Raw genomic sequence first — 57,671 nt, forward strand, 5'->3', positions numbered from 1 at the left:
TATCAAAGAGCTTTCCGTGTTTTGCGGGGTGCAAATGTAAAAAGCATTTTCAAATCTCACAAGCTTTTTTGAATCTTTTTTTCGAAAATTTCTTTTCCCTAAATCCATATAACCTGTCAGTATTTCGAAGAGCGTTTTTCGCTGTTGCGGGTGCAAAAGTAGAACCTTTTTCCATTTATACAACAACTTTTCCCAAGTTTTTTTATTCTTTTTTTGATTTATTTCTTAACTCACTGACAGCCCCATATTTACAAACTCATTTTTTTTTCACCTCGTGTCAGGCTTTTCCTTAATATAATGCAGTTTTTATATTTTATACCCCCAGGGGTAGTCTGTTTTTAAAGGATTTTTATTCTTTCATACCCTTTTTTGAAGTAAAAGCAGGTTCTTAAAATATCATTCCAGCCCATTTTAATCCCAAACAAACACCAAAGCCAGTGCTTTTTCCTATCACTAACCCTGAAAATTCTTTTCTAAAACAATCCCGGCAGGCCCGACAGCGCAAAAGTTCCCGAGAAAACTTTATTCTGGGATTCAAAACAAATGATCCAATACAAATAACAGCATTAGTCCCTGATTAAATCAAAAATCTTTAAACATTCGAACAGAAGAATGTTTGTAGTTACAGTATAAACATACCGCAGCAAGTCTCTAACAAGATTGAAATCGAATTTTATCACTATACATATATATGTATAAACAAAAACCGACTCTTTTAGAAAACTATCTGGTTCTATAGATAAAGTCACTCTTACTATACAGTATAGCTTTTACTTTAATATAATGAAGCAATCTTACATATATATATTGTATGTAGTTTTGTAATCACTTATATTTGCATTCACAAAATTATAAACAATGATCAAGATTACTTTACCCGATGGGTCAATTAGAGAGTTCGCTCAAGGCGTAACTCCAATGGAGGTCGCTAAAAACATTAGCGAAGGTTTTGCAAGAAATGTTATTTCTGCATCTTTTAATGGTATAACTATTGAAACCGAAACTCCATTAACGACCGATGGTAATCTTATATTATATACATGGAATGATGCTGAAGGCAAAAAAGCTTTCTGGCATTCGACTTCGCACGTAATGGCTCAGGTTCTTGAAGAACTATATCCTGGAATTAAACTGACTTTAGGACCTGCAATAGCTAATGGATTTTATTATGATGTAGATTTTGAAGATCAAAAAATTTCTGAAGCTGATTTTAAAAAGATCGAAGACCGTATTCTTGAAATCGCAAGAGGAAAGTTCGATTTTAAAATGCGCCCGGTAAGTAAAGCAGAAGCATTAGAAATGTACAAAGACAACGTTTACAAGACTGAATTAATTTCGAACCTTGAAGACGGAACTATCACATTCTGCGATCATTCTACTTTTACTGATTTATGCCGTGGTGGACATATTCCTAATACTGGAATTATCAAAGCGGTAAAAATCATGAGTGTTGCTGGTGCTTACTGGAGAGGTGATGAGAAAAACAAACAGTTAACTCGTGTTTACGGAACTTCTTTCCCTAAACAAAAAGATTTAACTGAATATCTTGAACTTCTTGAAGAAGCAAAACGTCGTGACCATCGTAAACTTGGAAAAGAATTAGAACTATTCGCTTTTTCACAAAAAGTGGGACAAGGTTTACCTTTATGGTTACCTAAAGGCGCTGCTCTTAGAGATCGTTTAGAGCAATTTTTAAAACGTGCTCAAAAGAAAGCAGGATACGAACAAGTTGTTAGTCCGCATATTGGTCAAAAAGAACTTTATGTTACTTCTGGTCACTATGCAAAATATGGTGCTGATAGTTTTCAACCAATTAATACTCCTGCAGAAGGTGAAGAGTTTTTATTAAAACCAATGAACTGTCCTCACCATTGTGAAATTTACAATGTAAGACCTTGGTCATATAAAGATTTACCTAAGCGTTATGCTGAATTTGGTACTGTTTACAGATACGAGCAGTCTGGTGAACTACATGGTTTAACTCGTGTTAGAGGGTTTACTCAGGATGATGCACATATTTTCTGTACTCCGGAACAATTGGATGAAGAATTCAAAAAGGTAATTGACCTTGTATTATATGTATTTGGCTCATTAGGTTTTGAAAACTTTACTGCTCAAATTTCATTGAGAGATCAGGAAAACAGAGACAAATATATAGGTACAGATGAAAACTGGGAAAAAGCTGAAAACGCTATTATAAATGCAGCAAAAGATAAAGGTCTTAATACTGTTGTTGAATATGGCGAAGCTGCTTTTTACGGTCCGAAACTTGACTTTATGGTTAAGGATGCTTTAGGAAGACAATGGCAATTAGGAACTATTCAGGTAGATTATAACTTACCTGAACGTTTTGATTTGACATACAAAGGTGCTGATAATGAATTACATCGCCCTGTTATGATTCACAGAGCTCCTTTTGGATCTATGGAACGTTTTATAGCAATTTTACTAGAACATACAGCAGGAAATTTCCCACTTTGGCTAATGCCTGAACAGGCTATTATCTTGTCTTTGAGCGAGAAATACGAAAATTATGCTAAAAAAGTTTTAGATTTGCTAGAAAATCACGAAATTCGCGCCCTAATTGATAACCGAAATGAAACAATCGGTAAGAAAATTAGAGATGCAGAAATGCAAAAAATTCCATTTATGCTTATTGTTGGTGAGGAAGAAGAGAAAAACGGTACAATCTCTATTCGTCGTCACGGACAAGAAGGAAAAGGTAATATCACAGTTTCTATCGAAGAGTTTGCTTCGATTGTAGACGAAGAAATAAAAAAGACATTAAAAGTATTTACAGTTTAACTTAAATTAGAAAGTCATAGCAATAAAAAGTAACAGAGGTTTTCAACCTCGCGTAGAAAAAAAAGACACACACAGAATAAATAATCTTATTCGTGTTCCTGAAGTACGTCTTGTAGGGGAAAACATTGAACCAGGGGTTTTTAAAATAGCTGATGCATTACGCTTAGCTGACCAGCTTGAACTGGATTTGGTGGAAATTTCGCCAAATGCCGAACCACCGGTTTGTAAAATCATGGATTACAAGAAATTTGTTTACGAACAAAAGAAACGTGATAAGGTTTTAAAAGCTAAATCATCTCAAGTTGTAGTAAAAGAAATTCGTTTTGGTCCTCAGACAGATGAGCATGATTATGAGTTTAAAAGAAAAAATGCTGAGAAGTTCCTTAAAGAAGGAGCTAAATTAAAAGCATTTGTTTTCTTTAAAGGTCGTTCTATCATCTATAAAGATCAAGGGCAGATTTTATTATTACGTCTTGCTACAGATTTAGAAGAGTTTGGTAAAGTTGAAGCTATGCCGGTTCTGGAAGGAAAGAGAATGATTATGTTCATTGCTCCAAAGAAAAAGAAATAAGTCTTTAAGTTCTAAAGTCCTAAAGTTTAAAAGTCAGTTAGTGATTTTTAAACTTTAGACTTTTTAAACTTTTTGACTCAAGATATAAGTAAGTAAGAATAAATTAAAACACTAGGAAAAATGCCTAAAATGAAAACTAAATCTAGCGCTAAGAAACGTTTTAAAGTTACTGGCTCTGGAAAGATTAAAAGAAAGCATGCTTTTAAAAGTCACATCTTGACTAAAAAATCTAAAAAACGTAAATTAGCTTTGACGCACTCAGCGCTAGTTCACAAAACTGATGAGAAAAGCATCAAACAACAATTAAGAATTATCTAATAAGCCTAAGTTGCAAAGTGATAAAGTTTAAAAGTCAATAGATGACTTTAGACATTTAACTTTAATACATTAGACTAAAGAATTCTTTAGGTTAAAAAATTATTTATATAACCTTGGAGTATGGCCATTAAGTTCCTTTGATTCAATTCAGGACGCCTGCTACAAAAAAACATTAAAATTATGCCAAGATCGGTAAATTCAGTTGCTAAAAGAGCAAGAAGAAAAAAAATAATGAAGCAAGCCAAAGGTTTCTTTGGAAGACGTAAAAACGTTTGGACAGTTGCTAAGAACGCGGTAGAGAAAGCAATGAGCTACGCTTACCGTGACAGAAAACAGAATAAAAGAAACTTCCGTTCATTATGGATTCAACGTATTAACGCTGGAGCTAGATTAGAAGGAATGTCTTATTCTCAATTCATGGGAAAAGTTAAAGCTAACGGAATCGAATTGAACCGTAAAGTTCTTGCAGATTTAGCTATGAACCACCCAGAAGCTTTCAAAGCTATTCTTAACAAAGTAAAATAAAACGTTTATAAACTCAATTTAGATTTACTTACTTATCATAAAGAAACCATCCGTTAATTCGGATGGTTTTTTGTTTTTACAACAATCTGCTTTACCTTTAAATCTATTTTAAACAATTACAAAATGTTTACACCTCTTTTTAATCATATACAAAAATTCATAGTACTTGAACCTTCAGAAATTGATATTTTAGAATCGCACCTTAGTATTTCAAAAGTTAAAAAGAAAGAGCATTTATTACAGGAAGGTCAGGTTTGTGACACATTATACTTTATATTAAAGGGCTTTGCGAGACAATATATTATCAATTCAAAAGGAAGTGAGCAAACATTGCAATTTGCTATTGAAAATTGGTGGATAACTGATTATTTAAGCTATCATAACACTACTCCTTCTCACTTCTATATCCAAACAGTTGAAAACTGCGAATTAATAGCAATTCAAAAAAGTACTTTAGAATCTTTACTTATCGAAATTCCAAAACTGGAAAGATATTTTAGAATAGTTTCTCAAAAATCTTTTGGAGCTGCACAAATGAGAATTAAATTCCTTTTTACAATGTCGGCAGAAGAACGATACAATCATTTCAAAAAACAGCAACCCGATTTTGTACAACGTGTTCCGCAATATATGCTTGCTTCTTACTTAGATTTTTCTGCTGAATTCATGAGTAAAATTAGGGCGGGAAAAGTATGATTTGAATTTCTTGAAGTAGTTCAAGTTTTTAAGAGAATACATTACTGACCTTTGTAATGAACTTTTAAAACACATAAAAATGAAATCAAGAATTGTTATCCCGAACGTTGCTCCAGAAGCTTATCAGGCTTTATTAAATTTAGAAAAATACATTTCTTCTACTTCACTAACTCCAGTCCATAAAGAATTAATTAAAATACGTGCATCTCAAATTAATGGCTGCGCTTATTGTATTAATATGCATACTGCTGACGCCAGAAAATACGGAATTTCTGAACAGAGAATATATTTAATTAGTGCCTGGCGTGAAGCAGACGTTTACACTGAAGAAGAAAAAGCAATTTTAGCTTTAACAGAGCAGGTTACTTTAATTGGAAATCATGTTTCTGATGAAGTTTATCAAAATGCCGCAAATTTATTTGATGAAAAATATTTAGCAGAAATAATTTTGGCCATTATTACCATTAACTCTTGGAATAGAATGGCAATTACAACCGGATTGAGAGCTTCTTAATTTTTACAAAAACAGATTTTACAACTTTATACCTTATAAAAACCCTCTTAGTAAGAGGGTTTTGTTGTATTTACCTTTAAATGAGAACTAATAAAACAGAATTGAGGTATTTTTACAAAAACAGGTATTTTTACTCTTTCATAAAATTTTAGACTTTATAATTTTTGCAGATTAAATTTTACATTGCGGAATTCCGTAATAAAATACTTTTAAATCGATTTATGTTTGCTTTAAAAATTGAAAATACCAGTTGAGCCCTAAACATAAATTTGATCTAACTGTAAGCATTAATCCTCCAAATAATATAATTATGAAAACAATGTTTCTTTGTTTTTTCTTATCCATAAGTTTTGCTTTCGTTTCTGAAAAAACCGGCTGGCTTGAAGTAGACTGGAAACTCATCTTTATACCGGCTCTTCTTGTTTTACAAATAATTATTATTAGAAAGGCTTTAAAAAGCAGGTATAAAAAAATATAAATATTTTCATACATTAAAAACTTTTAAAATATTATATTTGATTTTTTTAATGCCTTATGAAATCTTTTATCACCTGCATTTTTTTATTATTTGTTTCTCTTAAATCTTTTCCTCAAACCAAAATTATTTCCTGGAATTTAAAAAATTTTGGAAAATCTAAATCACAACCAACTTTAAATTTTATTGCCAATACAGTTAAAGATTATGACATTATTGCAATTCAGGAAGTTGTTGCCGGATATGGCGGTGCGCAGACAATTGCTAAGCTTGCTAATTTATTAAATGAAAAAGGGGCAAAATGGGATTACTCTATAAGTGATCCTACAAGCGGAAATAGTTACAAAAGAGAACGTTATGCTTTTATATGGAAAACAAACAGAGTAAATTTAAAAGGAAATGCGTGGCTCGAAAAAAAGTATCATTTAGAGATTGATCGCGAACCTTATTTTGGAACCTTCGAGGCTGATCGAAAAACGTTTACTCTTGTCAATTTTCATGCTATTACAAAAAGTAAACAACCAGAAACTGAAATTAAATATTTTAAATTTCTTCCTCAGGAATATCCAAATTTGAATCTGGTTTTTTTGGGCGATTTTAATTGTCCACAATCACATACGGTTTTTAATCCACTAAAAAAAATGGCTTTCGTTCCGATATTTCAAAAGCAAAAAACAACACTTAAAAAAGAATGCATCGAGAATAATTGTCTGGCTTCTGAGTTTGACAATGTCTTTTATAATTCAAATAAAATAAAATCCATTAATTCCGGCGTAATTTTGTTTTATAAAAAATTTGATTCACTTGAAGAAGCCCGAAAAGTTTCTGACCATATACCGATCTGGACTGAATTTTCTTTAAATTAAGTTTTAAGTTTTTTCTTTTTTGCGGCTGGAAACAAAACATTATTTAAAATTAAGCGATATCCCGGAGAATTTGGATGTAGGTCTAAAACAGTTGGCGGATCTCCAACCTGATGTTGAAAATCTTCAGGATCATGGCCTCCAAAAAAAGTAAACATTCCTTTTCCTTTTTCTCCATGAATGTATCTTGCTTCGCCATTAAGCTCACAAGTTCCCATAACCAAAACATTTGATTTAACCAATGTTTCATTAAAAGATGTTGTCTGCCCCATAAATCCTTTTACTAATTGTGTATGATTTTGGCATAACATGCTTGGAATTGGGTCCCATTTTGCAGAAAATTCCATTAAAGTAAAATAATCTTTTTCCATTGGAACTCTTCTTTTTCCCGTCATATCTATATCTGAAAACTCATAAACTTCTGGTCTTCTTTCTAAAATAAAATCTTTAAATGCGAAAGAATTGGAATAATTGAGTTTTGACTGATAATTAGATTCGCTTGGATCTCCATCAAACATAGTTTCACAAATGTCAACACCATCAGCGGCAAGGGCAATATCAAAGCTATCAGTTGCAGAGCACATTGCAAACATAAAGCCGCCGCCAATAACAAAATCACGTATTTTTTTTGCAACAGCGCCTTTTTCCAGAGATACTTTTGAATAGTCTAGTTTTGCGGCTAAAGCTTCAGCATCTTTTTTTTGTTCTATATACCAAGGTGTATTTTTGTAGGCAGCATAAAATTTTCCGTATTGTCCAGTAAAATCTTCATGATGAAGATGCAGCCAGTCGTAAAGTAAAAGTTGATCGCTCAAAACTTCTTCGTCATAAATTGGAGTAAAAGGAATTTCGGCATAAGTCAAAACCAAAGTAACGGCATCGTCCCAAGGTTGTTTTCCTTTTGGAGTATAAACTGCAATTTTTGGCGCTTTTTCAAGGATTACAGATTCCATATTTTGAGACGGACTCGAAATATCATTTAAAATTGAAGCTTCTTCACTATCTGACAGTATTTCAAAACTAACTCCACGTATTTTGCATTCTTTGCGTATTTCTTCAGCATCCGGCAATAAGAATGATCCGCCGCGATAGTTTAAGAGCCAGCTGGCTTTATAGTCCCTACTCAAACACCAATATGTTATTCCGTAAGCTTTTAAATGATTTTGCTGTGTTGTTTCATCCATTGGAAGTAAAATAAACGATGCTTTTGCACTAACACAAAACAGCAAAATAAAAATACATACTACACTTTTTTTCATCAAAAAAATATTTTAGTAAAGATATAAAGGAAGCTTTAAATAAAGCAATAGAAGCCTAGTTTTATAATGGAATAAAACTGTTAATTAACGCTATCATGAAGTAATAAAGATTGAAATTTTATAAAAAACACGTAAAAACACGTAAACTTTGAAAACTTTTTCTGTCTAAATTTGGAATCCAAAATCGACTAAATCAATCGATTAAAAACTTAAACCATGAACTATAACCCAAACAACCAACCAAAAGATTTTAGTATAATGCAAAAAATAGGCATTTGTGTCCTGGTTTTTACAATAATTGTTTACTATGTTTTATCTATTCAATTTTTAACAAGCTGACATTACAGTGTTAAAACTGCAATTTCATTTTGAATAGCATACACAACAAGACCTGCAATATTTCTTGATTCTGTTTTTAATAATAAATTATTACGATGTCCTTCTACTGTTCTGGGACTTAAAAAAAGATGTTCTGCAATTTCTGTAGTTGTTTTTTGCTGGCAAATGAGCTGTAGGATTTCGATTTCTCGGGGAGAAAGAAAGCTAGTTTCCAAACTGCCTTTAGAATTTTTTGTCGATACAATTGTTTCCTGAATTGTTTTTAAAACATTCTCATTGTAGAAAAACCCTTTTTTGTTTACTTCGTTAATCGTTCTAATCAAATCTTTTGGTGTAGTATTTTTAATTAGGTAAGCCACAGCCCCTACCTGAATCATATTTGCAATAAAAGATTTTGAGTCATAACTGGTTAAGGCAATTATCTTTATGTCAGGAAAAGATTTTCGGATAATTTTTGTTGCTTCTACGCCATTTAAAACCGGCATTTTTAAATCCATAATAATGATATCTGGCTTTACTTCATTATTATTTAATTTAGTAACAAGCTCTTCACCGTTTGAAGCTTCAAAAATAATCTCAATGTTATCTTCTCTCTGCAATAAAAAAGCTATTCCTTTTCGAAATAATACTTCGTCATCGACTAAAGCAATTTTAATAACGGCATTCATTTTGTTTGTTTTTGGTCATTTGGTTTTTCGAAATTACAAAATATGAATTAATAAAAGCTAAAGTTCCTTGCTTTATTAATATTTATTGCTAAATATTTCCTGAATTTGTCTTAAAAAGTAAAAATTACTGCAATTCCTTTATTAATTTCCGAGTCAAATTTTATAGTTCCGTTTAAAAAAGAAATTCGGCTGTCAATATTTTTCATACCAAGCCCTTTTTGATTTTCAAGATTTTTGCTGTCAAAACCAATTCCGTTATCTTCATAATAGCAGGTATTTATTCCTTCATTATTTTTAAATGCAATCCAAATTTCGGTTGCTTTTCCATGACGAAGCGAGTTATTCATTAATTCTTGTAAAATTCTAAAAACATGCAAATGACGATCGATATTATCATCAAAATCAATTTCGTTTTTATAATATGTTTTTACCGATTTACTACTTTCAAATTCTTCGCATAATTCTTCTACTCCGGCATTTAATCCAAACTTTTCAAAAACGGGCGGCAATAAATTGTGAGCAATTTTTCTCGAGTTTTCAAGAGCTTTTGTAGTGAGATTAATTATGTTTTCGGTTATTTCTTTAGTCTCTTCTTCGGTTAAATTTGGTGCAGAAAGCAAATGTGTATTCAAAGAAACAATATTAAGCTTCGAACTAATATCATCATGTAAGTCCTGAGCAATACGTTTACGTTCTTCTTCTTGTGTAATAATCACTGCATGAAGCTGCTCTTTTTGATATTGCAAGATCAAATCTTTTTTTTCAAGCTCTTTTTGGATGATCTTTTTTCTTGAAAAATAAAAGAATATTATTAATGAAACTGCTACAATTATAAAAAATAAAGAGATATATAAAATAATTGCAACCAGTTCTTTTTCAGGAATTGAATGAGTGCTCATTTTTTAGGTTTGAAATATTTATTAATACAAGAATCAAATATATTTAATTTGGCTGTAAGGTGTTAGAAAAAAATAACTATCAAAAAAATCTCTATCAGGAAATTCCTGATAGAGATTTTTTTTGGCTAATTGTTCATTCTAATTGTCAATTTTTATAAAAACTTCTTTTCCATTCGTACATAATCAATAAGTGGTAAATTATAAATAAAAATGCGTTTAGCTTCCATGAGAGATATTTCAAATTTTCACTTAATGTTAATGTCAGATTTCCAACCAAATACAAAATTGTAGAACCTAACATAAAAAGAATCACAGCTATCGTAACATAATAATATGTTTTACTTTCTGTAAGCATATTATAAAAATGTAATAACGCAAAAACCACAATCATTAGAGAAGTAACGGTAATCTCAAATAAATTAAATTTAAAAAACAGATCTGGTTCAATACAAAACTGAATTCCTAAAATTAACAGAGCAATTATAATTCCCCACTTTACAAATAACTTTTGAATTTTCAATTTTAAAATAGAATGATAAAACATTCCTAAAAAAAGCATTTGTCCAATAACAAAAATATTAACGAGGACTAAATTGCTCTTATGAAGAGAATAAACCAATTCCATTGAAAATTGCATTACAAACGAAAAAGCCAGGTAGGCAACAAAAAAAACATTAGCTTTTCCCTTTCGGAAAAAGCTAAATGCATATAATATTAGATTTATTAATAATATTAAATAACCTAAATATATTAAAAAATCATCCATTATTTTAAATACTTATTTAAAAATCAATATGGAGGACTTGGCCTTGTACCATCATATACAACATCTTCAGCACTCTCGGCTGATTTATTTTGCTGTGAAGATTGTCCGTACACGTCAATGTATTTACCCGTTTCTTTATCATATTGGGCACCAACAAAAAGTAATGTCTTTTCATTTTGGTCATTAATACCAATGTAAGCACGAACTGCTTCGGTATTAAGCTGCAAAACTTTTTCTAAACTTTCTCTTGGAATCAAATAAGATTTTACTTTGTTTTTAGAATCTTCGACCGTGGTATCATCCTGGTATCTCTTTTCCCATTCTTTAGCAATACTTAACGGAACTTGAATAGGTCCTGGAAAGGCTTCTTCACTCATAGTTTTAAAATTTTAATTAGTTAATAATTTTATAATTGTTTATGGTATTGCTAATCTACCGAATTAATTTTTATATAAGAAATATTATTTTGTGAAATTATGTGCAAAGCTGTATAATCTTTAAATGAAAAAATCTTTACAAGCACTGTGCTTATAAAGATTTTTTTTTATTTAATTATTTTATTTTTTTATTTAGAACGGAACATCGCTATCATCATCGTCATCATTTAAATTACTTCCAAAAGCTTCATTTGCCGAAGGAAGATTTTTGGTAATGAACGGATTATCGTCATGATTCATTTTTGAAGGCAAATCATCATAACCGCCGCTAAAGTCTTCAAGGTTATCAAACTTTCCTAAATGTCCTAAGAATTTTAAACGAATATTATCAAGTCCACCATTACGGTGTTTCGCTACAATAAACTCGGCCTGACCTGCTGTTGAAGACTGCTCATCATCATCCCACTCTTCAATTTTATAATATTCCGGACGATAAATAAACGATACAATATCGGCATCCTGCTCAATCGCTCCAGATTCACGAAGATCCGATAGCAGCGGACGCTTGCTGGAACCACGCGTTTCTACGGCACGCGATAACTGAGAAAGTGCAATAACGGGTACGTTTAACTCTTTTGCCAATGCTTTTAAGTTTCGGGAAATTGTCGAAATCTCCTGCTCACGATTTCCTCCGCCTTTAGCATTACCTCCCGCCGTCATTAACTGCAAGTAGTCAATAATGATCAATTTAATTCCGTGCTGAGAAGCCAAACGACGGCATTTTGCACGTAAATCGAAAATTGAAAGTGAAGGTGTATCATCAATAAACAATGGTGCTTTTTCTAAATCTTTAACTTTAGTACTCAGCTGTTCCCATTCGTGTTTTTCCAGTTTTCCAGTTCTTAACTTCTCTGAAGACAATCCTGTTTCAGATGAAATAAGTCTCGTAATCAACTGAACAGAAGCCATCTCCAGAGAAAAAACTGCAACTGCATGCCCAAACTGAATACTGATATTTCTTGCCATCGATAGTACGAAGGCGGTTTTACCCATACCCGGACGAGCAGCAATAATAATTAAATCCGAAGGCTGCCATCCTGATGTTAACTGATCTAATTTTTCAAAACCGGTTGCAATACCACTCAAACCTTCTTTACCTGCAATTTCTTCAATACGTTTTTTTGCCTGTAAAACTAAACTTTGAGCTGTTTCAGAACTACGCTTGATATTTCCCTGAGTTACTTCATATAATTTCGACTCAGCTTTGTCCAGCAAATCAAATACGTCTGTAGTTTCGTCATAAGATTCTTCAATAATTTCAGATGAAATTCTAATCAAACTTCTTTGAATAAATTTTTGAAGAATAATACGCGAGTGAAATTCGATGTGTGCAGAAGAAGCGATTTTCTGCGTAAGCTGAATTAAATAAAAATCTCCTCCTGCCAGTTCAAGCTTTCCATTTTTCTTTAACTGAGTCGAAACTGTCAATATATCAATTGGCTGAGTTTCTGTAAAAAGCTGTAAGATTGCCTCAAAAATATGTTTGTGGGCATCTTTGTAAAAAGCATCTGGCTGTAAAATATCAATTACATCATCTACCCCTTTTTTATCAATCATCATGGCGCCAAGTACGGCCTCCTCCAAATCAAGAACTTGTGGAGGAAGTTTTCCTTTTTCCAGATTAATAATAGTGGTTTTGTCTACCTTGACAGGGTTTACATTCTTGAAATTTTCCATATAGCGAAAGTAACAAAATTTGAAAAAAAATTGTTATCGAGTTATAACTATTCTGTTGTTTATAAATATGTTTATTTTGTTGATAACCAAAAAAAAATCCGAAACCGCAGGGCTTCGGATTTTTAATCATTTTATATGAATTTACTCTTTATACTCGCCCATATTGCTGTATTTGTCCATTCTTTGGGCAATAAGCTCGGCTGTTGATAAGTCTTTCAATTCGTTATATCCTTTTGTTATATATTCTGCCACTGTTTTAAACGTAGTTTCGCGATCATAGTGCGCTCCTCCTAGTGGTTCCGGTATAACATCATCTACTAATTTTTGTTTTTTCATATCTGATGAAGTCAATTTCAGAGCTTCAGCAGCACGTTCCTTGTACTCCCAGCTTTTCCATAAAATTGAAGAACATGATTCTGGAGAAATTACAGAGTACCAAGTATTTTCTAACATGTAAACACGGTCTCCAACACCTATTCCTAAAGCTCCACCAGAAGCTCCTTCTCCAACAATAATTGTAATGATTGGCACTTGCAGACGAACCATTTCAAAAATGTTTCTTGCAATAGCTTCTCCTTGTCCTCTTTCTTCGGCTTCAAGTCCCGGATATGCACCCGGAGTATCTACTAAAGTTAAAACCGGAATTCCGAATTTTTCTGCCATTTTCATTAAACGCAAAGCTTTACGGTATCCTTCAGGATTCGCCATGCCAAAGTTACGGTATTGACGTGTTTTTGTATTAAACCCTTTTTGCTGACCAATAATCATAAACGATTGTCCGTTTACTTTTCCAAGACCGCCAACCATAGCCTTATCATCTTTAAAACCTCTGTCTCCATGAAGTTCCAAAAAAGTATCGCCGCAAATTGCTTTGATATAATCTAAAGTATAAGGTCTGTTTGGGTGTCTTGACAATTGTACACGCTGCCAAGCCGTAAGGTTTTTATATATTTCTTTTTTAGTTTGTTCTAATTTCTTGTTGATTTCTTTACAAGTCGGCGTAACATCGACGTCAGATTCTTTTCCAATTATAACACACTTTTCTAACTGTTCTTCAAGTTCTTTTATTGGAAGCTCAAAATCTAAATATTCCATGGATTTTTGAATTTTGTTTTTAAATCGAACCGCAAATATAAAAATATTATACTATTCGAATTATTATTTCGTCTTTAAAATGAAAAAATGCAATTTTAACATAAGATAAATACTACACTTTATCTTTATTCTTATAATGTTTAAAAACACCATTTAAAATAACAGTAATGACAATAATTACTGCACCAATATAAAATTCTACACTCATTTTTTCTTTTCCTCCAAGAATAAAATAAGCTAAAAGAATCCCGTAAACAGGCTCTAAATTAGTGGTTAACATTACTGTATAAGGTGTCAATCTTCGCATAACTTTTACAGAAGCAGTAAAGGCATATGCTGTACAAACAGAAGCCAAAACCAATAATAGAACCCAGTTATTTAAAGACATTACAAAAAAGTCTGCATTGAATTTCCCAATTACTAAAAAATAAATAGAAATAAAGAAAACTCCGGCTCCAAATTCGTAAAATGTTATAACTGAAGGTTCGTGATCTGAGATTAATTTTCCATTCATTAAGGTAAATAAAACACCCAGAATTATTGAAATTAAGGCATAATAAACACCTGTTAAATACTTAATTTCTACTTGCAAAATCAATCCTAATCCCGCAATGATTATCAGTCCGAAGAAAACTTCGTACCATAAAACTTTTCTTCCGTAAAAAAGCGGTTCTAATAAAGAAGCAAAAAAAGCTCCTAGTGAAAAAATCGATAAGGTTATCGAAACATTAGACACATGAATGGCTTTAAAAAAGAAAATCCAATGGAGCGCAATTAACAATCCAACGAAAATTAATTTTGCTAATGATTGTGCTGATATTTTAAAAGATTCTTTTTTATAAATAATAAATCCTCCCAGAAAAATGGCCGCTATCAACATTCTAAACCATACCAGATTTTCGGCATCTATTGTAATTAAAGCACCAAGAATGGCTGTAAATCCCCAGATAAAAACAATTAAATGAAGATTTAAATAACTTTTTAAATTATCGTTTCGCATTACGTAACAGGTAAACTGCCAAAGCTCCAAAAACAATATTTGGGAACCAAACAGCTAATAAAGGTGAAAAAGTAGATTTTTCGGCAAGAGTACCAAATATTTTATCAAAGAATACAAATGAAAATGCAATTGCAATTCCAATAGCAAGGTTCATTCCCATTCCGCCACGGCGTTTCATCGAAGAAACAGATACTGCAATAATCGTTAAAATAAAAGCAGAAACCGGTATACTGTATTTTTTATAAAGAACTACCAAATAAGTATTGATGTTTCCTGAACCTCTTTTTCTTTCTTTTTCGATAAAATCATATAATTTACCTAATGTCAATGTCTCTGCAATGTAAACAACAGGCGTTAAATCAGCAAGCTCAAACTTAAACTTTACATTTTTTTCAGGTGCTTTTTCTATTATATCATTCAAATCATTAAGCGTTCGTTTTGTATAATCGTACAAGATATAAGTTTTTAACTTTGGGTCCCATTTTATACGACTTGCTGTAATCTTATACGTAAGTTTGTCTTTTTCGAAATGCTCAAGCGTAAAATTAAATGCCGTTTTCGATTCTTCGTTAAAACTGTTTACAAAGATAAAATCGTGGTCATTAATTTGTCTGTAAACATTAGTATTTTCGCCACGCATGAGTTCTTTTCCATTTCCTTTTAAATAGGTGTACCTAAAATTATTATAACCTTCACTTGCAGCAGGAACTATAAAAAATCCCATCAGCAAAACAAAAATCGAAACTATAGTTGCACCAATAATATAAGGACGAAGAAAACGCGTAAATGAAATACCGGAACTCAAAATCGCAATAATCTCAGTATTATTAGCCAGTTTTGAAGTAAACCAAATAACCGATAAAAATAAAAAAATCGGGAATAATGAGTTAATAAAATAAATTGTAAAATTGTAATAATAGAAAGCAATATCCATAAACGGGATCTTGTTTTCGAGCATCTTATTTACTTTTTCAGAAACGTCGATTACGATTCCAATAGGCGCAAACAAAAGCAGCATCACAGAAAAAGTTCCAAGATATCTTTTTAAGATGTATTTATCTATTATTGACAGCATATAGTTTTTGTTTTTGTTGTTTCAGGTTTCAGGTTTCACGTTCTGTAGAGAACCTGAAACCTGAAACCTAAAACTTGAAACTCTTTTATTAAAGTCTTTGACTCATATTTTTAACCATCATTTCTTTCCATGGTTTAAAATCGCCTGCTAAGATATGTTTTCTAGCCTCACGAACCAACCACATGTAGAAACCAAGATTATGAATAGTAGCAATTTGTTTACCTAAATATTCATTGGCCGCAAATAAATGGCGTAAATAAGCTTTTGTATATTGTACGTCAACAAAAGTGTGTCCCATTTCATCAATTGGAGAAAAATCTGCTTCCCACTTTTTATTTTTAATATTGATTGTTCCGTTTGCTGTAAACAACATTCCGTTTCTGGCATTACGGGTTGGCATTACACAATCAAACATATCAATACCTAACGCAATATTTTCTAATATATTTATAGGGGTTCCAACGCCCATTAAGTAACGAGGTTTATCTTCCGGAAGAATTTCGCAGACAACTTCTGTCATTGCGTACATTTCTTCTGCGGGCTCCCCTACAGATAAACCGCCAATTGCATTTCCTTGCTGTCCTGCATTTGCAATATATTCTGCAGACTGGCGACGTAGATCTTTATACGTACTTCCCTGAACAATTGGAAAAAAAGTTTGTTCGTAACCGTATTTATAAGGTACTTTTTCTAAATGATTAATACAGCGGTCTAACCAGCGGTGTGTCATGTGCATAGATCTTTGTGCATATCTGTAATCGCAAGGATATGGCGTACACTCGTCAAAAGCCATAATAATATCTGCACCAATTGTACGCTGAATTTCCATTACATTTTCTGGAGTAAAAACATGATAAGATCCATCAATGTGCGATTTAAACTTTACTCCTTCTTCTTTAATTTTTCTGTTTGAGGAAAGAGAATATACCTGATATCCACCAGAATCAGTCAAAATATTACGATCCCAATTCATGAATTTATGTAATCCTCCTGCTTTCTCAAGGATTTCTGTTTGCGGACGTAAATATAAATGGTAAGTGTTTCCTAGAATAATATCCGGGTTAATATCGTCTTTTAATTCTCGCTGATGCACTCCTTTTACCGAAGCCACCGTTCCAACAGGCATAAAAATAGGCGTTTCGATTACGCCGTGATCAGTAGTTATACTTCCCGCTCTTGCTTTAGACTGCGGATCTTTTTGTAATAAATCGAACTTCATTTGTTTCTTTTTTCTCCCGACCGTTCGGGACGGCAAAGATAAGCTAATTTCAGAATAATTTAATTAGATAATTGGTCAATTAGAAAATTGAATTTTATGTTTTTGGGCGTTCCCTCCGGTCGGGCTATCCACTCTATCTTTTGCTCCGGAAAATATCATTTTAATCGAGAAATGACTACTGTCGCAAAAGGATGCCGTTTCTATCCCTAACGCAGCCCTTCTAAAAGAAGATATTGCAATGTAAAAACTGCAACAATCAGAGTATTAAAATATAACGGTTTCAAGTATTGCTTTCGTAATTTTAACTCATTCAACTAAAAATCTCGAAATCATGATAAACTCTGAAGAAAAATTAGATCAAATCAAGGATGAACAAATTGAAAAAAACCTTGAAAACATGGATTATCCGGCAAACGAAGATATTTATAATCAAGATAACAAACTAGAAGACATCAATCCCGAAGAAATTTCAGGTGAACGCATTATAAATCAGGACAATCACGAATGGAAACAAAACAGCGATAAAATCGGAAATGACTTAGATGTTCCGGGTTCAGAACTTGATGACGATCAGGAAGAAATTGGTTCAGAAGATGAAGAAAATAATTTCTACAGCGAGGGCGATAATAATTAATTTATTACGTTCGATTATTCAAAAGCCCTTTTTAGGGCTTTTTTATTTAGCAATTTATTGAAAACCTTAATTTCTAAAATGTTGAATTTGAAAAATCTAAAACAAATTGCTGTTTTTTTTAAGATTAATAAAAAAAGAAACAGAATTTAACAATTGTATCAAACTAAAGCAGAAAATCATTTGTCTCCCCGCAAAATAACGACTACTTTTGCTCCAGTTTAAACTTTTACATATAAAATGAAGCCTAACACACAACAATTAAGCGATTTAACGATCCAAGTAAGAAGAGATATTCTTAGAATGGTACATGCTGTAAACTCTGGTCACCCAGGTGGATCACTAGGTTGTACTGAATTTTTGGTAACGCTATACCAAAATATTATGGACCGCAAAGAAGGTTTTGACATGAATGGAATTGGAGAAGATATCTTCTTCCTTTCAAATGGTCATATTTCTCCAGTATTTTACAGCGTTTTAGCACGCAGCGGCTATTTCCCAATTTCAGAACTAGCAACTTTTAGGTTATTAAACTCTCGTTTACAAGGGCACCCAACTACTCACGAAGGTTTACCTGGTGTACGTATGGCGTCTGGATCATTAGGACAAGGCTTATCTGTTGCTCTTGGTGCTGCACAGGCAAAAAAATTAAATGGTGATAACCATTTAATTTATACTTTACATGGAGACGGAGAATTACAGGAAGGTCAAAACTGGGAGGCTATTATGTATGCTTCTGCAAAAAAAGTAGACAACCTTATTGCAACTGTCGATGTTAACGGGAAACAAATTGACGGAACAACTGATGAAGTTTTGGCAATGGGAAGCCTTCGTGCAAAATTCGAAGCTTTTGACTGGGATGTTATAGAAATTGCAGAAGGAAATAATATAGATGCAATCATTGCTGGATTAACTGATGCAAAATCAAGAACAGGAAAAGGAAAACCAGTTTGTATTTTATTGCATACTGAAATGGGTCACGGTGTTGATTTTATGATGCACACACATGCTTGGCACGGAAAAGCGCCAAATGATGAGCAATTAGAAAAAGCATTAGCTCAAAACTATTCTAAAGACCAAGTTGATTACTAAAACAGCTTTAAGCTTTAAGCTATAAGCTCTATGCTTATTGCCTACTGCCTATTGCATACAGCAAAAATAAAATGAAAAAATACGAAAATACAGGAAGCAAAGATACTCGTTCTGGTTTTGGAGCGGGAATGACTGAATTAGGTCAAAAAAACGAAAATGTAGTAGCATTATGTGCTGATTTAATTGGATCATTAAAATTTGATGATTTCAAGAAAAATCATCCCGAGCGTTTTTTCCAAATTGGAATTGCAGAAGCTAACATGATTGGTATCGCTGCCGGTTTAACAATTGGCGGAAAAATTCCATTTACAGGAACTTTTGCTAATTTCTCAACAGGAAGAGTTTACGATCAAATTCGTCAATCTGTTGCTTATTCAGACAAAAACGTAAAAATTTGTGCTTCACACGCGGGTTTAACTTTAGGTGAAGATGGTGCAACTCACCAAATTTTAGAAGATATCGGATTAATGAAAATGCTTCCGGGAATGACTGTAATCAACACTTGCGATTACAATCAAACTAAAGCTGCAACTATTGCATTAGCAGATCATCACGGTCCGGCTTATTTACGTTTCGGACGTCCAGTTGTACCTAACTTTACTCCTGTTGACGAACCATTTGTAATTGGAAAAGCTATTTTATTAAACGAAGGAACTGATGTAACAATTGTTGCAACGGGACATTTAGTTTGGGAAGCTCTTATCGCTGCTGAAGCTCTTGAAGCAAAAGGAATTTCTGCAGAGGTAATTAACATTCACACAATTAAACCTCTTGACGAAGAAGCTATTCTTAAATCAGTTGCTAAAACAAGATGTATCGTAACTGCAGAAGAACATAACTACCTTGGAGGTCTTGGAGAAAGTGTCTCAGGAGTATTAGCTTTACACAATCCAACTCCACAAGAATTTGTAGCAGTAAAAGACAGCTTTGGAGAATCTGGTACACCAGAACAATTAATGGAAAAATACAAATTAAACAATCAGGCAATTGTTGAATCTGTAGAAAGAGTTATCAAAAGAAAATAATTTTAGTTTCTCTTACTTTATAAAACAAAAAAACCTCGAAATTACTTTCGAGGTTTTTTTATGCCTTAATAAAACTATAGTTTTTGATAAGGATATGTTTTATCTAAATGAATTCTTAATCTTACTGGAGCTGTATAATCTTCTGGTAGAAAACTTCTAGGATTATTTATCGATTCTGTGTCCCCTTCAGTTTTAAGAGGTCCAGTTGGTCTTCTTGGAATTCCTCTTGGTTCAGTTTCATCAACATTTGGAGTATTCGGATTGTCTGTAACAGGATCCCAAGGATAATAAGTACTCACTCCATTAAATACGCCGTTTACCCATCCAATTTGTTCTTTAGGTTTTGTAACTTCATAATAAGTAGAGAAACCATCACCGTCATCATCAGTATCAACAAAATCAGCAATACCATCTCCATCTGTATCATCTTTCATAGTAGCTGGCGGAGTAGGAAATCTAGAAGTATCTCTCAAATCATAGAGATATCCATCTTTGTTTATATCTTCATTAATATCTAAAACACCATCACCATCGTGATCCAATCGTTGAAGATCAAATAATTTAAAGCTAAATACCAAAGGAGAATAAGAAGGAATATTATCAGCACCTCCTCCATAATATCCAAGTCCGGAAGGCAAAAACATCACTCCTGCACCAAAATCTTTATAAGTTACTGTTCCATCAGGACCTGCTGCATTTGGAGTACCGGTTTTAAACTGCGGAAAAATTTCACCCCAACCGTCAATTACAGCCTGAGAGGAATTCATATATAATTCAAAATTTCTACCTAATCCATAAGAAGAATCAAATACGGTCCCGTTTAAAAGGCTTCCTACATAGGATGCATAAATTCGGTCAGTATTCATAGGAGATTGTCCAACTCCTTTATTTAAAGTTAAGTAATATACTTTATAATTAACATCGTGATTATAAACATCTCTTGTCTGAAGAGGGTAATCGGTTTGATACATAATAGATGTTTGTGTACCTCCTGCCGGAATCTTTTCAATCGTTATATCAAAATTAGCCGTTACTTCTTTTATATAATGAGTCTTTAAATATTTAACAATAGAGTCATTATCTGCAGCATATTGTACCTTATAATCTCTTAAAGGAACTGTTTCAGGTTCATCTTTGTCTTTATTACAAGACACTATAGCTATACTTGCAAGCAATAAAACAAAGTAATATTTAAATTTATTCATTATTGTTAATTTTTTAGGTGCGCAAGATACAATATTGATTTATTTTTGTAAAGAATTTAACTTCTATTTTAGAAAAATTATGAGAATAGATAAATACTTGTGGTGCGTTCGTTATTACAAAACCAGAAACATGGTAACAGAGGCCTGCAAAAAAAATCAGGTTACTGTAAACGGGCAGGTTGCAAAACCATCAAAAGAAGTTTTTCCTACTGATAAAATTACTTTTAGAAAAGACCAGATTACACATATAATTACTGTACTTGATATACCGGAAAATCGTGTGGGGGCAAAACTTGTTGATATATACAGAAAAAATGAAACTCCGGCCGAAGCTTATGCACATTTAGAAATGCTTAAATTATCAAAAGAGCATTACCGTAAAAGCGGCGCAGGAAGACCAACTAAAAAAGACAGAAGGGATATTGACGATTACGGAACTGATTTTATCGACGACGAAGAACACGAAGATGAAATTTAAATTCAAAAAATCTGAATTCTAAAATCTAAAATCTAAAATTCTAATCGTATTTTAGCAAAAAAATAAATCATGAGCAAAAACATCATCTTAACCCATCAGGAAATCGAGCATAAAATAAAACGTATTGCTTATCAAATTTACGAGACTTTTGTTGACGAAGAAGAAGTTGTAATTGCCGGGATTGCTTCCAGCGGTTCTGTTTTTGCCCAAAAAATCGTGAAAGTTTTAAACGACATCTCTACTCTGAATGTTTCGTTTTGCGAAGTAAAAGTAGACAAACAAAATCCGCAATCTCCTATTCAGACTTCTTTATCTCCACAAGAATACTCGAATAAAGGATTAGTTTTGGTTGATGATGTACTCAATTCAGGAACAACTTTAATATATGCCGTTCGTCATTTTCTGGACGTTCCGCTTAAAAAATTCAAAACTGCTGTACTTGTAGACCGAAATCATAAAAAGTATCCTGTAAAAGCTGATTTTAAAGGAATTTCTTTATCAACTTCTTTATTAGAACATGTTCAGGTTGTTTTTGATGAAAACGGAGACAATTATGCTTTTCTAAGCTAAGATTTCTAAAATGTCCTGAACCGTTTCGTCGACTGTTCTATTATCAACTACAACTTTGTGCTGTGCATGGTTATAATAAAAACTTCTGTCGAATAAATGTTTGGCAATAAACTCTTTCATTTCTTCCTCTTCCATATTCGCAATTAAAGGTCTTTTACTTTTATTGTGTACTAATCTATTATATAAAGTATCAATCGAAGCCTTTAAATATATAGAAGTAAGATCGTCTCTTTGTAATAATAAATGATTATTAGCATAACATGGCGTTCCCCCGCCTAAACCTATAATACTATTTTCTGAAGATTGAATTAATTCAAGAAACATTTCATGTTCTAATTTTCTAAAATAGATCTCTCCGTGTTTCTCGAAAATCTCTTTTATAGACAAATTTGTTTTTTTTTCGATACAATTATCTAAATCCAGAAACGGAATATTTGTAATTTTTGAAAGGTTTTGGGCAATAGTTGACTTTCCGCAGCCCATATATCCTAATAAGATGATTTTTTTCATTCTAATAAAACCCTATAAACTAAGGGATTGTAAATTTTGGTTAAAAAAAGACAAATTTAAAACAAAATTGCTTGCAAATAATAAAATAAACTCCTTATATTTGCACCCGCAATCAAGAAAACAAAATGACTCGATAGCTCAGTCGGTAGAGCACATCACTTTTAATGATGGGGTCCTGGGTTCGAGCCCCAGTCGGGTCACAAAATTGTGATTTACAAAATAAGTTTTCTTGAAAGCAATGACTCGATAGCTCAGTCGGTAGAGCACATCACTTTTAATGATGGGGTCCTGGGTTCGAGCCCCAGTCGGGTCACAAAAGGTCGAGTATTAATTTACTTGACCTTTTTTGCATTTAGGCCACGTGGAGAAACGGTAGACTCGCCATCTTGAGGGGGTGGTGCTCGCAAGGGCGTGTGGGTTCAAATCCCACCGTGGTCACTTTCTAATTTTAGAACTCATCATTAAATACCGAAGATGAATTCCAAAAAATGAAATACTAACAGTAAAAGAATTAAAAAAAGGATGTGTCGAATTATTTCATCACATCCTCTTTTGCGTATTATTCATGCTATAATAATTACACCCAAGTATTCTTTAAAATTGAGAGAAATTCTTTAACACTATCAAACTTAACTATTGGTTATTTATTAGCATCAAGAAGCAAATCCTGATAGAATGTAATGTTACGTACATTGACAGGATCCCAGCCTCCGTTTGAAATACGATGCAACTCGATATAATAAACTCCTTCTTCTAAATAAACATCACCTAACTGCTTGATTTTATAGTCTGCTAAATTATTATTAGCTATAAATGGATATTTAACACTTGAAACATCATTTATCACTAATTGAAATTCTCCCGAATAACCTGCCAATTCACTTTGCCAGTGATAAAAACCCGACACATTTACTCTTACTCTCCATGCAGCATACGAAGCCGGATTTGTCCATCCTCCAATGTTATAATTAGGAGCATGTTCTATAGTGATGCCGCTTCCATGCAGAATAGCATTTTTAGCAGGAAGAACAAGAGTTCTATCTTCATTTTGATTTATAATAGGAGTTTTATCGATTGGCGGATGAATGGAAATTTGACGCACATTAACAGGATCCCAGCCTCCATCAGAAACACGATGGAGCTCAATATCATACACACCAATAGGCAAATTAACCATTCCTATCGTTAAGGTTTGATAGTTTTCAAAGCCACTTGTTGTAATAGCAAAGGGATATGGACCTTGATCTATTCCTTTTATTTTCAGTATAAATTTTCCGGAATAACCTGACACAACTGCATCTAAAATAAAATTTCCGGGTTGTGTAACCTCAACGTGCCATGTAGCAAATTTAGAATCATCTGTCCATCCTCCCAGATTATAAACAGGTCCATTTTCAATAATTAATCCGGTTGTAACAGCATCTACTGCATTCAAATTAAGCATACCATCCTTGAATTGTTTAACAAAGCTGATAAGTATATCTACGATTTCTGACATTTCTAAGACAATGGTTGTACTAATATTATCAAGAGGATTAGCAGGTACCGAAATAACATATCCCGAAGCAATGTCATTTGGAACTATATCTAATGCTTTTTTTGCAGCATCAGCAAGAAAGTATGCCTTGATAACAGTTCCGTCATGTAGATCAGGTACCGCTAAACTTCCATCTTTAGGCCAATGATCTGTAAATACATGCAGAAAAAGATATTGTGTGCCGTCTACAATTTTACGGGTTACACGCCCCCAAGACAATTGTTTAGTATACGGACTTGGCTGTACTTTTTCTATAGCTGTTTGATTTACTGACATCCAAACTGCAAAGCCTTTCAGTCTGCTTATAGCTTCTGGCGGAAATGAACCATCTCCTTCAGGGCCAATATTGAGCAGAAAATTTCCTCCCTTACTTACAATATCAATCAATTTTTGAAGTAGATCTGTCTCTGTTTTCCATCGCGGGTCGTAAGCATCATATCCCCAATTATCATTCATAGTCATACACGTTTCCCAGTCTGTTCCATTTCCGTTAGGCGGCATATCAGGAATATTTTGTTCCGGAGTTCTGTAATCTCCTGTTAAACCATCCTCCATTCGGTTATTGAATATTAAGCGGTCTGATCCGGGAATGTTTTTAATAGCCTTCATCATTCGATAACGGAATTCTGGCGTACTTGCGCCTCCCATATCCCACCATATCAAGTCAATATCATAATCATTAATCATAGTTTTGATATGAGGGACCACAATTGTATCTGTATATTTTGATTTGTCCTCATAAGATGCTTCATGATTCGCTGTTGCATTTTGAGGGATCCAGCCCATTCCTCCCGGATTTAACCAATCAAGGCATTGAGAATAGTAGAATCCAATTTTCAATCCTTCCGCACGAGCTGCAGTTACCAGATTTTTCAAAATATCTTCCGAAATATTGGTCTCATCCTCAATATTGCATCCAATGTGATGTGTATGCATTAGAGCAAAACCTTCGTGGTGTTTGGCCGTAATAACAATATATTTCATGCCGGCATCTTTTGCCATTTTCACCCAGTTAATTGCACTGAAATTTTGCGCTGTAAAACCTTCCTTCAATCTTTTTTTGTATTCATCTCTGGGAATTTGGGCAGCAAACATGATCCATTCTGCATATTGGCCCGAAATGTAAGGTTCTCCTGTAGCGGGATCTATTTTAATAGTCCCATCCGGGTTAATCCATTCTGGACGATAAGCAGAATAGTAATCTTTCATCCAATAATCGGGATCAACATACGGACCTGTTTTCATTAGAGTTGGTCCTTTATAGAATCCAGCAAGTGCTGAGTAGCCGCCCCAATGCAAAAACAACCCAAAACCAGCCTCACGCCACCAAGCCATTCGTTCGTCTTTGTGTGCTTTTGTTTCCAGCGTTGCTACATAAAGATTATTGCTCAGCTTTGTATAAAGATTTTGATTATCATCTCTTCCTCTTACAGAAAAGAAGTAAATATCAAAAGGATTCAGATTATGAATCGTAATAGAATTTCTGGTAACATTTTGATGAAATACGCCTTCTTTAAAAACATCATATGAAGTGATTCCGGGAAGTTCATCCCACGATAAAGAAATCGAATTAGTCTGTATATCGGTTGTTACGAGTTCTTTAGGATTGTTGTTATAAAAAGGGTCAATATCAATTTCGGTATCGCTAAAAATCAGCTCATCAATATAAACAATATCACCTATGGCACGATTATCCGTAAAATCAGGCTGAATGCCAAACGTAGAGACATCTTTTACTTTGTTTGTTAATAAATCAAAAACAGCAACTCCCCATTCGTTTACTTTATCTAAAGGGCTTTGAGACAAAAATTCATTCGAAATACTAATCCTAATTTGAGAATTGGGATTATTGCGATAATATTTCATGTACAAATATTTATACTCAGAAAGCGGCTCTTTTAGCGTGCAGAAAAATCCTGCCCACTTAGCAGTATTGTCAATTCTTTTAAATTTTAGGACTTTATCACTTTGGTTAACTCCTGTTTTATCCGGATTATCTACCACGGTAATCTGCATATCGCCTGCCGGATTTATATTTATTTTATCTGTAAAGTTGATTTTTCCGTTTTCAAAATTATCAATCAAAAGTGGTTCTCTAATAATTGGACGCGGATAATAATCCGGTTTAAAGTTTAATTTACCTAATGCAGTCTGAATTTCAGGAGCCGACATAAAATAATCCCAAAGCAAACCGGAACGATAATTTTCGATCATACAAATAATTGGACCCTGATCGATAGCCAGATAACTGCTGTCGACCCAATTTACACTCTGATTAAAAGAGTCTACAAATCCTGCTTTTTCGTTCCAGATTTTTGTTCCTAACTCTTCATAAAAATATCTCAGCGCAGCTAATGATTCTTTGGGTGTATAAGGCATAGACGAAATAGCCGCTGTAGGAGCAATTACACCTTTGTCATTTCCGGGCGAATGGGCACTGTAATTAGTATTTCCATCAGATGCCGTTAATCCCCAGGCTTTATTTTCGCCATATCCTTTATATCCTAGCGGATTTTGTTCGCAATACGCTCTGTTTATTAAAGTATGCGCTACATTTTGCTGAAAATAATTTACGTCATTGTAAGTATCCCGCAGATTCTTTGGATTAAATCCTAAAAATGAATAATGAGCAAAAAATAAAGGACCGCCTTTTGCATTTCCATTGCCTATAGGAAGCGTAATATCGTAAAACTTTTGATTTTTGCTTTTATAAGTACCACCAGATGACCAGCCGCTTTGCCACAAACTTGGATTTATGGCATGCGTAGGCGAAGCAATAGCCAGCAAATAGGTAATCATACACTCGTTCCAGCCAATAATTGGCAATTGAATTACGTTTTGAAATTCATTATCACAATGCCAATACAACTTATCTGATCCGAATGTAAAATAATTCCAGTCGACATTATTCCAAAGTTTGTTGATCTTAACAACCAAATCTTGTTCTGTCAAAACAGGCTCATTAAAATACTGACGTGCTGTAATCAAGCCCTGCATCATAAACGAGGTTTCAACTAAATCAGCTCCATTGTCATTTTTACTAAACGGAACCGTTTCGCCTGTATCTCCATTAATCCAATGAGCAAAGGCTCCTTTATAACTAACAGCAGAATTAGTTAAGAAATCAACAATTTTTTCAATACGCTGACGTCCTTCTTCCCTGGTAACAAATCCTCTCTCGATGCCTACTAAAATAGCCATCACTCCAAATCCAGAACCGCCTGAAGTAACGACGTTTCCTGCACTTCCCGAAACAGGAATTCGCTCATGTGCCATACCAGAAAAACTTGATGCGTGGTCCCAGAAATATTTAAATGTGTATTGCTGCGTTTTAGTAAGCAGCTCTTCATCTGTAAGTGTTTGTAAGGTGGATTTTTTCATAACATTAATTAGTTTAAGATTTAAATAACATTATTGTTGATTTTTAATTCTGCCTTTAGAAGTGTAATTTGGCATGACAAAGCAGCTGTCTAGCTAATTGTTGTTCTCTAGATTCTATACATTATTCTTAATGCTTTTTATAGAATAACATATTTCAACATTCTTACTATTTGAAAAATTTATGATGCCTTTAGTTGCAGTAAATAATTACTAATGGCGGTTCATGGTTGTTGGCTAAAAACAAAAAAAAAGGCATTTAATCCATTATTAAACACTGTTAATCAGTACTTTAAAAAAGAAAACGAAGATAATTAATTATTTTATAATTTTGACACACGAAGGAATAATATTACTTTTTTTTAAAAAAAAATTCTGTTATGTGAATTAAAAATCTATAAATCTTCAACAAAAAATTCAAGATTTAAATTTTTATTTTCAGCAAAGAAAAAGCCTCTCAAAGTCATCAAACTTTGAAAGGCTCTTAAATCAGAATAAAATCTTAACCTAAATTATTCTTTAATTACCTTTTCTACAGATTTTCCTTTTTCAGAAGTTATTCTGATAAAATACAATCCGTTGGATTTGTCTGAAAGATTAATTTTAGAACTGTTTTTGTTTTCAATTACCGTTTGAAGTATTCTTCCCTGCACATCAAACAGTTCAATTAATTTTAATTCATTATCACAATTAATAAACACCTCGCCTTTTGTTGGATTCGGATAAATCTTTATGCTTTTATCAGATTCAAAATCTTTATTTCCTAATGATTTAAAAATAGTTTCGGCTGTATTGGTATCAATTGCTTCGTTGTAGTCAAAATAAATACTAGCTTCTTTTTCGACCTCATCGCCTGAATTAAGAGAAGGAAGTGTTTTTATCTTAAATAAGATATTTCCGTGTCCGCCAACCGGAGGTGTTTTAGAAACGCTCAAATTGATTTTAGCAAAAATAAACTCGGCTACATTTCCTTTTATAGCAACATTTACGGAATGCGAAGCATCTAAAAGCTGAAGTGAATTAATATCATATTTCGTTTCATCGATGACCACTTTTACCACTACATTTTCAGCTTCAGCCGTTCCTGTGTTTTCAAAATTGATTCCGTAATGCAGATAATCTCCAATTGTCGATGGCGAAACGATCTCTCCTTCTAAACAGGTAATATCATTTGGATCAAATGAACCTATTATTTCCTGATTGAAGACAAACTGGTTGTCTGCCGGAATAATATCTCCTGCGATTGGATTTATTGTTGCTGTGAAGTTTAAAACATCTCCAATATTAGCCGGAGGACTTTGAACCGGAGTATTTACATTTAATCCCACATAGATTCTTCTGCTTTCAAATGGAAGTAAATTTGAATAATTCCACCCTAAAACACCCGGCGTTTGAATATTTGGCGCCAGCGTTGCAATTCCGTAATGCAAAATATTTTGATTATATGTAAAATCAACCGTACCGTTTAGAGTTTGATTTCCTTTGTTTCGTATTAAAATCTCATACCAAGCCATAAATCCTGGTTTTGCCGGATATATGGGAGCAATTACGATTTCAGCATCGCTATTTATACCTAAGGCGCTTACGCAGAAATCTTGTGCAGCTATATTATTATTGTTGTCTGCAAATGAAACATTTGGTGCAGTTGGCGAAATAGAAAAGAATGAAGAATTTTCAACTGCAGTGAGTACATTAAAATTTCCCGCATCTGTAAAAAAAGTATATTTCCCATTCGCATCTGTAAACGTTGAACTTATCGAAACTCCATCGGTTAAATTTACTTTTACATTTGCTTGTTTAGGATCAGCTGCATCACAACCATTGTTATCTACATCAAAAGCAATTGTTCCCGTTATTGTATTGTAATTTCCACCTGGATTAAAACTGCAATATGAGTTTACAACGACGGAATTTAAACCTAAACCTGTAAAATAAGTTTTTGTTTCGGCCACATTTGCATCATCCTGACAAACAAAAATTAAACTGGTATTTCCGGTATTAAAAAACAAATCTTCGTCACGTCCGTTTTTTGCAAATACCATTTTTAAATTAGAATTATCATTTGCTGTTAAAGATTGAAAAGTTGAAAAATTCGAAACATCAATATTTTCTAATCCGGTTTTTGAAACATTTAAAATTTTTACATCTGGTGAATCTGAGAAATCAACCGCTGCTAAAGGAATATCTGAAAAAAATACATTGGTCAAAGCACTGCAGTTTGTTAAATCAATGGAATTAATATTACTATAACTGCAGTCTAAAGTATTTAATTTGCTTAGTCCCGATAAGTTCAAAGAGGTTAATGGTGCTTTTTGAACATTTGTTCCGGCAAGTGTAAGTATTTCGATTGAGCTGCAGCCCTGAACATTTATAGAATTCAATACAGTACTGGTATTACTGAGAAAAGTAAGTGAACTGCAATTTGAGAAATCACCATTTACCATCGGATTATTTTGAATAATTGCATTCTCTAAATTTGTGCATCCCGAAAGATTTAGAGTTGCGGTTGGATTATTGTCCAGCTGCAGCATTTCTAAATTGGTATTACCAGAAAGATCCAGCGAAGGAATTTGATTAGAATCCAGATAAACATTTTTTAAATTAACCGCTCCTGTAAAGTTTAAATTTGAAATAGAGTTTGTCGATGCTCTAAGATCAGTAACATTTGGAGATGCACTTAAATCTAATGCCGTAAGCTGATTATTACTGCAGTCTATTGTAGTAAGTGCCGAACATCCAGTGAGACTCAAATTCGTCAAGCTATTATTTTTTATATTTAATACCTGCAATGCGCTGCAGCCTGATAAACTTAAAGAAGTTAAGAGATTATCCGGAATTTGAAGATTTGCTAAACCTGAACAATTTGTAAAATCAGCAGTTTTTAAAGTGTGATATAAAAGAAAAGTAGATTGTGGAAAATTCAGCAGCGTGCAGCCTGAAGCATTTATGTTTTCTAAAGTTGGATTATCTGTAATTAAAAAAGTTGTCAGTTTTGTTAATCCCGAAACATTAATAGATACCAGTTTATTATTTACCGCATTAAAATATCCCAGATTTGGACAGCCTGTTAAATCTAAATCTGTTAAAACATTGTCTTCTACATACAATTGTGTTAGACCTGAAAGATTGCTGGTGCTGAAAGCTGACAAAACAGGGTTTTGCTGAGCCACAATATTAGAAAGACTGGCACAATTTGAAATATTCAAAGTAGTCAACAGCGGATTTTCCATAAAAGTAACCGTCGTTAAACCATTCATTCCAGAAATTACTGCCGTAGTTAAGGCTGGGCTTTTGATATAAATCGTTTTCAAATTCGTCATTCCGCTTAGGCTGATAGAGGTCGTATTAATTCCATTAAAACCTAATTCTGTAACGTTTGTAAAACCTTCAATACCCTGAATATTAGTCACCAAATTAGCATTGGTTCCTTCTATCCAAAGTTTATCGATCAAAGCCGCTTCCGAAACCTGAATTTGATTATCAAAATTAGTATCGATTCTCGTAACAGCAACACCGCCGGAATAAGCTGTAAAATTTGCCGCACCGCCATTTACCAGCATATTTTTTAATGTTGGATCAGCAAAAGTCAAAACCTGAGCTTTTAGCATTATGGTAAAGAGCAATAAAAATAAGGGTAATTTTTTTCTCATAATTAATTAGTATTTTGTTTTTGGGGAAATAGTTTTAAAGAGCGTTTATTAATTCCTGCAGCTTTTCTTTTTTACTCTGCGCAATCGGAATATTCGAATTATCGGCCATAATCACATATCCGCCATCAGTCTTTATATAAGATTTGAGATAAGATAAATTGATTAAATGCGACTGATGAATGCGCTCAAAACCATGTTCAGACAGTAATTCTTCGTATTCTTTAAGCGTTTTAGAAATTAATATCGGCTTGTGGTTTTTAATAAAAAACTGGGTGTAATTAATTTTTGCTTCACAGCGAATGATATCCGAAACTTCAAATAAATGAATACCGTCACTGGTAGAAAGTGCAATTCGTTTAAAATTGTCTACTTTTTTTCGGATGTTTTCCAACAGCAAATCGATGTTTTCAAAAGAATTGTTTTTCCCAACAGCTTCCTTAATCTTTGCCATTGTATCCTGCAATTCTTCCGGGTCAACAGGTTTTAGAATAAAATCAAGAGCACTAAATTTAAATGCTTTTACAGCGTATTGTTCATGCGCAGTGATAAATACGATGTGAGCATTTAATTTTCCGTTTACTTTATTTAGTCTTTCGAGAATATCAAAACCAGTTCCGTCGGTTAAATGAATATCCAGAAAAATAACCTGAGGCCTTAATTTTTCAATAACGGCAATTCCGGTTTTTACACTTTCGGCTTCGCCAATAATCAAAATATCATTTGTATAACGTTCTAAAAGCGCTTTTAGACCTGTTCGCAAATGTTTGTCGTCCTCAATTAATACTGCTGTTATCATGTATTTAAATTTAAGATATGTATTGAACAGGAAGACGTAAAACGACTTTTGTTCCTGTTTTTTTATTTTCAGATTGCAATTCTATTATTTCTATTTGTGCCGATTTAGAAGTTATCGATTCCATAATTTCCAAACGTTTTTTAGTAATTCCCAAAGCCATAGATTTATGCGCGGTAACGGAGTTTTCTTTTAAATGTTTCGATTCAGACAAACCGATTCCGTCATCTGTAATGGTACAGATTAATTTTTCATTTTCAACATCAAAATCAACCTCTATTTTTCCGGTTCCTTCTTTGGGAACAATTCCGTGAAGAATGGCATTTTCAACAAAAGGCTGAATCAGCAGCGGCGGTAGTCCCATATTAAATTCAACTCTTTCGCTGGATTTTATTTCAAATTCAAATTTGTCATGAAAACGAAGTTTTTCTAATTCCAGATAATTCTGCAGACTTTCAATTTCTTTATCAATCGGAATCAACGAACCTTTTGAATATTCAAGAGTAAGACGCATTAATTTTGAAAATTTTGAAAGATATTTCAATGCCGAATCTGTTCCGTTCTGCACTATAAAACTCGAAATCGAACTCAGACAATTAAACACAAAATGAGGGTTCATTTGCAAATGCAGCGCTTTCTGTTCATATTCGGCAACTTCTTTTTTTAATGTCAGCTGGCGTTTCACCTGCATTCGGTTATAAATTACCAATATCAAAGCAATTAAAAGCAATGCGCCTAAAATCGAGAAAATAATAAACTGAATCTGCCTTTTATTTTTTTCAGATAATAAAGCTTCTTTTTTTCTGTATTCATAATTGACTTCTGCCAAAGCAAATTTTTGGCTTGTTGTTTCATTAATAATACTATCGCGCGCCTGAACATAATTTTTATAATGCTCTAATGCTGCTTTTGGATCATTTAAAGCTTCGTATAATTCGCTCAATAATTTTTCAGAATGATACGTTTGGTCCAGCACACCAATTTCTTTTGCATAAGCCAATGATTTTACTGCAAAAGGCATTGCATCATTATATTTTTTCTGATTTTGAAGCAACCCCGCAATATTGTATAAGGAAAGTGAAGCACCAAATTTATTCTGTAATTCTTCATACAAATTCAGAGACTTTGTATAATATTCATTGGCAAGATTTATATCGTTTTCTTTCTTATAATAATCACCTAAGCAATTACAGAGCAGAGCAAATCCGCGTTTATTATCATTAGTTTCAAAAAGCTTTTTGGCTTTTTCATAATAGATCAATGCATTTTTATTTTGTTTGGTTTCAAAATAAATCGCACCAATATTGGTCAGAGTAACAGCCGCATTTTGCTCTCCTAAAGCCGTTTGAATCTTAGATGCCTTTTTGAGATATTCTAATGCTTTGGGATAATTTTGCTGAGACTTATAAATAATCCCGATATTATTTAAGATTTTGGAAACACTCGCCTGTTCATCAATTTTCTGATACAATTTTAAAGCTTCTTCGTAGTTTTTTAAAGCTAGAATCTGATTGCTTTGTTCCGAATACACAACGCCGGAACTTGCATAAGCACGCGCCAGGCCGCTTTTTACTTTTTTCCCGGAATCTTCTTCTACTATTTTTTTAAACTCAATTTGAGCTTTTTTAAAATACTGCAAAGCATTCGGGTAATTTCCTAAAATAATCGAAGCATTTCCTTTATTCACATAAGCCTCAGCAAGTCCAAAAGTAAAATCAGATTTCAAACTTAAACTGGCTGCTTTTTGGGCAAAAAATAATGTCGAATCGGGATTGATTTCCTTATATAAATTGGCAATTTTATTATACTGATTAATTTTTGAAGTATCAATTTTAGTATAATGCAGCACTCTTTTTAGGCTGTCGATCTGCACGTTTTGAGCATTCGAAATCTGCCATGTAAAAAAGAATAAAAAGAAAATTATTAGACGTAATTTTTGACTCACTATTTTTTAATTTGCTTGTTGTGAAACAAATGTATAATATGTTTTCTACTATTTTAACATCACTTATTATTTATCAGGTTTCAATTATTATTTGGTTATTTTCATTTATTTAAAAAAAGTAAATCAACTCAAAAGCCTTATAAAAAAGAACTTTCATTTTTTAAAATTGTTCTTAAAATACATTTTCATCACAAATAAACCATTTTGATGTTTTGTAACTTCAACTCATTAAAAAATCCAAAAAAAGTAGAATATATTTCACTAAATCTGCTTTCACATCCATTAATTAGCTAAATCGAATAGCTTATCGAAAACAATTCTTTCATGATCTGCATATCGGCCTTTAAAAAGGATTATCATTTGTTTTATCTAAGCTGAATTTGGGGCAAAAACATTGATACAAAAAACAATGAATTATAGAATAGAAGTCTTTCATATTTTAAATTTTGATGGATTTAATAAGCATAATAAAAAACGTCTCGACAAAACACTATAATTTCCTGTTAGTGAGAAATTTTTGGAATGAAAAAAAAATTTTTTTAAAATCGATTTCAAAACAATTAATTCTTACAAATAAAAACATAAAAAAATATCACAATTAATTAAAAATCAGTACATTTAAAAACTAATTCACTTTATTACCATTTTAAATAACATGCATTAATGTAGGATTTAAAAATCATATTAAATCCCATATTTTTTTACTAACTGCCTTTAGATTCAAATATACATAGGTTTTTATATCAGCCTTTATGCTAAAATCTAACTTTCCAATTCAGTTATTGTTATTAGTAAAAAATCCATACCTAAAAATTCTATGTGTATTTTACTGTACTACTTACTGAAAATACAATTAGTCGGATTTATTAGTTTTTATAAAACTGATTTTGTCTTATTCTGTTGATTTTAAATCTTTTTGCGGCAAAATTACATTCTATTTATAATGAATTTCGCCCACCCTTTCTAAATAGGGAATTATAACATTAAAAAACATAAAATCCGACCAGATTATTTTAAAGCCAGCTGATGGCATGCGAACGTTTGGAAATACTTGTTTAATAAAAAGACAATTTATGAAGACAAAAATTACTTTACTTATAACTTTTATTTTTGCATGTTTTATTGGCGTCAATCTACATGCACAAACTGTGAGCGGTACGTCCAGTAATACAGGATGCCAAAACAGTGGTATTATTACCTCGACCAGTACAGGCTTAGGTGCAACTCCTCAGTATCAGCTTTTAAAGGCCGGTATTGTCGTTTCTCCGGTTCCTGGAGACAATACACAATTTACAAGTAACCCTGTTTTTGAAGGATTAAGTTCCGGAACTTATGTGGTAAGAGCAAGAGCAACATCTGGTGGAACTGTTTATTCGAGTTCTAATATAAATGTTACAGATGGTTATACTGCAATGTCAGTGACAACGCCAACTAAAGTTGCCAATTGTGTTGGCGGTACAGCTCAACTAACTGCAACAGTTGCAAACGGTAAAGCTCCTTTTACTTTTACTATTGCCTCACAAACAGCACCGACAACAATTTTACAAAACAGCGGAAGTATAGCTTCTAATACCTTTACTTTTAATGCTCTTTCTGCCAATAGTTATATAGTAAGTGTTACAGATTCATGTGGACAGACAATTACAGGGGCAACTTCTATTTCTAATCCTACTGTAGGGCTTGCTAATATAAAATTAGGAAGTATTGCATATCCAAATTATACAACAACTTATAATTGTTCAACACCTCTTACGATTAACAATGAAACACTTTTTCAATATATTTCAAATAGTACAACATTATCCCCGGCTGATGCTGCAAATTTTTCTTGGAAAATTAAATATCAGGGACAATTATACGGTCAAGATATCGATGCTGACGGTTACAGTGATATTGGAGGAGCAGGATATTCACCTCTTTTACAAAGAGCGACTCTTCCAGTAATTGCAGATAGGGCTGGAGTAGAAGCAGATATTAATAATATGAAAGTAGTATTGATTGATAATTGTGGAAATCAAAAAGAATTCCAAATAACTCAAGTTACCGGTTATGTATCCATATATAATTGTGGAGGAGTAGGAATTGTCAGACTTCAAGCTAACAGATTAGCTTGTTACCCAATGAATATTACATTTACAAACATTAATAATTCTTCGGATGTTATTACAAAAACTGCAACACTTCCTGTCGATAATGTAGAAGGACTTACAACTGGAGCCACTTATAACGTTACCTATGTTGACGCGGCAGGAGTTACTACAGGAAATCTAAATCTTCCTGTCTCTCAAAATATTACTATACCCTCAGTAACCACATTGACTATTGCTCAAAGTAATTTTGGAGTACAGCAAAACCTTAATGTCTTGGGCTATGGAAGGTTGTTGATTGGGGTAACACCAGTTCAAATAGCAAATAATTTTATTAATTATACAGTTACTGCATCTAATAACCCTTTGGTTCCTGTTGGATATAGCTCAGGTACTACATTAGACGGAAGTGGAAACGCGTATCTGCCAAAAATAAATGCAATGGATCCCAATGGTTATTGGCCAAAAGGTAACTATACTCTAGATATAACTACTTCTTGCGGGACTCGAACACTAAATGTTACTGTAAAAGGTTATTTGGCAAGTCTATCCGGTAATACCACAACACCAGTCTGCGGAGGATTCAATTATGTAATGAACGGAAATTTTGATGACCCGACAGCCTATCAGGTTATTGTTGTTTCTGGTCCATCAAGTGTTGGTCAGGTTAGGGATATGGCCAGCGCAACGGCTTCGCTTCCTTTTAACGGACTTGGCTATGGAACCTATGTTTTCGGCTTACGCATTAAAGGAGGAACCACAGACGTTTTAACCCAAACAGTCACTTACGACGCCAATAATGCGATTATAGTCGACAAAACAAACACAGGCGGCTATGTGTGCGCAACTGGAGCAACAAACGGTGTTTTAACCATTACGGCAGCTTCCAATTCACCCGCACCTGGAAATGTTCTGGAATACGCTTTGAGCACAGACGGCGGATCGACTTTTGGAGCTTACCAGAGCGGCAACATTTTCAGTGGACTTACCGATGATACCTATTATTTCAGGATAAAAGACGGATGCGGGAATGTAATCACGCAATCGGCTCAGATTGGAGTGGCTGCAGCTCCAGATGCAACAGCCGACGGACACAATACACCTGCAACACTTTGTAATGCCTCATCTGGAACTATTCAACTTGATGTTGATGTTTTTGGCGCACTGTCATATCTGTGGACAGGCCCCGGAATAAATGCATCCAATCAGGATCAGAAAAACCCATTAATTAACAAGGCTGATTTGAGTGTCGGAGCAAATAATTATACCTGTACCGTTACTTTTGGAGCACCTTGCAATAGCAGCACAGTGTCCAATCTGGTTATCAATATCAATGCCCTTCCCAATATAAGAGTTACAAATCCAACTCCAGTCTGCACACCGGGAACAGTCAATCTTACTGATTCTGCCATTACAGCAGGAAGTACTTCAGGACTTTCATATACATATTTTTCAGACGAACAGGCAACGGTTCCTGTTTCGGATCCTTCAGCGGTAAATATTTCGGATACTTATTATATAAAAGGAACTGATGCCAACGGCTGCAGCAGCATAGTGCCCGTAATAGTTACAATCAACGATCTTCCGCAGGCTATCGTTTCATATTTATCGCCCTATTGCCAAACGGGAACTGCATTACCGGAACAATTGGGTGTGGCAGGGGGAACGTATAGTTCGGATGCTGGTCTTGTGATAGATTCCAATACCGGAGAGATAGATTTAACCGCTTCGTCATTAGGGCTTCATACCATCACTTATACCTTCAGTGACGGCAGCTGTTCCAATGCCGTTACAACAGATATAATAATCAATGCGCTTCCAACGGCTTCGATAAGCTATCCGAACGGTCCTTATTGCAATAGGGGAACTGCATCATCTGTAGAAACAGGCATTACCAGCGGAAAGTACAGCTCGGATGCGGGGCTTGCGATAGATGAGCTGACAGGGGATATTGACCTTGCGGCTTCTATATCAGGAAATCATACAGTAATTTACGAATTCAGCAACGGAACCTGTTCAAATGTAACAACGGCAGATATCACAATAAACCCGACGGCTCTTCCTTCTGCTTTGACAGATGTAACGGCAGAATGTACGGTCGCATCCTTAACTGCACCGACACTTACTGATCCTTGTGCGGGAACCATTACCGGAACCACAGCGGCATCCTTACCAATCACAGCGCAGGGAACAACCGTGGTCAGCTGGACTTTTGATTATGGAAACGGATACACTCAGACCGTAAACCAGAATGTAATTATAAAAGATATAACACCTCCTGTAGTTCCGGTACTGGACGATGTAACGGCAGAGTGTTCGGTCGCATCCTTAACTGCACCGACTACGACAGATGCGTGCGCGGGAACCATTACCGGAACCACGACTACTGTTTTCCCAATCACAGCACAGGGAACAACCGTGGTCAGCTGGACTTTTGATGACGGGAACGGAAACAGTTCAACAGCAAACCAGAATGTAATTATAAAAGATATAACACCTCCTGTAGTTCCGGTACTGGACGATGTAACGGCAGAGTGTTCGGTCGCATCCTTAACTGCACCGACTACGACAGATGCGTGCGCGGGAACCATTACCGGAACCACGACTACTGTTTTCCCAATCACAGCACAGGGAACAACCGTGGTCAGCTGGACTTTTGATGACGGGAACGGAAACAGTTCAACAGCAAACCAGAATGTAATTATAAAAGATATAACACCTCCTGTAGTTCCGGTACTGGACGATGTAACGGCAGAATGTTCGGTCGCATCCTTAACTGCACCGACTACGACAGATGCGTGCGCGGGAACCATTACCGGAACCACGACTACCGTTTTCCCAATCACAGCACAGGGAACAACCGTGGTCAGCTGGACTTTTGATGACGGGAACGGAAACAGTTCAACAGCAAACCAGAATGTAATTATAAAAGATATAACACCTCCTGTAGTTCCGGTACTGGCTGATATATCAGGGTGCTCGGTGACACCTCCAATTCCAACAGCAGCAGACAACTGTTCGGGAATTATTACCGGAACCACGACTACTGTTTTCCCAATCACAGCGCAGGGAACAACCGTGGTTACCTGGACGTTTGATGACGGTAATGGAAATATTACAACCGTTGATCAGAATATAATTGTCAGCTCCATTGCGTTGTCCGGAAATGAAACTGCAGCATGCCTGACCAATACAACTGGTTATATAGTAACCTTAACAGTAAACGGTCAGGCGCCTTACACGGCATCTGGTACAGGAGCGCCGGGGGTATGGGCCGCAAATGTATGGACCTCTAATACTATTGCTTCAGGTACTAATTATAATGTAAATATTCAGGATGCAAATGCATGTAATACTTTAACAGTATCAGGTTCAGCCCCAAACTGCTGTATCTTTAATGTAGTATGTCCAACCTTTACACCGGTATCTGTACAGTGCTATGATGAGCTGCCATCAGCTACCAGTTTAACCCAGGCTGAATTTGAAGCATTAGGGAATGGTGACGGGAGCATAGCGGCCACACATTGCGGTATAATTGAAATTAGTGCCGCAAACAGCCCATATCAAGGCTGTAATGCCAACATAACCAGAACCTATACCATAACGGAATATGAAGATACAAACTCAAATGGTGTACGTGATGAGGGAGAAAACACAGTCCTAAATACTTCAGTATGTACACAGATCATTACAGTACATGACACCACTGCGCCTGTTTTCGCTGAACCTCTTCCTCAGGCTGTTGTCTATGCAGACTGTCAGACAATTCCTGATCCGGTAATTTTAACCGCAGTAGACAACTGCGGCAGTGCTTCGGTTACTTATACAGAAACAAAGGCAGATGGTGACTGCAGCAGCAAGTATTCACTCATTAGAACATGGATTGCATCTGATCAGTGTGGAAACGAAAATTCTTTCGTCCAGACAGTAAATGTTTCGTGTATTCTAAATATTTATAATGCTATATCTCCTAACGCAGATGGTAAAAATGATAGTTTTAAAATTGATGGAATCGATTGTTTCCCTAATAATACTGTCAGAATTTACAATCGATATGGAGTGATAGTCTACGAGAAAAAAAGTTATGATAACGTAACTAATCCTTTTGAAGGATTCTCAGATGGACGCGCGACCCTACAAAGAAAAGACAAACTTCCAACAGGAACTTATTTTTATATTCTCGAATATGAAGATAATGGAAATCATGTCAACAAATCGGGTTACTTATATATTAACAATCAATAATAAAATAAAAGCAAGACAGCTATCCAGCAGTCTTGCTTTTGTTTTTAACACAATAAGCTACAGTTTTAAATCATACACATCTAAAATATGAGAACAAAATTATTTTTCTTCATCATTATGTCCATAACCCTTTGTGGTTATGCACAACAGGATGCACAGTATACGCAGTATATGTACAACACTATCAATATAAATCCTGCTTATGCTGGATCCCGCGGGGCGCTGAGCATTTTCGGACTCTATAGAACTCAGTGGGTCGGTTTGGACGGAGCTCCTGAAACAAGTGCCTTCTCAATTAACACCCCCATAAATAATAGCAGGATCGGGATTGGACTTTCTCTTGTAAATGATAAAATCGGACCGACAAACCAGAATGATTTATCGGCTGATCTCTCCTACACCATCCAGACATCACCCAGTTTTAAACTCTCTTTCGGAATCAAGGCAACTGCTAATTTATTTAATCTGGACATCAACAAATTAAATCCGGAAGATCAGGGAGATCCGCAGTTCCAGGACCTTGACAATAAGTTTTCTCCAAATATTGGAGCTGGTGTTTACTGGCATTCCGATAAAGCCTATATCGGATTATCAGTCCCTAATTTTATCGAAACCAATCGTTATGATGATAATGATGTGGCCATTTACAAAGACAAAATCAATTATTATTTAATAGGAGGTTATGTTTTTAATCTCGATAAATATCAATACTTTAAATTTAAACCTGCAGTGCTGACTAAAATGACCGAAGGGGCTCCTCTTCAGGTTGATATCTCTGTCAATTTTATGTTTATAGACCGATTTGTGCTGGGAGCTGCTTACAGATGGAGTGCATCTGTAAGTGCAATGGCCGGATTTCAAATCACCGACGGGCTTTATATTGGATACGGATACGATCGGGAAACTACCAGACTGAATAATTACAACTCAGGCTCCCATGAAATATTCCTGCGGTATGAGTTCTTCAAAAATAATGGCAGAATGATAACTCCTCGTTTCTTTTAAAATTAATAATCATGAAAAATTTTATACTTCATTGTTTAATAATTCTAAATGTTTTTTGTGGATACTCTCAAAAGTCTGAGCTTAACTCAGGCGGTAAAAAATATGAACAATATGCGTATGTAGATGCCATTAAAACTTATGAACGCGTGGCCGATAAAGGGTACAAATCTGAAGATTTATTAAAAAAACTGGGGAATTCCTATTACTTTAATTCTGATTTTGAAAGTGCCGCTAAATGGTATTCAGAACTTTTTGTCATGAATCCGTCGCCTGAGTCCGAATATTATTACCGGTATGCACAGTGTTTAAAATCAACCGGACAATTAGACAAGGCTGATAAAATCCTAAACGAATTCAACACTAAATACAAAAACGACTCAAGGGTAAAACTTTACAGCAATAATGTCGATTATCTTGATAAAATAAAAGCTAATTCAGGGCGTTATAAAATTGAGAATGCCGGAATTAACTCTAAATATTCAGATTACGGAAGTTTCATCTATGACAATAAAATCTATTTTGCATCAGCAAGGGATACGGGGAATTTTTCCCAGAGAAAACACAAATGGACCGGCGAATATTTTACCAATATTTATGATGCCGATATTAATTCTCAAAATGATTCTTTAGGCAGAGTCAACAAAATACGATCTGAAATAAACAAACGTTTTCATGAATCTTCTCCTGTTTTTACCAAAGACCGAAATACAGTTTATTTTACACGAAACAATTTTCTGGATGGCAAAAAAGGAAAAGACGTCAATAAAATTACATTGTTAAAAATCTACAAGGCCTCACTTGAAAACGGCAAATGGACCAACATTACCGCTCTTCCTTTTACAAGTGATAATTACAGTACAGGACACCCCGCATTGAGTCCGGATGAAAAAACAATGTATTTTGCAGCTGATATGCCAGGAACTATCGGACAGTCTGATATTTACAAAGTAAGTATTAACAGCGATGGAAGTTTTGGAACCCCGCAGAATCTTGGAAAAGAGATTAATACTGAAGGAAAAGAGACTTTTCCGTATGTAACCAGCGAAAACGAAATTTATTTTGCCTCAGACGGACATCCGGGACTAGGTGGGCTGGATGTTTTTGTGGGACACATTGAAACCGACGGAATCATAAGCGGAATCGAAAATTTAGGCGCCGATGTTAACTCTCCAAAAGATGATTTTGCTTACATAATTGATCCCGTTACAAGAAAAGGATATTTTTCCTCCAATAAAGACGGGGGACTTGGCTCTGATGATATCTACAAATTTTTAGAAACAAAACGTTTAAAATGTACTCAGGAATTAAATGGTATCATAACCGATGCCGCGACCGGTGAAATTCTTCCTGGAACTAAAGTAACTTTATACGAAAACCAAGTCATAAAAAATTCCACTATTTCCGGTTCTGACGGGTACTATAATTTTATTGTAGAATGTACAAAAACATACAATGTAAGGGCAGAAAAACCCGAATATGCAACTAAGGAAGTCAGCATAACAATTCCTCAAAAAACCGGAAAAACAGATTTACCCATGGCACTTGACAAATCGGTCTGCAAAGTTGCTATCGGGGATGATTTAGGAAAATGTTTCGGTATAAAAATGATTTATTTTGATCTTGATAAATCGAATATACGAACTGAAGCTGCATTGGATTTAGAAAAAATACTCGATGTTTTGAAACAATATCCAAATATGAAACTAGATATCCGTTCTCATACAGACAGCCGGGCTTCCTACCAATACAATCAGGTTTTATCTGATAGAAGGGCTAAATCAACCATTGACTGGCTTATTCAAAACGGCGTAGTCAAAAACCGTTTAACCGGAAGAGGTTATGGAGAAACTGAACTCTTAAACGACTGCTTTGATAATATTAACTGTACCGAAGAACAGCATCAAATGAATCGGAGAAGTGAGTTCATTATTACGGGATTGTAACATAAGTTGTTTTTATTATCAACAATTTCAAAAAACAATACTTTACAAAAACAAAACTTTCCTAAATTCGTTAGTAAATAATTAATCACTAATCCCAAATTAGTTTTATGAAAAACCTACTATTATTATCATTTATCATGATAAGCTTTTCGTCGTGGTCACAAACCGCAGAAATTTATTTTAATAAAGCTTTTAACAAAGCTGCGGCTGGAAATTACAAAAGCGCCATTGCTGATTATACAAAAGCCATTGGCAAAAATTCTAAATTTATTGAAGCTTATCAAAATCGAGGTGTTGCAAAATATAAGCTCAACGACTTAAAAGGCGCTATGGATGATTTTAACAAAACAATCGAATTAGACAACATGAATGCCGATGCCTTTACCGGGCGTGCCAATGTATACTTTATGCTTTTAAAATATAAAGAAGCGATTCAAGACTGTACATCATCACTTGGTTTAAACCCAAGAGATTACGTTGCCTACAATCTAAGAGGTTTGGCTTATAATAAAATTGGAGATAAAGCAAATTCCTGTAAAGATTTTTTGAAAGCAATCGAATTAGGAAGTCAAAGTGCCTTAAAAAATAAAAGCACTTTTTGTAAATAATAAATCAAATTTATATTAACAAAAAGTAATCTGCAATAGAATCTCTTTGCAGATTACTTTTTATATCTTATTCGTAAAAAAATTACACTCATTTTTTAATAATATGGTTATTGTTACATTTGTTACAAACTAACATAACCATGATAAAACACTACTTTTCAAAACCTTACGCCAAAACTTTTATAGTATTGATATTCTTTTTTTCAATACATATAAAAGCGCAGACTTTTACCGACAGCAATTTACCTATTGTTGTCATTAATACAGATATTGATCCGAACACAAATCAGCCTATTGAAATTCCGGACGATCCTAAAGTTCTGGCTACAATGAAAATTATTAAAAGACCAGACGGAAGCCGAAATTATCTAACTGATATTAATACAGCCGCTTATTTAAATTATAACGGAAGAATTGGTATCGAACTTCGCGGATCGACTTCGCAGTCGCTTCCTAAAAAGCCTTATGGCCTTACAACTCTAAAAGCTAATAATACCAGCAATAATAATGTAAGCTTATTAGGAATGCCGATAGAAAACGACTGGATTTTAAATTCTCTGGCCTTTGATCCGTCATGTATTCGCGACTATTTGTCTTATAATTTATCAAGACAAATTGGCGATTATGCTTCCCGAACTGTTTATTGTGAAGTTGTCGTAAATAATGAATACAAAGGATTGTATATTTTGCAGGAAAAAATAAAATCAAATGTCAACAGAGTAAATGTTATTAAAATGGCCGATACCGATAATACACTTCCAAATATGAGCGGGGGCTATATCACAAAAGCCGATAAAACAACCGGCGGCGATCCCGTTGCCTGGACAATGCCATCTTATATTGGTTCTGTTGATTTTATTCATGAATTACCTAAACCAGAGAATGTTACAGTTCAGCAAAATGATTATATAAAAGGACAATTTCAAAATCTTGCAGCTACTTCAAATGCTCATAATACAGATTTAGCAACAGGATATCCATCCGTAATTGATGTACCTTCTTTTATAGATTATATGCTTTTGGCAGAATTGGCTTCAAATGTCGACAGTTATCAATTCAGCACTTATTTCCATAAAGACAAAGAAGGAAAACTTCGGGCAGGTCCAATTTGGGATTTTAATTTAGCATACGGAAACGATTTATTTATGTGGGGCTATGACCGCAGTAAATATGATGTTTGGCAATTTTCAAACGGCGATAATGAAGGCGCTAAATTTTGGCAGGATCTTTATAATGATGCAACTTATAAATGTTACTTTTCTAAAAGATGGAACGAACTTACGCAGCCTGGACAGCCTTTAAACTATAACAGCTTAAATCAGTTTATTGACGAAACGATTACTTACATAAGCGAAGCAAAAGTTAGAGAAAATCAAAAATGGGGAACAATTCCAAACGATGCACTTGAAATCAGTAATCTAAAATCGTTTTTATCGAATAGAATATCATGGATGACAGGTCAATTAGGAAGTTTCAGCAGTTGCAGCAATGTTGAAATTCCTTCTCTGGTTATTACAAAAATAAATTACAATCCGGGAGTTTCTGCCAGTTTTCCAACGAGCAATGATCTTGAATTTATACAAATAAAAAATACCGGAACTACAACCGTAAATTTAACCGGAGTTTATTTAAGAGAATTAGGACTTTCTTACCAATTCCCGGCAAATTCAACACTTGCGGCAAATCAGGAAATCTATATTACAAGTAATAAAACCACTTTTGAATCTAAATATGGTATAACCGCTTTTGGACAGTTTTCACGAAATCTTTCAAATACATCTCAAAAAATTGTTTTAGCAGACGGATTTGGAAACACGATTGATTCTGTTGAATATTCTAACATAAGCCCATGGCCAAATGCAGACGGAAACGGAAGCTATTTACAGCTTTCGAGTACAGATTTAGACAATGCGCTGGCTTCGAGCTGGACTGCCGTATCAGACGGGAATTTATCTCTGGCTGAAAATCCTGAATTAAAAACAGCGGTTTTATATCCAAATCCGGTAAATAATTCTTTAACAATCCAGGCTGAAAAGCCAATTTTAAATTACAAAGTTTATGACGTTCTCGGGCGTTTATTATATGAATCTAAGCAAGATTCAAACACCATAAAAACAGATTGGAGTTTATATCCAAAAGGTGTATATTTCATCTCGATTTCAAATGAAAACGGATCAAGCACCAAAAAAATAATTAAACAATAATCTGCAAAAAACCTAATGTCACTATTAAGAAAAATAAGTAATCTTCAAACCGATAAAAATTCAGGATTTGGCACAAATGCCGGAAGCTACGGCGGAAGATTCGTAAACAAAAACGGAACTCCAAATATCGAAAAAAGAGGGATGAACCTGCTGCGCAGAATCAGCTGGTATCATACTATGATCGATATGCCAAACTGGAAATTCATGCTCATTTTGTTTTCTTTCTATATTGTGATCAATTTAATTTTTGCTGTTCTGTATTATGCTATTGGAATTGAACATCTGGACGGAATTTCAAAATCCAGCGATATTTTAACCCAATTCGGGCAGGCTTATTTTTTCAGTGCACAGACTTTTACAACTGTTGGTTACGGACATATTAGTCCAACCGGATTTTTAACAAGCGCTTTATCTGCCGCCGAAGCGCTGATAGGTTTACTTAGTTTTGCCATTGCAACAGGTTTATTTTTTGGAAGATTCAGCAAACCAACTGCCTTTTTAAAATTTTCACATCACGCCTTAATTTCTCCTTATGGAGAAATTAAAGGCTTAATGATACGTCTTGTGCCTTTTAAAAACACCAATTTTACAGACGCCGCAGCAAAAGTTACTTTAGGAATGAGCATTGAAGAAAACGGCCAGAGAGTAAATAAGTTTTACAATCTAAATCTCGAATTAGACCGAATTAATGCACTCTCGTTAAGCTGGACATTAGTACATCCTATTGATGAAAACAGTCCGCTGTATAATTTTACCGAAGAAGATTTCAAAAATACACACGGAGAAATTCTGGTTTTCATAACCACTTTTGATGACATGTTCAGTAACACCGTGGCAGCCAGAACTTCGTATACTTTTAGTGAAATAATTTACGGAGCAAAATTTCAAACCATGTACAACCGAAGTAAAGATGGTTCTAAAACAATTTTACATTTAGACAAATTAGATAAGTTTGATACTACAAACTTCTAATAAAACATGATTTTCAGGTAGTTTTACGGGTTTTTTGAGATTTTATTCTATTTTTGTTTACATAATCGCATCAAATGGTAAACAATATAAAAACTGTTTTCAGTATAAAAGATCTTGAGAATTTATCCGGAATAAAAGCACATACAATTCGTATTTGGGAAAAAAGATATAACATTTTAGAACCAATGCGTACTGATACCAATATAAGGCTTTATAATCTTCAAAACTTACAAAAACTACTAAACATCACATTATTACACGAATACGGTTATAAAATCTCTAAAATCGCAACCTATCCGGAAGAAAAAATTCCGCAGCTGGTTCGTGAAATCATATCAAAGAAAAACTCTCAAAATTACGCCATAACATCTTTTAAAATGGCTATGATGAATTTTGATCAGGAACTGTTTTTCAACACTTTTGACTGGCTTATTTCTGAAAAAACATTTAAGGAAGTTTTTAAAGAACATTTTTTACCTCTTTTGAAGGAATTAGGATTATTGTGGCAGTCTGAAACGATTACACCAGCAAATGAGCATTTTATGAGTCATTTGATTAAGCAGAAAATATTAATTTATACTGAAAGCCTTCAAATTCAAAAACCTACCAAAACTGACAGAATTTTTGTGCTTTCGCTTCCGCTGAATGAAATTCACCAGATTGGTCTTCTTTACCTTCAATATGAAATCCTTTCTAAAGGATACAAAACCATTTATTTAGGCGAAAGTATGCCAATTGAAAATTTACAGGATTTAACCAAACATTTTGAAAACATCACTTTTGTTTCGTTCATGACAATCCAGCCGGATCGCAACGTAATTAACCAATACGTAAAGTCTATGGGTCAAAAATTACTGCAAAAAAACAACGAAATCTGGCTTATGGGAAAAATGGTAGAACATATTGAAAGAAAAGCTTTACCCGAAAGAATCAAAATTTTTGAATCGATGGAAGAAACTATGGACATGATTTAATTGTTTTGTTTAAAGTTTTTGTATATTTGTTAAACAAATGACAAAAACAATCGCCATAATAGGATCTGGCTTTTCATCGTTAGCCGCTTCGTGTTACTTGTCTCAACAAGGAAACAAGGTCACTATTTTTGAAAAAAATCCAACAATTGGCGGCCGCGCCAGACAGTTTACAAAAGACGGTTTTACCTTCGACATGGGACCAAGCTGGTATTGGATGCCCGATGTTTTTGAACGATTTTTTCAGGACTTTGATAAAAAATCTTCAGATTATTATGAGCTTGTAAAATTAAATCCCGCCTATCGGGTTTATTTCGGCATAAATGATTTCATCAGCATTTACGATAATTTAGAAGAAATAAAATCGACATTTGAAGAAATTGAAAAAGGAAGCGCCAAAAAACTCGAAGACTTTATCAATCAGGCCAAAAGCAATTATGACATTGCCATAAAAGATTTGGTATATCGCCCCGGAATTTCTCCGCTGGAATTAATTACGAAAGAAACCGCTTTAAAACTTAATCAGTTTCTGGGAAATGTAAGTGCCGATATTCGCAGAAAATTCAAAAATGAAAAACTGATTCAGATTCTTGAATTTCCTGTTTTATTTCTCGGTGCAAAACCAACTAAAACGCCATCATTCTACAATTTCATGAATTATGCCGATTTTGGACTCGGAACCTGGCATCCAAAAACAGGAATGTTTGATGTTATTCGTGGTTTAGAAAAACTAGCTCTGGAACTTGGCGTAACCATAAAAACCAATTCGCCAATTGAAAAAATAATCGTTGAAGACAAAACTGCAAAAGGAATTATAATTAATGGCGAAATTATAAATGCCGATATTATTTTAAGCGGAGCCGATTATCAACATACCGAAACTTTACTGGAAAAAGAACACCGCGTTTATTCTGATAAATATTGGCAGAGCCGCGTTTTTGCACCTTCTTCCCTGCTCTTTTTTGTTGGTTTCAATAAAAAAATCGAAAATATTTCGCATCACGCTTTATTTTTTGATACTGATTTTAATCAGCACGCAGTTGATATTTATGATAAACCAAAATGGCCGGTGTCACCTTTATTCTATGCCAATTTCCCATCAAAAACAGATTTAACAGCTGCACCCGAAGGAATGGAAACCGGTTTTTTTCTTATTCCTCTCGCACCGGGAATTGAAGATAATGAAGAACTTCGTGAAGAATATTTCGAAAAGATAATCACTCGTTTTGAGCAGCTTACACAGCAAAAAATAAAAAATAACATTGTATTTAAAAAGTCTTTCTGTAAAAATGATTTTGTAACCGATTATAACGCCTACAAAGGAAATGCTTACGGAATGGCCAATACTTTATTGCAAACGGCTTTTCTGCGTCCAAAACTAAAAAGCAAAAAAGTTCGTAATTTATATTTTACAGGGCAATTAACTGTTCCCGGTCCAGGTGTTCCGCCTGCGTTAATTTCAGGAAAACTCGCAGCTGAATTAATTCAAAAATCTTTAAGATCTTAAAAAAATGAAATCACTATTCGACGCCGTTTCTTTCAAATGCAGCAAATTGGTTACCAAAAATTACAGCTCGTCTTTTTCGCTGGCTGTAAAAATGCTTTCTCCTAGCATTCGCGATGCTATTTACAGCATTTACGGATTCGTTCGTTTTGCTGACGAAATCGTAGACTCTTTTCATGATTATGAAAAAGCGTATTTAATAGACGATTTCGAAAAAGAATATTACAAAGCAATGGAATTAGGAATCAGCTTAAATCCTATTCTCAATTCTTTTCAGCATACTGTAAAAGAATATAATATTACCGACGATCTGATTCAGGCATTTTTAAAAAGTATGAAACTCGATCTTATAAAATCAACATACAATACCCAAACCGAATATGCTGATTATATTTACGGTTCGGCCGATGTTGTGGGATTAATGTGCCTGAAGGTTTTTGTTTCCGGCAAGGAACATAAATACGAACAATTAAAGGACGAAGCCATGCGACTGGGTTCGGCTTTTCAGAAAGTAAATTTTTTAAGGGATTTAAAAGACGACAATACGATCTTAAACCGAACATATTTTCCCGGAATTAATCTTGAAAATTTCAACGAAGATTCTAAAGCAGAAATCATTAAGGAAATTGAAGAAGATTTCCGCATTGCTTATCAGGGAATTGTAAAACTGCCAATCGAAGCCAAATTTGGGGTTTATACTGCTTATGTTTATTACAGAAAACTATTGAAAAAACTAAAAAATACACCGTCTCACAAAATTGGAAATTCGAGAATAAGGGTTTCGAATTATACAAAAGCCGGACTTTTAGCACAGTCTTTTGTGACTTATAAATTGAAGTTGGTGTAGTATTTTGTTATTTTGATTAAGCAAACAGTTTGTCATCCTGAGCGAAGTTGAAGGAACGTAAGCAGCTCGACAAAGATTGTCATCTAAGATTACGAAGTTACTTGCGACCCTTCAACTTCGCTCAGGATGAGAATAAACAAAAATCTTTAGAGTCAATCTTTTATAATCTAAAGCTAAACTCAAAAGAATTTAAATTATAATTTTAATTACAACATTTATAAAAATGATTTCTTTTTTAATCTTTTTAGGCGTTTTTCTGTTTATGGAATGTGTTACCTGGCTTACACACAAATATGTAATGCATGGTTTCATGTGGTATTTTCATGCAGATCATCATCAGCCAAAATACGAGCATCCTTTTGAGCGCAACGACATCTTTTTTGTCATTTTTGCCATTCCAAGTATTCTCTTGTTTTATTTTGGCGTACAGGGTGGTTTCAACTATTTATTTTTTGTTGCCTGCGGTATTACACTTTACGGAACCTGCTATTTTTTAATACACGATGTTTTAATTCATCAGCGTTTTAAATGGTTTAAAAATACCAAAAACAAATATCTCATCGGACTTAGAAAAGCGCATAAAATACACCATAAACACCTTAATAAAGAAAAAGGAGAATGTTTCGGAATGTTGTTTGTACCTTTTAAATATTATAAAATGTAACTTAGTAAGAAACATTAGTAACAATTAAGAAGATGAAATTATACAAAATAGCAACTGTTCAATATGTAAATGCCAGCGTAGAAGAATGCTGGGATTTTTTCTCCAGTCCAAAAAACCTTCAGACCATTACTCTCGACAATATGAATTTTGAGATTCAGGATTTTGATGAAAAGCGAATGTATCACGGTCAAATTATAACGTACACGTTACGACCACTTTTCGGGATCAAAATTTCCTGGGTAACCGAAATTACAGCCTGCAAAGAAAACCATTATTTTATCGACGTTCAACGCTTTGGACCTTATAAACTTTGGCATCACAAACACTTTTTTGAACGAACTCCGGAGGGCGGAACCAAAATGACAGATGTTGTTCATTACGCACTTCCACTAGGAATTTTTGGCCGAATCATGAATAGATTAATTGTAAAAAATAAGCTGAAAACCATTTTTGATTTCCGATACAATAAAATCGAAGAATTGTTTAATTCAAAATCGCAACCAAAAATTATAAAAATTAACGCTGAGCAAAAAAGCATTTAAATATCATTTTAAACACATAGAAACATAGCAAGAAAATAAAATCTATGTTTCTATGTGTTTAAAACTATTCACAATACAAAATATTCGTCAAGCGAAAATTAAAAAATGACAAAACAAAAAGTTTCTTTTTTCTGGTTTAGACGCGATTTACGTCTTGAAGACAATACCGGATTATTTCACGCTTTACAATCTGGTTTTCCTGTAATTCCTTTATTTATTTTTGATGATGATATTCTGGATCATCTTCCTAAAAACGATGCCAGAGTAAGTTTTATTTATGATTCGCTTCAAAAAATAAATTCAGAATTAAATACTTTCGAATCTTCAATTTTAATCAAAAAAGGAAAAACTACAGACGTTTGGAAATCACTTTTAGAAGAATTCGATATTCAAAAAGTATTCTACAATAAAGATTACGAACCTTTTGCAATTAAACGCGATACAGAAATCAGTTCTGTATTAAAAGAAAACAATGTCGAATCATTCTCTTTTAAAGATCACGTAATTTTCGAAGAAAAAGAAATCACAAAAGCAGACGGAAGTCCCTATACAGTTTATACTCCGTACAAAAATAAATGGCTTGAAAAATATCATCTTTCAGGATCGGGTCCAGAATATGATTCTGCTAAATTCAATTCTAATTTTGCAAAAACCCAATTTTCGTTTCCGGATTTAGCCACAATAGGTTTTGAAAGAAGTTCAATAAAAGTTCAGCCTCATAATTTATCTCAAATTGGTAATTATAAAGAAACACGAGATTTTCCGGCTTTAGACAGCACTTCTTATCTTTCTCCACATTTACGTTTTGGAACCGTAAGTATTCGCAAACTTGTAAACTGGGCCAACAGAAAAAACCAGACATTTTTAAGTGAATTGATTTGGAGAGAATTCTTTATTCAGATTCTATTTAGTTTTCCAAATTGTGTGAATCATAATTTTAAATCGGCTTACGACGGAATTCAGTGGCGAAATAACTCAGACGATTTTAAACGCTGGTGTTCCGGAAACACAGGTTATCCAATGGTCGATGCCGGAATGCGCCAGCTTAATGAAACGGGATACATGCACAATCGCGTACGTATGGTTGTTGCAAGTTTTTTATGCAAACATTTATTAATTAACTGGCAATGGGGCGAAGCTTATTTTGCTGAAAAATTACTGGATTTTGAATTAGCTTCAAACGTAGGAAACTGGCAATGGGCGGCAGGAACAGGCTGTGATGCTGCGCCATACTTTAGAGTTTTCAATCCTGAAATCCAACAGAAAAAATTTGACGAAAAAGGAATCTATATCCGAAAATGGATTCCTGAATTTGATTTTGGGTATGCAGAACCTATGGTTGATCATGCGATGGCGAGAGATCGTGCGATTGCGGTCTACAAAGCTGGAATTTTGAAATAAGTTATGTTTCAAGTTTCAGGCTATGCAACGTGAAACCTGAAACTTGAAACAACACTTTTAATACTTCAAATAATTCTCCACCACAATTTTCGCTTTCAAGTCAAACATTAAATTATAAAGACCGAAGAAAGTACGGTTCATATAGATAAAGTGTTTAGAACCACGATTCCCGTTCATTTTTTTCAAATTTGTATCTTCAGAAAAACGTTTACCTAATTCGGCAATTGCATTGAAGAAAGTTTCATCGGCAAAATCGAAAGTTTCGTTTTGAAACGGTTTGGTGAAAAGTGATAACAAATCATGAAACATTTCGGTAAAATATTCTACTTCTGCTGGAGAATCGTCCGGACGAAGAATTTCTAATTCGAATAATTTATTATTAAAGAGCTTTTCATCCGTAATCACATTTTTATTGATTAACTCAAAATATGGTGTATAAAATTCTTCGGGAATTTGTTTCATACAGCCAAAATCTAAAGCAATCAATTGATTTTGATCATCAACTAAGAAATTTCCGGGATGCGGATCGGCATGAACTTTTCGCAGAACATGAATTTGATACATATAAAAATCCCAAAGTGCCTGCCCTATTTTATCGCCAACTTCCTGATCTGTATTTACTGCTGTAAATTCAGAAAGATGAATTCCTGTCATCCAATCCATTGTAATGATTTTCTCTGAAGAAAACTCAGGATAATAATTTGGGAAAGTGATGTTTTCGATTTTATTACAAGCATCTACAACTTCCTGACTTTGTTTTAATTCTAACAAATAGTTAGTTTCTTCAATCAGTTTATCTTCAACTTCTTTAAAATATTTATCCGAATCTTTTCCCTGCAGATTAAACATTCTGATGGCAATTGGTTTTACCAAAGCCAAATCAGAAGAAATACTATTTGCAACGCCCGGATATTGAATTTTAACGGCTAGTTTTTTATCATTTTTCTTAGCCAGATGTACTTGGCCAATACTTGCCGCATTTACTGAATTTGGGTTGAATTCGTCAAAAATTTCATAAGGAGTTTTTCCAAAATTGTTTTTGAAGGTTTTTAAAACCAAAGGCGCAGAAAGCGGCGGAACAGAAAATTGCGAAAGCGAAAATTTCTCCACATAAGCCTGAGGCAGAAAGTTTTTATCCATGCTTAACATCTGCGCTACTTTAAGTGCGCTTCCTTTTAAGCTTTTTAGTCCGTCGTAAATATCTTCTGCGTTATTTTCGTTTAGTTTATCTCGGGTTAAATCAGGATTTACAACTTTTTCGGCGTAATGTTTAATATAGTTTACACCAATTTTTGCTCCTGTTTGAACTAGTTTTCCGGCTCTTTCTATTTTTGAGGTCGGAATATAATCGATTGTTTTCATTGTCTGCTGTATACTTTTTCTTTAAATAGAAATTTTCCAAAATCTATTAAATGATTCATTGGCGCCACATTCATTAATTCGAATGAAGCATTAACCGATTTTTCGATAAAAATATCTGTTTTTTCAAATGCTGCAGATTCGTCTTCCATCCAAAATTTAATGGTCATCATTAATTGCAGCCAGGCCGATTCCTGAATGGCTTTTTCCTGAAATTTCTGCAGCTTTTCAACTTCTAATCTGTAATCATCAGTCAGAATTTCCGAAACATAATTTTTAAAACTTTCGCGCAGCGTTGTCAGCTGAACTAAATTTTTAAGCGGGTTTCTGTCGATTTTAAGCGTTTGTAAAACGTAGCTTCTGTTTGCTGTTAGTATTTCGAAGAAAGTAAAATAGAAACTCAGCATTTTGTTCTTCATATCGTATTGCTGGTATTCTTCATTTTTGTGAAGCAGGTTAACTGTGTTTTCAAAAAACAGTCGGAATATTTCTTTTTCTAAACCTTCTAATGTTCCAAAAAAAGAATAAAACTCCGCTTCGGTAAAATCATTTTCTTTGGCAAAATGATATACTGATTTTGGTTTTTGGCCTTTTTCGAGAACTTCTTCCATATATTTTGAAATGATATCATCTTTGGTAATTACCTTTTTTTTAGCCGCCATTTTATTAAAATTTAGAATTTGCCATAAAGGTAAACATTGTTTAAGTATCTTTACTAATCCTTAAACAAGATACACTGTTAAATATATTATAAACTATTATGTCTCAAAATGTTCTATTAACCGGCGGAAGCGGATTCATTGGAAATTATTTAACCAATATTCTAATTGGTGCCGGATATTCTGTATCTGTTTTGAGCCGTTCTGATAAAGAAAATACATCAGAAATCACATATTATAAATGGGATTTAAACAAGAATTATATTGATGAAAATGCAGTTTTAAATGCTGATTTTATCATTCATCTTGCCGGCGAAGGAATTGTAGAAAAACGATGGACAGAAAAAAGAAAGAAAGCAATTTTGCAAAGCCGCACTAAACCTATTGATTTAATTTATTCTGTTTTAGAAAAACATGACAAAAAGTTAAATGGTTTTGTTTCGGCTTCGGCGGTAGGAATTTATGGTGCTGTTACGAGTCATAAAATCTGTACAGAAGAAACGCCTCCAGCAAATGATTTTTTGGGGACAACCTGCCAGATTTGGGAAAAGGCTTCAGATAAAATTGAAAATTTGGGCATTCGAACCGTAAAAATCCGAACAGCAATTGTTTTAGGAAAAGACGAAGGTTTTTTAAAAAAAATAAATCCTGGCTTTAAATCGGGATTTGGAGCGGTTTTAGGAACCGGAAAACAATATCTACCCTGGATTCATGTCGAAGACTTATGCCAAATATATTGCAAAGCCATTGCTGACAACAAAATGCATGGCCCATATAATGCGGCTGTGACAGATAACACTACAAATTCGAGGTTCTCTAAAATACTGGCTGCATTATACGGATATGCTATCTGGCTCCCTAAAATTCCGTCATTTTTGCTGAGAATTGTTTTGGGCGAAATGAGCGAAGCCATTTTAACAGGGCAAAGGGTATCATCTGAAAAAATACAAAAAACGGGATTTGAATTTCAATTTACCGATCTTGAAAAAGCGCTTATAGCAAGTATTAACTAAATTGTTTTAGAAAAGTTTATTTCAAAGTCACGTATTTCATTTCTTCACTCTGCACAACGCCTAATAAATTGGTATTGGCTGTTTTTGAAATTTTACTAGCCACCATACTTGGTATGGCAATATTAAAATCTGAAACTGAAATTGGGTAATTGCACGAAATTTGTATCCCTTCCGGCACTTTTTTTATTAAAGCTTTCATTTCGATTATTTTCGATTTTCCGTGCAGATATAGCTTTCCTATTACATCAAATTCTTTTTCAATTTCATCAATATCTTTTAAATCAAATTTTTGAATTTTGCCTTTAAAAACAGCTTTTGGATAGCGATGGCTTTCAATATAATTTTCGTTAAAATGTTCCTGCATTAAGTCCATTTTAAAGCGAAAATCTTTGATTACAACAGTACAGGTTAATGTACTGGTTTCTGGCTCAAGAACAACGGTCCCGAGTTTGTTTACTGCTTTTACTTCTTCAAAAAAAGGAACAGAAGCTTCAAAATTTACAACTGCCGTAGTGGTTTTAAATTTATCTTGGGCAAGTAATGAAAATGCAGTAAAAAATAAAATAAGCAATGTAGTTCTTTTCATAATCGTCATCAATTAAACAATTATGTCATTCTATTTTAAAGAAGAGAATTACAGTTTTAAAAAATAGAACGGCAGTATTCCGTGAAAAATTCTATAACCTAATGATTATACTTAAAGTTACGAAATTTACAAACGTAATGTTACTGAACTAATGCTAAATATTTGTGAATGTTTTTTGTTTGTGAAATGATGATTGTGAGATGTGAAATGTAAAGTCCCTACGGGACAAAATATTGATGTGCGAAATGACTTTTTCAACCGATATGTAATCTCTACGAGATTTTTTTTGGTATTGAAATATATGGGTAATGTTTCTAAGGGACAAAATGTTGATGCCCGAAATACTTTTTCACCTATATATAATCTCTACGAGATTTTTTTGGTATTGAAATATATGGGTAATTTCCTTACGGGACAAATGTTGATGCCCGAAATGACTTTTTCACCTATATGTATGTAATCTCTACAAGATTTTTTTGATAATGAAATATTATGGGTAAAAGTCCCTACGGGACAAAATATTGATGTGCGAAATGACTTTTCACCTATATGTATGTAATCTCTACGAGATTTTTTTGATAATGAAATATTATGGGTAAAAGTCCCTACGGGACAAAATATTGATGTGCGAAATGACTTTTTCAACCGATATGTAATTCTTAGCAGAATATTTTCTAAAAAATGACATTATGAAGAAATATCTCGTAGAGATTACATATCGGTAGAAAAATATTGTCAATAACGAAAATGTCCCGTAGGGACTTCATATTCATTATTATAATTCATCTATTTTATTCATGAACTGGTGTACAAATCTCCAATAAAAAACCATCGGTATCTCTAACATACGCTACAACTTGTCCCCAAGGTTTTTTCTTTGGTTCTGAAACTAAAACAGCTCCAAAAGAAGTTGCTTTTTGTACAAATTCTCCAACATCTTCGGTTATAAAACCTAATTCGATTGCAAATGGTTTGTCTTCTAAACTGCTTTCGATAAAACCTTCGCTTAAGTTTTGTGATGCCAGTTTTTTTGATGCAAACGAAAG

Annotated in this window: 45 protein-coding genes and 3 tRNA genes (1 of these 48 running past the window's edge); 28 read left to right on the plus strand and 20 right to left on the minus strand. The window is 33.9% G+C overall.

Annotated elements, in window-relative coordinates; translation table 11 throughout:
* Positions 1-858: 858 nt before the first annotated feature.
* The 7 genes from thrS (at position 859) to BUC29_RS10430 (ending at position 6,770) form a co-directional block, all read left to right on the plus strand.
* The gene (gene thrS, locus BUC29_RS10395; RefSeq protein ID WP_073416037.1) at positions 859-2,805 is read left to right on the plus strand and encodes a threonine--tRNA ligase; all 1,947 of its coding nucleotides are present in this window, start codon (positions 859-861) and stop codon (positions 2,803-2,805) included.
* A gap of 16 nt (positions 2,806-2,821) precedes the next feature.
* Positions 2,822-3,376, plus strand: coding sequence for a translation initiation factor IF-3 (infC, locus tag BUC29_RS10400; protein ID WP_394332990.1), 555 nt, complete (start codon positions 2,822-2,824; stop codon positions 3,374-3,376).
* 120 nt (positions 3,377-3,496) lie between these two features.
* The gene (rpmI, locus tag BUC29_RS10405; RefSeq protein ID WP_011921545.1) at positions 3,497-3,694 is read left to right on the plus strand and encodes a 50S ribosomal protein L35; all 198 of its coding nucleotides are present in this window, start codon (positions 3,497-3,499) and stop codon (positions 3,692-3,694) included.
* Between the two features lie 180 nt (positions 3,695-3,874).
* Positions 3,875-4,219 (plus strand): 50S ribosomal protein L20, encoded by a 345-nt coding sequence (gene rplT, locus BUC29_RS10410; protein WP_008464948.1) that lies wholly within the window; start codon positions 3,875-3,877, stop codon positions 4,217-4,219.
* A 123-nt stretch (positions 4,220-4,342) separates the two neighbouring features.
* Positions 4,343-4,915 (plus strand): Crp/Fnr family transcriptional regulator, encoded by a 573-nt coding sequence (locus BUC29_RS10415; protein WP_073416041.1) that lies wholly within the window; start codon positions 4,343-4,345, stop codon positions 4,913-4,915.
* Between the two features lie 79 nt (positions 4,916-4,994).
* Complete coding sequence (locus BUC29_RS10420; RefSeq protein ID WP_073416043.1) at positions 4,995-5,429, plus strand: carboxymuconolactone decarboxylase family protein; 435 nt, start codon at positions 4,995-4,997, stop codon at positions 5,427-5,429.
* A gap of 534 nt (positions 5,430-5,963) precedes the next feature.
* A complete protein-coding gene (locus BUC29_RS10430) occupies positions 5,964-6,770 on the plus strand; it encodes an endonuclease/exonuclease/phosphatase family protein (protein ID WP_073416047.1) in 807 nt (268 codons plus the stop codon).
* Here the strand turns inward: BUC29_RS10430 and BUC29_RS10435 are convergent.
* The 10 genes from BUC29_RS10435 to tgt form a co-directional block, all read right to left on the minus strand.
* The gene (locus BUC29_RS10435) at positions 6,767-8,026 is read right to left on the minus strand and encodes an asparagine synthetase B (protein ID WP_073416049.1); all 1,260 of its coding nucleotides are present in this window, start codon (positions 8,024-8,026) and stop codon (positions 6,767-6,769) included. The genes BUC29_RS10430 and BUC29_RS10435 overlap by 4 nt on opposite strands.
* A gap of 341 nt (positions 8,027-8,367) precedes the next feature.
* Positions 8,368-9,033, minus strand: a complete 666-nt coding sequence (locus BUC29_RS10440; RefSeq protein ID WP_073416050.1) for a response regulator transcription factor — start codon at positions 9,031-9,033, stop codon at positions 8,368-8,370.
* Between the two features lie 110 nt (positions 9,034-9,143).
* A complete protein-coding gene (locus BUC29_RS10445) occupies positions 9,144-9,932 on the minus strand; it encodes a sensor histidine kinase (RefSeq protein WP_073416051.1) in 789 nt (262 codons plus the stop codon).
* A gap of 145 nt (positions 9,933-10,077) precedes the next feature.
* A complete protein-coding gene (locus BUC29_RS10450; protein WP_073416053.1) occupies positions 10,078-10,698 on the minus strand; it encodes a hypothetical protein in 621 nt (206 codons plus the stop codon).
* Positions 10,699-10,721: 23 nt separating this feature from the next.
* On the minus strand, positions 10,722-11,075 hold the full coding sequence (locus BUC29_RS10455; protein ID WP_073416055.1) for a hypothetical protein: 354 nt from the start codon (positions 11,073-11,075) through the stop codon (positions 10,722-10,724).
* 192 nt (positions 11,076-11,267) lie between these two features.
* Positions 11,268-12,812 carry a replicative DNA helicase gene (dnaB, locus tag BUC29_RS10460; RefSeq protein WP_073416057.1) on the minus strand — a complete coding sequence of 515 codons (1,545 nt, stop codon included), beginning with the start codon at positions 12,810-12,812 and terminating at the stop codon, positions 11,268-11,270.
* A 141-nt stretch (positions 12,813-12,953) separates the two neighbouring features.
* Complete coding sequence (locus tag BUC29_RS10465) at positions 12,954-13,907, minus strand: acetyl-CoA carboxylase carboxyltransferase subunit alpha (RefSeq protein ID WP_073416059.1); 954 nt, start codon at positions 13,905-13,907, stop codon at positions 12,954-12,956.
* A gap of 112 nt (positions 13,908-14,019) precedes the next feature.
* On the minus strand, positions 14,020-14,907 hold the full coding sequence (locus BUC29_RS10470) for a DMT family transporter (RefSeq protein WP_073416061.1): 888 nt from the start codon (positions 14,905-14,907) through the stop codon (positions 14,020-14,022).
* Entirely contained in the window at positions 14,894-15,982 is a 1,089-nt protein-coding gene (locus BUC29_RS10475) for an LptF/LptG family permease (protein ID WP_073416063.1), read from the minus strand. Before BUC29_RS10475 ends, BUC29_RS10470 begins: the two co-directional genes overlap by 14 nt.
* A gap of 88 nt (positions 15,983-16,070) precedes the next feature.
* On the minus strand, positions 16,071-17,201 hold the full coding sequence (gene tgt / locus BUC29_RS10480; RefSeq protein WP_073416065.1) for a tRNA guanosine(34) transglycosylase Tgt: 1,131 nt from the start codon (positions 17,199-17,201) through the stop codon (positions 16,071-16,073).
* A 331-nt stretch (positions 17,202-17,532) separates the two neighbouring features.
* Here tgt and BUC29_RS10485 point away from each other — a divergent pair, with 331 nt between their 5' ends.
* From BUC29_RS10485 to BUC29_RS10495, 3 genes are all read left to right on the plus strand, one after another.
* Entirely contained in the window at positions 17,533-17,835 is a 303-nt protein-coding gene (locus tag BUC29_RS10485) for a hypothetical protein (RefSeq protein WP_073416067.1), read from the plus strand.
* Positions 17,836-18,072: 237 nt separating this feature from the next.
* Entirely contained in the window at positions 18,073-18,924 is an 852-nt protein-coding gene (locus BUC29_RS10490; RefSeq protein WP_073416068.1) for a transketolase, read from the plus strand.
* Between the two features lie 71 nt (positions 18,925-18,995).
* Positions 18,996-19,949, plus strand: a complete 954-nt coding sequence (locus BUC29_RS10495) for a transketolase family protein (protein WP_073416070.1) — start codon at positions 18,996-18,998, stop codon at positions 19,947-19,949.
* 74 nt (positions 19,950-20,023) lie between these two features.
* Here BUC29_RS10495 and BUC29_RS10500 read toward each other — a convergent pair whose 3' ends face one another.
* On the minus strand, positions 20,024-21,154 hold the full coding sequence (locus BUC29_RS10500; protein ID WP_073416072.1) for a BamM family beta-barrel-assembly machinery protein: 1,131 nt from the start codon (positions 21,152-21,154) through the stop codon (positions 20,024-20,026).
* A gap of 79 nt (positions 21,155-21,233) precedes the next feature.
* Between BUC29_RS10500 and BUC29_RS10505 the strand changes: the two genes are divergently transcribed.
* A complete protein-coding gene (locus BUC29_RS10505) occupies positions 21,234-21,632 on the plus strand; it encodes an RNA-binding S4 domain-containing protein (RefSeq protein WP_073416074.1) in 399 nt (132 codons plus the stop codon).
* A 69-nt stretch (positions 21,633-21,701) separates the two neighbouring features.
* The gene (locus BUC29_RS10510; protein WP_073416076.1) at positions 21,702-22,202 is read left to right on the plus strand and encodes a phosphoribosyltransferase domain-containing protein; all 501 of its coding nucleotides are present in this window, start codon (positions 21,702-21,704) and stop codon (positions 22,200-22,202) included.
* Here the strand turns inward: BUC29_RS10510 and BUC29_RS10515 are convergent.
* Positions 22,194-22,712, minus strand: a complete 519-nt coding sequence (locus BUC29_RS10515) for a shikimate kinase (protein WP_073416078.1) — start codon at positions 22,710-22,712, stop codon at positions 22,194-22,196. The genes BUC29_RS10510 and BUC29_RS10515 overlap by 9 nt on opposite strands.
* A gap of 127 nt (positions 22,713-22,839) precedes the next feature.
* Between BUC29_RS10515 and BUC29_RS10520 the strand changes: the two genes are divergently transcribed.
* The 3 genes from BUC29_RS10520 to BUC29_RS10530 all read left to right on the plus strand — a co-directional run bounded on the left by BUC29_RS10520 (position 22,840) and on the right by BUC29_RS10530 (position 23,150).
* Positions 22,840-22,912 (plus strand) — tRNA-Lys (locus BUC29_RS10520).
* Positions 22,913-22,952: 40 nt separating this feature from the next.
* A tRNA-Lys gene (locus BUC29_RS10525) sits at positions 22,953-23,025 on the plus strand.
* Between the two features lie 42 nt (positions 23,026-23,067).
* A tRNA-Leu gene (locus tag BUC29_RS10530) sits at positions 23,068-23,150 on the plus strand.
* A 202-nt stretch (positions 23,151-23,352) separates the two neighbouring features.
* Here BUC29_RS10530 and BUC29_RS10535 read toward each other — a convergent pair.
* The 4 genes from BUC29_RS10535 to BUC29_RS10550 form a co-directional block, all read right to left on the minus strand.
* Entirely contained in the window at positions 23,353-27,630 is a 4,278-nt protein-coding gene (locus tag BUC29_RS10535) for a glucoamylase family protein (RefSeq protein ID WP_073416080.1), read from the minus strand.
* 509 nt (positions 27,631-28,139) lie between these two features.
* Positions 28,140-31,277 carry a DUF7619 domain-containing protein gene (locus BUC29_RS10540; RefSeq protein WP_084538623.1) on the minus strand — a complete coding sequence of 1,046 codons (3,138 nt, stop codon included), beginning with the start codon at positions 31,275-31,277 and terminating at the stop codon, positions 28,140-28,142.
* A 34-nt stretch (positions 31,278-31,311) separates the two neighbouring features.
* Positions 31,312-32,073, minus strand: coding sequence for a LytR/AlgR family response regulator transcription factor (locus BUC29_RS10545; protein ID WP_057124015.1), 762 nt, complete (start codon positions 32,071-32,073; stop codon positions 31,312-31,314).
* A gap of 10 nt (positions 32,074-32,083) precedes the next feature.
* A complete protein-coding gene (locus BUC29_RS10550) occupies positions 32,084-34,015 on the minus strand; it encodes a tetratricopeptide repeat-containing sensor histidine kinase (RefSeq protein ID WP_084538624.1) in 1,932 nt (643 codons plus the stop codon).
* 1,073 nt (positions 34,016-35,088) lie between these two features.
* Here BUC29_RS10550 and BUC29_RS10555 point away from each other — a divergent pair.
* From BUC29_RS10555 to BUC29_RS10610, 12 genes are all read left to right on the plus strand, one after another.
* The gene (locus BUC29_RS10555) at positions 35,089-40,347 is read left to right on the plus strand and encodes a T9SS type B sorting domain-containing protein (protein ID WP_073416086.1); all 5,259 of its coding nucleotides are present in this window, start codon (positions 35,089-35,091) and stop codon (positions 40,345-40,347) included.
* Between the two features lie 87 nt (positions 40,348-40,434).
* Positions 40,435-41,352, plus strand: coding sequence for a PorP/SprF family type IX secretion system membrane protein (locus BUC29_RS10560; protein ID WP_073416087.1), 918 nt, complete (start codon positions 40,435-40,437; stop codon positions 41,350-41,352).
* 11 nt (positions 41,353-41,363) lie between these two features.
* A complete protein-coding gene (locus tag BUC29_RS10565) occupies positions 41,364-43,295 on the plus strand; it encodes an OmpA family protein (protein WP_073416090.1) in 1,932 nt (643 codons plus the stop codon).
* A 107-nt stretch (positions 43,296-43,402) separates the two neighbouring features.
* Positions 43,403-43,903 (plus strand): tetratricopeptide repeat protein, encoded by a 501-nt coding sequence (locus BUC29_RS10570; protein WP_073416092.1) that lies wholly within the window; start codon positions 43,403-43,405, stop codon positions 43,901-43,903.
* A gap of 140 nt (positions 43,904-44,043) precedes the next feature.
* Positions 44,044-46,107: a CotH kinase family protein gene (locus BUC29_RS10575; RefSeq protein ID WP_073416094.1), complete on the plus strand. Its 2,064-nt coding sequence runs from the start codon at positions 44,044-44,046 to the stop codon at positions 46,105-46,107.
* Between the two features lie 15 nt (positions 46,108-46,122).
* Entirely contained in the window at positions 46,123-47,079 is a 957-nt protein-coding gene (locus BUC29_RS10580; RefSeq protein ID WP_073416096.1) for an ion channel, read from the plus strand.
* A gap of 74 nt (positions 47,080-47,153) precedes the next feature.
* Complete coding sequence (locus BUC29_RS10585; protein WP_073416097.1) at positions 47,154-48,053, plus strand: MerR family transcriptional regulator; 900 nt, start codon at positions 47,154-47,156, stop codon at positions 48,051-48,053.
* 37 nt (positions 48,054-48,090) lie between these two features.
* Positions 48,091-49,557 (plus strand): phytoene desaturase family protein, encoded by a 1,467-nt coding sequence (locus tag BUC29_RS10590; protein WP_073416099.1) that lies wholly within the window; start codon positions 48,091-48,093, stop codon positions 49,555-49,557.
* Between the two features lie 4 nt (positions 49,558-49,561).
* Positions 49,562-50,401 carry a phytoene/squalene synthase family protein gene (locus BUC29_RS10595; protein WP_073416101.1) on the plus strand — a complete coding sequence of 280 codons (840 nt, stop codon included), beginning with the start codon at positions 49,562-49,564 and terminating at the stop codon, positions 50,399-50,401.
* A 223-nt stretch (positions 50,402-50,624) separates the two neighbouring features.
* Entirely contained in the window at positions 50,625-51,065 is a 441-nt protein-coding gene (locus tag BUC29_RS10600) for a sterol desaturase family protein (RefSeq protein WP_073416103.1), read from the plus strand.
* 32 nt (positions 51,066-51,097) lie between these two features.
* Positions 51,098-51,607: an SRPBCC family protein gene (locus BUC29_RS10605; RefSeq protein WP_073416105.1), complete on the plus strand. Its 510-nt coding sequence runs from the start codon at positions 51,098-51,100 to the stop codon at positions 51,605-51,607.
* 105 nt (positions 51,608-51,712) lie between these two features.
* Entirely contained in the window at positions 51,713-53,008 is a 1,296-nt protein-coding gene (locus BUC29_RS10610) for a cryptochrome/photolyase family protein (RefSeq protein ID WP_073416107.1), read from the plus strand.
* Between the two features lie 57 nt (positions 53,009-53,065).
* On the opposite strand, the gene BUC29_RS10615 is transcribed toward BUC29_RS10610, so the two are convergent.
* Positions 53,066-54,370, minus strand: coding sequence for an ABC1 kinase family protein (locus tag BUC29_RS10615; RefSeq protein ID WP_073416109.1), 1,305 nt, complete (start codon positions 54,368-54,370; stop codon positions 53,066-53,068).
* Positions 54,367-55,029 carry a TetR family transcriptional regulator C-terminal domain-containing protein gene (locus tag BUC29_RS10620; protein ID WP_073416111.1) on the minus strand — a complete coding sequence of 221 codons (663 nt, stop codon included), beginning with the start codon at positions 55,027-55,029 and terminating at the stop codon, positions 54,367-54,369. Before BUC29_RS10620 ends, BUC29_RS10615 begins: the two co-directional genes overlap by 4 nt.
* 98 nt (positions 55,030-55,127) lie before the next feature.
* Here BUC29_RS10620 and BUC29_RS10625 point away from each other — a divergent pair, with 98 nt between their 5' ends.
* Entirely contained in the window at positions 55,128-56,039 is a 912-nt protein-coding gene (locus BUC29_RS10625; RefSeq protein WP_073416112.1) for a TIGR01777 family oxidoreductase, read from the plus strand.
* Positions 56,040-56,055: 16 nt separating this feature from the next.
* Here the strand turns inward: BUC29_RS10625 and BUC29_RS10630 are convergent, their stop codons facing one another.
* Both BUC29_RS10630 and BUC29_RS10635 read right to left on the minus strand, forming a co-directional pair.
* The gene (locus BUC29_RS10630; protein WP_073416114.1) at positions 56,056-56,625 is read right to left on the minus strand and encodes a YceI family protein; all 570 of its coding nucleotides are present in this window, start codon (positions 56,623-56,625) and stop codon (positions 56,056-56,058) included.
* Positions 56,626-57,416: 791 nt separating this feature from the next.
* Positions 57,417-57,671, minus strand: the 3' portion of a protein-coding gene (locus tag BUC29_RS10635) for a VOC family protein (RefSeq protein ID WP_073416116.1). 141 nt of this gene lie beyond the right edge of the window; only the last 255 of its 396 coding nucleotides appear in the window; its start codon lies beyond the right edge, outside the window — the gene reads right to left on this strand; the stop codon is at positions 57,417-57,419.

Source organism: Flavobacterium defluvii (genome assembly GCF_900129555.1).
Lineage (GTDB): Bacteria > Bacteroidota > Bacteroidia > Flavobacteriales > Flavobacteriaceae > Flavobacterium > Flavobacterium defluvii.

Bases quoted from the DNA above. Each gene is read 5' to 3' on its own strand.
- BUC29_RS10420 (WP_073416043.1), top strand. From the start codon at position 4,995: ATGAAATCAAGAATTGTTATCCCGAACGTTGCTCCAGAAGCTTATCAG.
- BUC29_RS10435 (WP_073416049.1), bottom strand. From the start codon at position 8,026: ATGAAAAAAAGTGTAGTATGTATTTTTATTTTGCTGTTTTGTGTTAGT.
- BUC29_RS10555 (WP_073416086.1), top strand. From the start codon at position 35,089: ATGAAGACAAAAATTACTTTACTTATAACTTTTATTTTTGCATGTTTT.
- tgt (WP_073416065.1), bottom strand. From the start codon at position 17,201: ATGAAGTTCGATTTATTACAAAAAGATCCGCAGTCTAAAGCAAGAGCG.
- BUC29_RS10560 (WP_073416087.1), top strand. From the start codon at position 40,435: ATGAGAACAAAATTATTTTTCTTCATCATTATGTCCATAACCCTTTGT.
- BUC29_RS10465 (WP_073416059.1), bottom strand. From the start codon at position 13,907: ATGGAATATTTAGATTTTGAGCTTCCAATAAAAGAACTTGAAGAACAG.
- BUC29_RS10415 (WP_073416041.1), top strand. From the start codon at position 4,343: ATGTTTACACCTCTTTTTAATCATATACAAAAATTCATAGTACTTGAA.
- BUC29_RS10510 (WP_073416076.1), top strand. From the start codon at position 21,702: ATGAGCAAAAACATCATCTTAACCCATCAGGAAATCGAGCATAAAATA.
- BUC29_RS10535 (WP_073416080.1), bottom strand. From the start codon at position 27,630: ATGAAAAAATCCACCTTACAAACACTTACAGATGAAGAGCTGCTTACT.
- BUC29_RS10620 (WP_073416111.1), bottom strand. From the start codon at position 55,029: ATGGCGGCTAAAAAAAAGGTAATTACCAAAGATGATATCATTTCAAAA.
- BUC29_RS10485 (WP_073416067.1), top strand. From the start codon at position 17,533: ATGATAAACTCTGAAGAAAAATTAGATCAAATCAAGGATGAACAAATT.
- BUC29_RS10490 (WP_073416068.1), top strand. From the start codon at position 18,073: ATGAAGCCTAACACACAACAATTAAGCGATTTAACGATCCAAGTAAGA.
- BUC29_RS10545 (WP_057124015.1), bottom strand. From the start codon at position 32,073: ATGATAACAGCAGTATTAATTGAGGACGACAAACATTTGCGAACAGGT.
- BUC29_RS10450 (WP_073416053.1), bottom strand. From the start codon at position 10,698: ATGGATGATTTTTTAATATATTTAGGTTATTTAATATTATTAATAAAT.
- BUC29_RS10495 (WP_073416070.1), top strand. From the start codon at position 18,996: ATGAAAAAATACGAAAATACAGGAAGCAAAGATACTCGTTCTGGTTTT.
- BUC29_RS10500 (WP_073416072.1), bottom strand. From the start codon at position 21,154: ATGAATAAATTTAAATATTACTTTGTTTTATTGCTTGCAAGTATAGCT.
- BUC29_RS10605 (WP_073416105.1), top strand. From the start codon at position 51,098: ATGAAATTATACAAAATAGCAACTGTTCAATATGTAAATGCCAGCGTA.
- BUC29_RS10570 (WP_073416092.1), top strand. From the start codon at position 43,403: ATGAAAAACCTACTATTATTATCATTTATCATGATAAGCTTTTCGTCG.
- rpmI (WP_011921545.1), top strand. From the start codon at position 3,497: ATGCCTAAAATGAAAACTAAATCTAGCGCTAAGAAACGTTTTAAAGTT.
- rplT (WP_008464948.1), top strand. From the start codon at position 3,875: ATGCCAAGATCGGTAAATTCAGTTGCTAAAAGAGCAAGAAGAAAAAAA.
- BUC29_RS10505 (WP_073416074.1), top strand. From the start codon at position 21,234: ATGAGAATAGATAAATACTTGTGGTGCGTTCGTTATTACAAAACCAGA.
- BUC29_RS10515 (WP_073416078.1), bottom strand. From the start codon at position 22,712: ATGAAAAAAATCATCTTATTAGGATATATGGGCTGCGGAAAGTCAACT.
- BUC29_RS10600 (WP_073416103.1), top strand. From the start codon at position 50,625: ATGATTTCTTTTTTAATCTTTTTAGGCGTTTTTCTGTTTATGGAATGT.
- BUC29_RS10595 (WP_073416101.1), top strand. From the start codon at position 49,562: ATGAAATCACTATTCGACGCCGTTTCTTTCAAATGCAGCAAATTGGTT.
- BUC29_RS10475 (WP_073416063.1), bottom strand. From the start codon at position 15,982: ATGCTGTCAATAATAGATAAATACATCTTAAAAAGATATCTTGGAACT.
- BUC29_RS10580 (WP_073416096.1), top strand. From the start codon at position 46,123: ATGTCACTATTAAGAAAAATAAGTAATCTTCAAACCGATAAAAATTCA.
- BUC29_RS10440 (WP_073416050.1), bottom strand. From the start codon at position 9,033: ATGAATGCCGTTATTAAAATTGCTTTAGTCGATGACGAAGTATTATTT.
- thrS (WP_073416037.1), top strand. From the start codon at position 859: ATGATCAAGATTACTTTACCCGATGGGTCAATTAGAGAGTTCGCTCAA.
- BUC29_RS10575 (WP_073416094.1), top strand. From the start codon at position 44,044: ATGATAAAACACTACTTTTCAAAACCTTACGCCAAAACTTTTATAGTA.
- BUC29_RS10625 (WP_073416112.1), top strand. From the start codon at position 55,128: ATGTCTCAAAATGTTCTATTAACCGGCGGAAGCGGATTCATTGGAAAT.
- BUC29_RS10610 (WP_073416107.1), top strand. From the start codon at position 51,713: ATGACAAAACAAAAAGTTTCTTTTTTCTGGTTTAGACGCGATTTACGT.
- BUC29_RS10565 (WP_073416090.1), top strand. From the start codon at position 41,364: ATGAAAAATTTTATACTTCATTGTTTAATAATTCTAAATGTTTTTTGT.
- BUC29_RS10540 (WP_084538623.1), bottom strand. From the start codon at position 31,277: ATGAGAAAAAAATTACCCTTATTTTTATTGCTCTTTACCATAATGCTA.
- BUC29_RS10615 (WP_073416109.1), bottom strand. From the start codon at position 54,370: ATGAAAACAATCGATTATATTCCGACCTCAAAAATAGAAAGAGCCGGA.
- BUC29_RS10470 (WP_073416061.1), bottom strand. From the start codon at position 14,907: ATGCGAAACGATAATTTAAAAAGTTATTTAAATCTTCATTTAATTGTT.
- dnaB (WP_073416057.1), bottom strand. From the start codon at position 12,812: ATGGAAAATTTCAAGAATGTAAACCCTGTCAAGGTAGACAAAACCACT.
- BUC29_RS10445 (WP_073416051.1), bottom strand. From the start codon at position 9,932: ATGAGCACTCATTCAATTCCTGAAAAAGAACTGGTTGCAATTATTTTA.
- BUC29_RS10430 (WP_073416047.1), top strand. From the start codon at position 5,964: ATGAAATCTTTTATCACCTGCATTTTTTTATTATTTGTTTCTCTTAAA.
- BUC29_RS10590 (WP_073416099.1), top strand. From the start codon at position 48,091: ATGACAAAAACAATCGCCATAATAGGATCTGGCTTTTCATCGTTAGCC.
- BUC29_RS10585 (WP_073416097.1), top strand. From the start codon at position 47,154: ATGGTAAACAATATAAAAACTGTTTTCAGTATAAAAGATCTTGAGAAT.
- BUC29_RS10630 (WP_073416114.1), bottom strand. From the start codon at position 56,625: ATGAAAAGAACTACATTGCTTATTTTATTTTTTACTGCATTTTCATTA.
- BUC29_RS10455 (WP_073416055.1), bottom strand. From the start codon at position 11,075: ATGAGTGAAGAAGCCTTTCCAGGACCTATTCAAGTTCCGTTAAGTATT.